Source organism: Proteus hauseri, assembly GCF_040139125.1.
GTDB classification, from domain to species: Bacteria; Pseudomonadota; Gammaproteobacteria; order Enterobacterales; family Enterobacteriaceae; genus Proteus; species Proteus hauseri_B.
Map to the genome: position 1 here is coordinate 230,685 of NZ_JBEEUB010000007.1, position 42,583 is coordinate 273,267.

Here is a 42,583-nt window from a genome sequence, read left to right on the forward strand (position 1 = left end):
TGATCTTATTTGTCGATAGTATTGATAGTGATCGTCGTAGTATTGAATTACCGCCAAATCCTGATTTTTACCGCTTTTTAGCTGATGAACTCTTTGTTTGGCTAGAAAAAGAGAAAGGTATTCAAGTTTCAGGTGAAGAGACTATTGTCTCAGGCTCCAGTTATGGTGGTTTAGCCTCTGCTTGGGTCGCCTTTAATCGTCCTGATCGCTTTGGTAAAGTGCTGAGTATGTCTGGCTCTTATTGGTGGGCACCTGAAAATGAAGAGCCAGAGTGGCTTATTCGCCAATTTAAGCAAGCCGATAAAAAACCACTGAGCTTCTTTTTAGAAGCCGGATTATTTGAATCTCGTGGTGATGTAGGTGGCATCTTAAATAACAATCGCCACTTTAAACAAGTGCTAGAAAATAGAGGCTATTCAGTAACATCTTTAGAGATGGCAAGTGGTCATGACTATATCTCTTGGTGTGAAACACTCTATATTGGTGCTAAAGCGTTAACTGAAGATAAATATTAATTTATCGTATTAACTTATTACCTTGATACCCATAAAAGCTTACTTGTTGATAATGCGGTAAGCTTTTTATTTGTCATTAACTTGTCATAAAGTTGTCATCGAAATCGCTTTTAGCTTTCATCTCTTTGTCATTTAACTGCCGTAAGCTTTTCCTGACTTAAAACATTAACTGTGTTTTTTTACTTTTGAGTGCAAGGAAAAAGCTATGTCTCATCGTTACCAACGTTCTATTTTATCCGTTATTGTAACAACGCTATTGGCAGGTGCGAGTTTCTCTTCTTTTGCCGCTCCCGTTGCCGCTGATGCAATCTTAGCGCAAGATCGTGCAGCAAAAGGTAATATCACTGAATTTGGCGGTGCTCGCCGTATGACTCAGGATCAAACTGAGGCATTAAAAGCTGCTTTACATAATAACCAAGCTAAAAACGTCATCTTATTTATTGGTGATGGTATGGGTGATTCTGAAATCACCGTTGCGCGTAACTATGCTGAAGGTGCAGGTGGCTTTTTTAAAGGCATCGATGCCTTACCTATTACGGGTCAATACACACACTATGCTTTAGATAGAAAAACGCAAAAACCTAACTATGTGACAGACTCTGCCGCTTCTGCGACAGCATGGGCTTCAGGCGTAAAAACCTATAATGGTGCATTAGGGATTGATGTATTTGGTAAGGATCACCAAACCATTTTGGAATTAGCAAAAGCAAATGGTAAAGCGACAGGAAACGTCACAACATCAGAAATTCAAGACGCAACACCCGCAGCGCTGTTCTCTCATGTAACGGGTCGCAAATGCTATGGCCCTGTTGAAACGTTAGAAAAATGTTCAACCAATGCATTAGAAAATGGGGGTAGAGGCTCTATCTCTGAACAGTTACTAGTCACTCGTGCAGACATTACATTGGGGGGCGGTGCAAAAAGTTTTGCTCAAACTGCCACCGTGGGTGATTACAAAGGCAAAACGCTAGAGCAACAAGCTATAGAACGTGGCTATCAAATCGTAAAAGATGCAAAATCTTTAGAGGCGATAACGTTAGCAAATCAAGATAAACCAGTATTAGGTCTATTCCATGAAGGGAATATGGCAGTGGCATGGGAAGGACCCAAAGCAACTTATCACGGTAATCTGACTAACCCACCTTTAGAGTGCAAACCTAACTCCAAACTCGATCCAAATGCGCCAACACTGGCACAAATGACCAAAAAAGCGATCGACTTACTGAAAACTAATGAGAATGGATTCTTCTTACAAGTTGAAAGTGCCTCTATCGATAAGCAAGATCACAATGCTAACCCTTGTGGTCAAATCGGTGAAACGGTGGCATTAGATGAAGCGGTGCAAATTGGTTTAGATTTTGCCAAGAAAAATGGTGATACGCTAGTTATTGTTACCGCAGACCATGCTCACTCTAGCCAAATTATTGAGGCTGATGTGAAATCGAGTGGTTTAACTCAAGCGCTGATCACTAAAGATGGTGCAGTGATGGTGGTGAATTACGGTAACTCAGAAGAAGAATCACAAGAACATACTGGAGCACAACTTCGCGTTGCAGCTTATGGACCACATGCTGCAAATGTTGTGGGATTAACAGACCAAACTGACTTGTTCTTCACCATGCGTGATGCGATGGGTCTGAAGTAAATTCTAGTTGAGTTTATGGTCTGTCTGAACTTGTAATCGAATTGCCTTACTAAACTTGTTGTATTTTATCGCGACTTAGAGAGATACCCTCTAGTCGCGTTTTTTTATTTATACGTCAAATCAATAATAAAATGATAATAAATCAATAAGTTATTTATAGATCAATTTTGAATCTTGCCTCTTTTCTGCTATAATCAGCAAGATTTACACATTTATTCATACAAAATTCTTTAATTCTCCATTGATTATTGCACTTAAGTTGCAATATCTTTTTGCCTAACGATATCTATTTCTTGTTAAGGCATTACCAGTAAAAATCTTTTCTCAGATAACTTATCTGCTCATGGTCTTTCTCTTTTTTATGAGATTGAAGGAGAACAGAGTCAAATAAACAACGATAAAAAAAGGTTATTCTTTCTATGCTGACACTGCTTCATTTACTCTCATCGGTTGCACTTCTTGTCTGGGGAACACATATTGTTCGTACTGGCATTATGCGTGTCTTCGGTTCTGATTTGCGTCGAATTCTGGGGAAAAGTATTAATAAAAAATCCCATGCCTTTCTCGCCGGTGTTGGTGTTACCGCTTTAGTGCAAAGCAGTAATGCGACCGCACTATTGGTTATCTCTTTTGTAACTCAAGGGTTGATCTCAATTACTCCAGCGCTGGTGATCATGTTGGGTGCAGATGTGGGTACTGCTCTTATGGCGCGAGTACTAACCTTTGATCTCTCTTGGTTATCGCCTCTATTAATTTTAATCGGGGTAATTACGTTTCTTAGTCGCAAAAAAGAGCGAGTAGGGCAATTAGGACGTGTAGGTATTGGTCTTGGTTTGATCATTTTGGCACTACAGCTCATTGTTACTTCCGCTGAGCCCATTACTCATGCGAGTGCAATGCAGGCGATTTTCACCTCATTAAGTGGTGATACTGTACTTGCTCTATTAGTCGGTGCATTGTTTGCGATGGTGAGTTACTCAAGCCTTGCCGCAGTACTATTAACCGCGACCTTAAGCGCGACAGGATTAATGCCTCTGTATATCAGCTTATGCATTGTGATTGGTTCTAACATTGGTAGTGGATTACTGGCACTGATGAGTAGCAGAGGGCAAAGCGTTGTATCACGCCAAGTCGTATTAGGTAGCCTGTTTTTTAAATTAATTGGTGCATTAATTGTTTTACCTTGGATAACCTATATTGCTACAGAGATACAGCAATATAGCTTTTCACCAGCAGAAGTCATTATCTATTTTCATGTAATTTATAATCTTGGTCGCTGTTTATTGATGATCCCTTTTGTGGCTCCAATGGCAAAATTGTGTCAGCGATTAATTCCTGAATTGCCAGCAACTGAGTCTGAAATGGCACCTCGCTATTTGGATCCATCCGCTATTGATACACCCTCTTTAGCTATCGCTAACGCAGTAAGAGAAAGCTTGCGGTTAGGTGATGTTATAGAGCAAATGTTGCAACGTTTTCATGCATTAATGGAAGGTGATCGTCAGCAGAAAAGGGAAATTAGCCAGTTAGAAGAAGAAGTCGAATTACTTCATAGCAGTATTAAATTGTATATGGCGCAGATCCAACAGCATGATCTAGGTACAGAAGACTCTCGGCGTTGGGCTGAAATTATTGATACCACGATGAATTTACAACAATCATCCGCTATTATTGCGCGTATGTCGGCTGAAGTGGTGAGCAAAGGTTTAAATCATCACTTATTTTTATCGGAGGAAGGACGTCGTGAATTACAGACACTCCTTGAGCGTCTGCAAAGTAATCTGAATCTGGCGATGTCGGTTTTTGTTTCCGGCAATATGGAACATGCTCGTAAATTACGTCGAGCAAAACATCGTTTCCGTTTACTCAATCAGCGTTACTCGTTTGCACATGTTGAACGTCTTCATTTGCATAATATGCAAAGCATTGAAACCAGTTCGTTGCATACCGGTTTGCTGGGGGATATGAAACGGTTGAATTCCTTATTCTGTGCAGTGGCTTATCACGCACTTGAACGAAGTGAATCATCTTCAGAACAGGTTAATCTTTAATAATGAAACACACTATTCGTCAATTAACACGCAATGAAATTCCACACGTTTGGAAAATTGATAGAACTGAGCTTATAGAAAAGCTATATGTCTTAAAAGAAGGGAAATTACGCTTATCAGCGCAGCGTTTTGATATGAAAGGTTGGCCTGAAGAAGGTGAAGCAGAACATTACACACCTGTTTTACTTGAAAGTGCTGATAGAGGTGCTCCTTTCTGGGGTATTTTTAATCAGAATAAATTAGTTGCTGCTGCCAGTGTAGATCCACAATGGTGAGGTCAAAATGGCACACTATTACAACTCTCTTTTTTGCACATTAGCCACCAGCAACGTGGGTTTGGTTTAGGTCGAATATTATTTAATTACTGTGTGGCATATGCGAAAATAAAAGGAGCGAGTGGACTTTATGTTTCATCCACACCGTCTGAAAATAGTGCTAATTTCTATTAGCATTTAGGATGTCGTTTAATTGATACTCCAGATGCCCAATTGTATGAGCGAGAGCCAGAAGATATCCATTTGGTTTTTAATTTTACGGGATAAACAACACGTAATTACACGAATAAATTCTGCTCTATTATCAAGCGCTTTATCGTTTAACGGTAAGGCGTTTTTTATTTTTATCAATAATGAAATTTCACTTAACCCTTTAAAAAATAAGGATATAGAATAAGTTTTTTTTTGTTATATGTTGATTTAGTCGATGTGTTATATATAATAATGAAAATCATTATCATTAACGGCAAGTTATTATGGAATGGTGAGTTATTATGGCTAAATCAACGCGCTTATCTCAATCTGTTTCTTGGACTTCACGCATTAGCTTATGGGAAATGCTGGCTGTCTCTTCACTATTTACGGTAATAACACATTCTATCGCAGGCACTGCAGCATTTACGCTGGTTTTAGTTATCTCAATGTTGCTATCAACACTCATGTTATTTCATAAAAAATTACGTATGTGGGTAATTATTCCCGCAGGTGTTGTATTAACCTATAGTTTAATCACGCTTTTAACGTCTTATAGTGGATAGCGGTGATAGATACTAACATCGAGGTACTTTAAGAAAGGGATAAATTGAGTGGTGCGAAGAGGGGGACTTGAACCCCCACGTCCGTAAGAACACTAACACCTGAAGCTAGCGCGTCTACCAATTCCGCCACCCTCGCAATCTTACTCAATTTGTTATCTATTAAAACCGTGTTTTGGTGCGAAAAGGGGGACTTGAACCCCCACGTCCGTAAGGACACTAACACCTGAAGCTAGCGCGTCTACCAATTCCGCCACTCTCGCAATTAAAACATCTTAAACAGATAGGGTGCGAATTTTATGCTTTTTATTTATGACGTCAATTATTTTTTTCTCACTAAACTATCTTGGTGATGAAAAATAAAACAGCGAGAGTAATAACATAAAATAGATAGATTATATTTTTTTTAGAACTAAGATAAATAATCATTACAAAAACCAATTACACAATACGTTCATGAGGTTTTTTATGAAAAAAATCAATATGTTGATTGTTATCTTATCTGTGATTATATCAAGTAATGTATATGCAGAAACCTACCAAGATAAAAGTGGTCAAGTCATTGGCTCAACCCGTACAGGCAGTAACGGTGAGACCATTTACCTAAATAAAAGTGGTCAAGTCATTGGCTCAGCCCGTACAGGCAGTAACGGTGAGATCATCTACCTAGATAAAAATGGTCAAGTCACAGGCTCTGCTCGTACAGGCAGTAACGGTGAGACCACCTACCTAAATAGCAGTGGTCAAGTCACTGGCTCTGCCCGTACAGGCAGTAACGATGAGACCACCTACCTAAATAAGAGTGGTCAAGTCACAGGCTCTGCTCGTACAAACAGTAACGGTGAGACCACTTACCTAAATAAGAGTGGTCAGGTTATCGGCTCAAAAAAATGATAACTTTCGCTTGAAAATGAAAGGATTTGCTATTAGATGACTGTTTTCAGCCGTAAACTGAAGACCCCAGTAGTTGGAAAATCAATTACTGGGGTCTTCATAACAGGGCTGTTATTACACTTTTTTTGTTGCTTGGTAGACTTTAAATTTACCCGTTGAAGCCAGAACTTCATGAGAACCAAATACGTGGTCAAGAATATCTGGATAAGGGATAAATGAGTTAGCCACAATTCTTAATTTTCCGCCATTCTTCAAAAAGTTAGGTGCAAGACGAATAATATCTTCAGCGGCTTCATAACTTGTCCCTAAGCCATCATGGAATGGTGGGTTTGAGATAATCCAGTCGTAAGTTTCTTCAACCGCAGAGTAAACATTACTGGCGATAACTCGACCTTCTAGTTCATTCACGTTCAATGTAGCAATACTTGAAGAAATAGCCGCTGCATTGACATCACATAATGTCAGTTTTAGCATCGGGTTTTTCTTGCCTAAGACTGTCGCTAAAACACCACAACCACAAGCCATATCAAGCAAATCACCAACCATTGCATCATCAAATGTAGAGAGTAATAATCGACTACCTTCATCTAATGCACTTTGGCTAAATACGCCGGGTAGAGCCATTACGGTAAGATCGTTATGGCGATAGGTTTGCCACCAATTATTACGATCAAACAGTGTTTGATAAGTTTGAGTACCAAAAAAGAGGCTACAACGACGAGCGGAGTCTATTTTTTTCAGTTTGGCGATACCGTTCATTAATTCGGTCGCACTTTTTACACCACTACGGTTTTCACCAACGATAAAAATTTCTGTTCCAACTTGTAAATTAGAGCATAGGCTTCGAAGTTGGAAAGTGGCTTCATTTTTATTTTTAGGCCAGAAGTAGATAAGTGTATCGCAATATTTAACAAATGATTGATCTGCAACTAAACCAAACAGTGCATTATCGCCCATTGATTTGAGCAACGGTAACCATTGGTGATATTGATTTGTATAAGATCTAACACTTTTCGCCTGAATTTGCGCCGCTAGCGTGTCTTGAAGATCGCCCGCAATAAGTACGTGCCTGTCAGCGAAATGATCGAGGTGACGAAGAATAACTTCGCTTGCAGGGGACAGTGAGGACATTATGATTATTACTCCTTAAAAAACATGAGACGCATGATATCAGATATAAAGAAACCGACGCTATTTATTGGCGTAGATTATGCCCTCTGATACTATGTACCGTTGTTCTACACTTGATAGGTAAGCATAATGAGCCGTAAAGACAGAATGTTATCCCAACTTGGAATTAACCAGTGGGTATTACGTAAGCCTGCTGTACTTAAAGGCGATCATTCTGTTCAATTTCCGGATACAACACGTTTACTTATCATTACTGATGATACCGTTGATCTAAATAACGGGCTTTTCTCTGATATTTTTAGCGCCATGGGGATAGATAAAAGCGAAATCTATTGTATTAAAACAGACGATGTGAGCATGCTCACAGAATCATTTGATCTTCCCTGTTGGTTATTAGGCACTGATCTCACACTTCCCTCTCAATATACTTCTTTGAGAAGCCCTTCGTTACATCAATTATATTTTGATGCCGATGCAAAACGCGATCTTTGGAAACAAATCTATCAATATGAAGACTATTTCACCACTAGAGCCTGCTGATTTACCTTTGGCATGGCAAATTGAAAAATTAAGTCATTCATTCCCTTGGAGTGAAGCTACTCTTTATAGCAACCAAGGAAGTAATTATTTTAATCTGAAAATTTGCACTGATAATATTATTGTAGGTTTTGCAATTACGCAATTAATATTAGATGAGGCAACACTTTTTAATATAGCCATTCATCCTGATTACCAAGGGAAAGGTTATGGTAAGACATTATTAATGGAACTTATTGAAACGCTTGAGAAAAAAAACATCTCTACTTTATGGCTAGAAGTAAGAGAATCAAATGAAAAAGCGTTTAATCTCTATGAATCTATTGGATTTAATTCTGTCTCTGTACGTAAAAACTATTACCCAACAAAGACCGGAAAAGAAGATGCGATTATCATGGCTTATCCTATTTCTTTCTAATTAAATATGTATTTAAATTAAATTTAAAGCGCCTTCTATTAGGCGTTTTTTTGTTTTATTTTAAATAAATAATTTTTAATTTGTATAAATTTTATTTAAATTTATTCTTTTTGTTACCTTAATCGGAATTTATCCAAATAATTTCACTTTTGTCATACTTGTATATTTTATCTAACTTATTATCACGATGTTACAAAACCTAAATATTTTTATAAATAAAGTAAAGTATCCATTTACTTTTGTTTTAAATAAAAACCCATTTCTATGAAATAGGTGATATTAAAATCAATGAGAGACTATTCGCTATTTTAACTTTCATTTTTAATTCACCTTTTAACATAATAAAAATAGTCTAATTCTTGCGATTTAATAATTTAGCGTTTTACATTGGCTTTCCGGTTAGTGCCTTTGTGGCATTTGACTGTGTTATCGATAAAAGCATCGTGGTCTACAAACTCTAACGTAATAGGTTATTTTTTGTAGACCATGGTGTGAAATGAGCACAATAATTATGGAGGAAATTTGCTGTACCCTATTGATTGATTGAAAATCATCCATTATAATTTTTTAAATGTACGGATAAAGTACGTACAAAGGAGGTTATTTATATGGCAACAACCCGTCTTGATATTCGACTTGATGAAGAAATAAAAACAAAAGCAGAAAAAGCATCAGCATTGTTAGGGCTTAAAAGTTTAACTGAATATGTTGTAAGACTAATGGATGAAAATTCAACTCAAGTCATATTGCAACATGAGAGTATAGAAGTTAAAAATGATATTTTTGATGAGTTTTTAGTCGCTTGTGATAATGCTAAAGCACCTAACCAAGCATTGATAGATGCTGTTCAATTTGCGGATAAAAGTGGTATTAAGTGAGTATAGGCAAAGAATTCGAAGAGTTATGTAAGCAAAAGCATGATAGGGATTCATTTGATTGTGGTGAGAATGAGCTGAATATTTTTATTCAAACCCATGCTATTAGACACATGCAGGCTGGAATAAGTAGAACAATGGTATTGCCAAGCAGTGGTTTGATGGCAAACCAGAAATATTCTATATGTGCTTTTTATAGTATAACGCCTAGTGCAATTCATAGAGAAACACTCCCTATCGATTTAGCAAAAAAATTACCACGTTATCCGATACCTGTTTTTTTGTTGGCTCAATTAGCTGTTCATAAAGATTATCACGGAACAGGGCTTGGTAAGGTAAGCCTAGTTCGTGCTCTCCATTATTTATGGAAAGTGAATACATATATGAGAGCGTATGCCGTTGTTGTTGATTGTTTGACAGAATCATCGAAAACATTTTATGAAAAATTTGGATTTGATATCCTCTGTGAACATAATGGAAGGATAAGAATGTTTCTTCCTATGAAAACAATAAAACAACTCTTTGAGTAACCAAGAAAATAATCAAATAATAGAAATGTCACGTCGTTTTTAAAGCAGGGTGAATAAGCAAATATTATTAATTATCACAATCACTAGGCATTACCCCCTCTAGCAGATAAAATAGTAACCATTGATTGTTTATACAGACAAGATAGGCGAAAATAGCCGCCAATTAAGATTAACTTACGGGTTGAATGTCTTTATCGCCACTTAATTATTACTTATAGCAATATATCGGTGCATTACATTCACTCGTCTATCAACCAGAAGATTATCATTGATGTCTAATCCTATTTTTCAGCAAGAAGTTGCTCGTCGTAGAACTTTTGCCATTATTTCCCACCCCGATGCGGGTAAAACAACCATCACTGAGAAAGTGTTGTTATTCGGACAAGCGATTCAGCGTGCAGGAACTGTAAAAGGGCGTGGTTCAAACCAGCATGCGAAATCTGACTGGATGGAAATGGAAAAACAGCGCGGTATTTCAATTACAACTTCTGTGATGCAATTTCCTTATGCCGATTGCCTTGTTAACTTACTCGATACCCCAGGTCACGAAGACTTCTCTGAAGATACTTACCGTACTTTAACCGCCGTTGACTGCTGTTTAATGGTGATTGACTCCGCTAAAGGGGTTGAAGATCGTACTCGTAAATTAATGGAAGTAACTCGTTTACGCGATACACCAATCCTAACTTTTATGAATAAATTGGACCGTGATATTCGTGATCCAATGGAAGTGATGGATGAAGTAGAAACCGAATTAAAAATCGCTTGTAGCCCAGTAACATGGCCTATTGGTTGCGGAAAACTGTTTAAAGGGGTTTATCACATCCTCAAAGATGAAACCTATCTTTATCAAACAGGACAAGGTCATACTATTCAAGATTCTCGCGTAATCAAAGGATTAGATAATCCAGAGTTGGATATTGCGATAGGCGACGATTTAGCTAAACAATTACGCGAAGAGCTAGAACTGGTTCTTGGTGCATCTCATGAATTTGATCATGAAGCATTTTTAGCTGGTGAGCTAACACCTGTTTTCTTTGGTACTGCATTGGGTAACTTTGGTGTAAATCATATGCTCGATGGCCTTGTAAAATGGGCGCCAGCACCAATGCCGCGTAAAACTGATATGCGTGAAGTTACTGCCGCTGAAGAAACGTTTACCGGTTTTGTATTTAAAATCCAAGCAAATATGGATCCAAAGCACCGTGACCGTGTTGCATTTTTACGTGTTGTTTCTGGCATGTATGATAAAGGCATGAAACTGCATCAAGTTCGTATCAAAAAAGATGTGGTTATCTCTGATGCACTTACCTTTATGGCAGGTGACCGTTCACACGTTGAACATGCTTATCCTGGTGATATTATTGGTTTGCATAACCACGGTACTATTCAAATAGGTGACACCTTTACACAGGGTGAAATTTTGAAATTTACTGGCATTCCAAACTTTGCACCAGAATTATTCCGTCGTATTCGCTTGCGTGATCCGCTAAAACAGAAACAGTTACTTAAGGGGCTGGTTCAGTTGTCAGAAGAGGGTGCGGTACAAGTGTTTAGACCACTGGCTAACAACGATTTAATCGTTGGTGCTGTTGGTGTGCTTCAGTTTGATGTGGTAGTTGCAAGACTGAAAAGTGAATATAACGTTGAAGCAATTTATGAGTCAGTAAACGTTTCTACCGCTCGTTGGGTTGAATGCAGTAACGAGAAAAAACTGGAAGAGTTTAAACGTAAAAATGAGCAAAACTTGGCGCTAGATGGTGGTGATAACTTAACTTATATCGCCCCTACAATGGTCAATTTAAACTTAACTCGTGAACGTTATCCTGATGTAGAGTTCCATCAGACTAGAGAGCATTAATTTTTTAATACGAATGAGTTTGTTGGTTAAAAAGCTATGCGAAAGCGTAGCTTTTTTTGTGCTGTAATTTTGCTGTTTTTATTTATGATTTACTCGTTATTAGTATGTTTGGGGAGAATTGTTCACTTTTATTACTACTTTTTACATTAGTCAATATCCCGCCAAAAAGTCCCTCTTAACAGAGAATTACTCTCTCTTTTTTTTGTTAGCATAACACTTCAATATACTATTATTGATAATAAAATATAAGATTATTTATAGGTTTAAGGGTCATTTTTAGAATAAAATTATTAGGATTACTCTTTATTTGCTATTTTTTACTTTATTTAGCTACAGTTGTTTATTAGTGTTAATACATAGCTGGTTAATAATTAGTGTTACTTGAATCAAATAGACCTATTTCCTATCGATTTATTGTGATTAAGGGGAAGCAATGAAACAACAAAAATATAAAAAAAAATTACTCGTAATAATTGTAGGACTATCTTTGATGAGTGCAAATGCATTTGCTGAAACATCTTGGTATGGTGAGATTAATAGTGGAGCCAATACAACGGGTCATTATCTCAGTGATACCGCCATTTCTACAAAAATTAAAGCGACACTGTTACCAATTCAACAGATTGATAGTGACGCGCTTTCTATTCGTACTGAATTTGGGCATGTTTTTATTTCTGGTTTTGTTAGCAGCCAAGATCAAGAAACACAGATAGTACAAATTGTTGAAAAAATTGACGGTGTTAAAAGTGTTGATTCATCGGTAAATATCAAATAACGCCTAGTTTATTTTGTATTAGTACGTAAAAATAATGACGTCAAAAAAATGTGCAGGTATCCTTTGCTAAGTTGTATAAAGGAGACATTATGGGGAAATATATACCTGTCACATTAAATGATATTACTGCACTGGAATTTCAGTCATCTCTTGCACAAGGCAAAGTCGCTTTAGTCTGTGAAGGCGGAGGGCAACGCGGTATTTTTACTGCGGGTGTTCTGGATGAATTTATGCGCTCTCAATTTGACCCTTTTGATGTTTTACTTGGGGTTTCTGCTGGCGCTCAAAATTTATCAGCCTTCGCATGTGGACAGCGTGGCTATGCACGTAAAATCATTAACCGTTATACAACTAATAACCAATTCTTTAACCCTATTCGCTTTGTTCGAGGTGGTAATCTACTCGACCTTGATTGGTATATAGATACCACAGCAAAAGAGATGCCTCTTGATATGCACAAGGCATTACGTCGATTTGATGCCGGACGTGAATTCTATATGGTGGCATGTCGCGCTGATAATTTCGCAGCTAACTATTTTCAACCAGATGAAATGACTTGGCTTGATATCATTAAAGCATCAAGTGCTATTCCTGCTTTTTATCGCAATGGTGTGTTATTTCATGATGTTGTTTATCATGATGGGGGAATTAGCGATGCTATTCCAGTGCGAGAAGCTTATCGTCGAGGGTGTCGAACCATTGTTGTTGTTCGCACCGTACCTTCTGAATATCAATACACTACAGAGTGGGTAGAACGAATGGGTAAATGGTTTGAAAATAGCCGCTTACAACGTTTTACACATATGGCTAAAGTGCATATTGAAACCTATACTCAAACGCTTGAGTTTATTCAATCTCCGCCAGAAGATGTTGTCGTTATAGAGATATTCCCACCTACAACCTTGCAATCTAGTGCACTAGGAAGTCGTTTAAGTGCATTAAATCATGATTATCATATTGGTCGCCGCTGTGGTCGCTATTTTCTGGCTACAATAGGACAACATTTTTCTCAGAAGAAATTTAAACAACATGATAAAAAAGTCTTTAGCTTATTTGAGAACGAAGCAAAGGCAGATAAAGCAGAAGAAGCTCAGGTTATTCAAAAAGGAACCCGAGGTGTGCATCCTGATGTGCGAGGTGTTCAATAGTGAATAAGTTTATTGATACGCATTGCCATTTTGATTCTCCTCTCTTCCAACAAGATCTTGCTAACAGTTTATCGTTGGCACACCTTGCCAATATAGAAAAAATTATTATCCCCGCCGTTGCTCGTTGGAACTGGGAGGCAGTAAAAACCTTATCTTATGAAAATTCCTCATTATATTGTGCGTTAGGATTACATCCTTTATATATTGATGAACATACAACACAGCATTTAACTGAATTAAAAAAGTGGCTAAAAACGACCTTGCGCTGTGTTGCTGTGGGTGAGATTGGTCTAGATAACTTTATGGCTGAGCCTCAAGCTGAAAAGCAGACACTCTTTTTAATTGAGCAACTTAAACTTGCTGCTCAATTTAATTTACCTGTTATTCTTCATTCGCGTAAAAGCCATGACAAACTGTATGCACTGTTGCGCCGTTATGATGTGCCTCGTAAAGGGGTTATTCATGGCTTTGCAGGCAGCCAGCAGCAGGCAGAAAAATTTATTGAACTTGGCTATTTTATTGGCGTGGGTGGAACAATTACCTATGAGCGAGCACAAAAAACCCGCCGTGCTATTGCCTCATTACCTTTGGAAAAATTATTACTAGAAACTGATGCACCAGATATGCCAGTCAGTGGATTTCAAGGTGAGCCTAATCGACCAGAGCGTATAAAGTCTGTTTTCTCCCAACTTTGTGAACTGCGTGGTGAAACACCCGCAGTAATTTCAGAGCAACTCTATCTTAATAGTCTACAATTATTTAGCTTAAGGGATGATGCACTACCTTCTCGCTGAAATAGTGTCACGTAATTTTTGTAAAATAGAAGAGGTAGATTTCTGTTTTTTTATCATTAAATAAGCACCTTTACTTTTGATTTTCTTATTAATAGTTAATTAACTATTAGTCTACCTTGTTAATCAGATGATATTTTTCTTCTTGTAAAATTTCTTTTTTATGTATTTTTCTCTCTCGTATTGTGATCTAGATCTCATTTATAGCTTTTATGTTACTTTTTTCAGCCCCTAATTGTGATGGATATAGGCGGTTCTTTTTCTGGACTCGGTATAATTATCCCGCAAAAAGAGTCAGTAGGCTTGAAATCAAGCGCTATTGATAATCCATTAAATTTTTAAGTGAACAGGGATCCTTCAATGCAACTCATTATGAGCTTGGTCGGAATGGCAACATTAATATTAATAGCTATTCTATTTTCCAGCAATCGACGAGCAATTAGATTACGTACCGTTGGTGGCGCATTCCTTATTCAGATTGGCTTAGGGGCATTCGTTCTTTACTCTGAAGGTGGTCGTGAGGTACTTCTTGCGGTTTCCGATGCAGTTAAGAATGTTATTGATTACGGCAATAACGGAATGAGTTTCCTATTTGCTGGGCTCGTATCAGACAAAATGTTTGAGTTATTTGGTAGTGGCGGTTTTGTTTTTGCTTTACGTGTATTACCCGTTATCGTTTTCTTCTCTTCATTAATCGCAGTGCTGTATTACTTAGGCATTATGCAAATTGTGATTAAAGTACTGGGTGGCGGTTTACAAAAAGTTTTAGGAACCTCGCGTACTGAATCAATGTCTGCAACGGCAAATATCTTTGTTGGGCAAACTGAAGCTCCTCTTGTTGTACGCCCTTATATTGCACGAATGACAACCTCTGAGTTGTTTGCGGTAATGTGTGGTGGATTAGCCTCTGTTGCGGGTTCAGTTCTTGCTGGATACGCAAGTATGGGTGTGCCATTAGAGTATCTAATTACAGCATCATTTATGGCGGCTCCAGGTGGTTTACTATTCGCTAAATTATTGATCCCTGAAACTGAAACACCTGACGATCAAAAAGACGCACTCGATAAAATGAGTGAGGAAGAAAAACCAGCAAATATTATTGATGCAGCTGCGGCTGGTGCCTCTTCAGGTTTGCAATTGGCACTGAACGTAGGTGCAATGCTCCTTGCATTCGTTGCATTGATTGCATTAGTTAATGGGATCCTCGGTGGTATTGGTGGTTGGTTTGGTTATGAGAATTTCTCATTAGAATTAGTCTTTGGTTGGGTCTTTGCTCCTGTTGCTTTCTTGATTGGTATTCCTTGGAGTGAAGCGACAATTGCAGGCTCATTTATTGGACAAAAAATTGTTATTAATGAGTTCTATGCATACTCTGAGTTTAGTAAATATCTTCAGGATGACGCTACCGTATTGGCATCTGGGCTGATGGTACTTTCTGATCAAACCAAGATAATCATCTCTTTTGCATTATGTGGTTTTGCTAACCTTTCTTCTGTCGCAGTGTTGTTAGGCGGATTAGGTGGTATGGCTCCTAATCGCCGTAAAGATGTAGCTCGCTTAGGTATGAAAGCAGTACTTGCGGGTACACTCTCTAACTTGATGAGCGCGACAATTGCAGGATTCTTCTTTGCATTAACCGCTATGGCTGTTATTGCGGCATAATTATTTTTTGTTTAAGAGCAGATAGAATCTTTATCTATCTGCTCTGTTATGTTTGTTTTCTGGTGTGATGTTAACTACTTTTATTATGTGAGATATTTCGCAGATTGTATTGAATATCGCTGATTAGTCTGCTGCTTTGTTTAGAACTAGATTTTTTTACGTTATAACGACGACTTAATAGCGATATTCGAGTAAGATTAGACCAGAAAATAGATTAATTGTGACTTCCATCACATTTTTATGTCTTTGATTACAAGTTGCATTTAATTAGTGTGATGTAAAGCACATCTAATTGTTCCTTAGCGTGTTCAAATAAGATGTGCTGAAACTTCATGGAATGGCGAAAGCTTAATGACGGGTCGCCGAAGTGAGCATAGCGCGGTGAGAGGGAACTCAGCTGTCGTTGTGGTATTAAGCTGCAACAACATCTTCAAGGAACCAAGTCCGCTCGCCAACAAAATTAATCGCTAACCTTAAGCGTAGCCCTAAGGGCTTGAGAAACATCGTTGGAGAGTTTTATGACAGATTTAACCGCTGCAGCGCGTCTTGCGCTGTCTTTGATGGATTTAACTACATTAAATGATGATGATACCGATGCAAAAGTGACTGCACTGTGTCATCAGGCTAAAAGCCCAGAAGGCAATACTGCCGCTATTTGTATCTACCCTCGCTTTATTCCGTTAGCACGTAAAGTGTTACGCGAGCAGGGTACGCCAGAAGTTCGTATCGCAACTGTAACCAACTTCCCTCATGGTAATGACGATTTAGATATCGCATTAGCAGAAACGAATGCGGCATTAGCTTATGGCGCAGATGAAGTTGACGTTGTTTTCCCTTACCGTGCATTTATGGCAGGTAACGAACAAATCGGTTTTGATATCGTTAAAGCATGTAAAGAAGCATGTGCTGAAGCGGGCTCTTTACTGAAAGTGATTATTGAAACGGGTGAGCTAAAAGATCCTGCGCTTATTCGTAAAGCATCTGAAATTTCTATTAAAGCAGGTGCAGACTTTATTAAAACTTCCACAGGTAAAGTACCTGTAAATGCAACACTGGAAAGCGCTGAGTTAATGATCCAAGTGATCCACGACATGGGTGTTGGCAAAGAAGTTGGTTTTAAACCTGCTGGTGGTGTTCGTACCGCAGAAGAAGCCGCTCAATACCTTGCTTTAGCTAACCGCATTATGGGTGATAACTGGGTTGATGCCCGTCACTTCCGTTTTGGTGCGTCAAGCTTGTTAGGTAGTTTATTAGCCACTTTAGGTCATGGCGAGCAAAAATCGTCTAGTGGTTACTAATCCATTCGTGAAATACGCCCATCACTGATAAGTATGGGCGTTACTCGTTCTATAAAGCCAGGAGGTTGCAGTGTTTCTTGCCCAAGAGATTATTCGTAAAAAGCGTGATGGTCATCCTTTAACTGAGGAAGAAATTCGCTTTTTTATTAACGGTGTCAGAGATAATACTGTTTCTGAAGGTCAAATTGCTGCATTAGCAATGACTATCTATTTCCATGACATGACCATGCCAGAGCGTGTTGCGCTGACATTGGCAATGCGTGATTCCGGTTCCGTGCTTAACTGGAAGAGCTTAAACCTAAATGGTCCAATTGTTGATAAACACTCAACAGGTGGTGTTGGTGATGTTACTTCACTGATGTTAGGACCAATGGTTGCTGCATGTGGTGGTTATGTACCAATGATTTCTGGTCGTGGATTAGGTCATACAGGCGGAACTCTGGATAAACTGGAAGCTATTCCCGGTTTTGATATTTTCCCTGATGATGAAAAATTCCGCGATATTATCCGCAATGTTGGTGTTGCCATTATTGGACAGACCAACTCATTAGCACCTGCTGATAAACGTTTCTACGCAACCCGTGATATTACTGCAACAGTTGATTCAATCCCACTAATCACAGCGTCAATCTTAGGCAAAAAATTAGCTGAAGGACTCGATGCGTTAGTGATGGATGTTAAAGTTGGATCGGGCGCCTTTATGCCGACTTATCAGAAATCTGAAGAGCTGGCTGAGTCTATTGTAAAAGTAGCCAATGGTGCTGGTTGCCAAACCACCGCTCTGTTAACCGATATGAACGAAGTTCTCGCTTCTAGCGCAGGTAATGCGGTTGAAGTTCGTGAAGCGGTTCAATTCTTAACAGGCGAATACCGTAACCCACGTTTATTTGAAGTTACCATGGCACTGTGTGTTGAGATGTTAGTATCAGGTCGCTTAGCGGATGATCGTCAACAAGCTCGCCAAAAACTGCAAGATGTGTTGGATAACGGTAAAGCGGCTGAAGTATTTGGTCGTATGGTTGCCGCGCAAAAAGGTCCAGCTGACTTTGTTGAAAACTACAATAAATACCTGCCAACTGCGGTATTAAGTAAACCTGTATTTGCTGAAACAGCAGGATTTGTTACAGAAATGGATACCCGTGCTTTAGGTATGTCTGTTGTGACATTAGGTGGTGGTCGTCGTAAAGCGACTGATGCTATTGATTATAGTGTGGGATTAAGCGATATCGCAGCGCTTGGTGCGCAAATTAGCGCAGATACGCCTCTGGCGATGATCCACGCTAACAGTGAAAAATCATGGCAAGAAGCTGCTGCTGAAGTCCGTAAAGCGATAGTTATTGGTGACAGTAAACGTGAAGCATCACCAATGGTTTATCGCCAAATCAGCGAATAAGAACTCAATTACGATTTATAAGTGACATATCCGTGGTCTACGGAAAATGACACAGGAGAGAGAATTATGAAACGTGTATATATCATGGTATTAGATTCCTTCGGTATCGGTGCTGCCGGTGATGCGGAGAAATTTGGCGACCAAGGTTCAAACACTTTAGGTAGTATCGCAAAAGCGTTTGCTGAAGGTAAAGCAGATAAAGACGGTCGTAAAGGTCCTCTTCATTTACCTAATCTATGCCGTTTAGGTTTAGCAAAAGCAGCAGAAGAATCTGCTGGTGAATTTCCTATTGGCTTAGATAAGAACGCAGATATTATTGGTGCGTATGCTTATGCAAGTGAGATCTCTTCTGGTAAAGATACTCCGTCAGGCCACTGGGAAATTGCGGGTGTTCCTGTTCTGTTCGATTGGGGATACTTTAAAGATCTGAAAAACTCTTTCCCACAAGAACTGTTAGAAAACATCGTTAAGCGTGCAAAATTACCAGGTTACTTAGGTAACTGCCATGCATCAGGCACAGTTATTCTTGATGAGCTCGGCGAAGAGCACATGAAAACCGGCAAACCGATTTTCTATACCTCTGCTGACTCCGTATTCCAAATCGCTTGTCATGAAGAAACGTATGGCTTAGATGAACTGTATGAACTGTGTGAAATCGCTCGTGATGAATTAAACAAAGGCGATTACAATATTGGTCGTGTTATTGCTCGTCCATTTATTGGTGATAAACCGGGTAACTTCGCACGTACTGGTAACCGTCATGACTTAGCGGTTGAGCCACCAGCACCAACTATGTTGAAAAAACTGGTTGATGAGAAACAAGGTCACGTGGTCTCTATCGGTAAAATTGCTGATATCTATGCAAACGTAGGTATCACTAAAAAAGTGAAAGCAACAGGTATTGATGCTCTGTTTGATGCAACGCTTGAAGAGATGAAACAAGCGGGTGATAACACTATCGTATTCACCAACTTTGTTGATTTTGACTCTTCTTATGGTCACCGTCGTGACGTTATTGGCTATGGTGAAGCGCTGGAGTTATTTGACCGTCGTTTACCTGAGCTGATGGAACTGGTTACTGGTGATGATATTCTTATCTTAACCGCAGACCACGGTTGTGACCCATCTTGGCCGGGTTCAGATCATACACGTGAACACATTCCTGTTTTAGTTTATGGTCCTAAAGTTAAACCTGGTTCATTAGGTCACCGTGAAACATTTGCCGATATCGGACAAACTGTAGTGAATTACTTCGGTGTATCACCAGTCGATTACGGTAAAGTGATGTTTTAATTTTACTTCGGTAGGTATAGCGATATGCCTACCGATTTATATTTGAATAGTAAGCAAAAAGATCAATTAAAAGGAAGAATTATGGCTACCCCTCATATTAACGCAGAAATGGGCGATTTTGCTGATGTCGTTTTAATGCCGGGCGATCCGCTTCGTGCTAAATACATCGCTGAAACTTTTTTACAAGACGTTCGTCAGGTAAATAATGTTCGTGGTATGTTAGGTTTTACAGGTACGTATAAAGGCCGTAAAGTTTCTGTAATGGGTCATGGTATGGGTATCCCTTCCTGCTCAATTTACGCAAAAGAACTTATTACTGACTTTGGTGTAAAAGTTATCATCCGTGTTGGTTCATGTGGTGCAGTATTACCAGACGTAGAATTACGTGATGTTGTTATTGGTATGGGCGCATGTACTGACTCTAAAGTTAACCGTCTGCGTTTCAAAGACCAAGACTTCGCCGCTATCGCTGATTACCAATTAGTTCAAAACGCCGTTGATGCAGCGAAAGCGAAAGACATCAAAGTTCGCGTTGGTAACATCTTCTCTGCAGACCTGTTCTATTCACCAGACCCAGAAATGTTTGATGTAATGGTAAAATACGGCATCCTTGGTGTTGAGATGGAAGCTGCTGGTATTTATGGTGTTGCTGCTGAGTACGGTGCAAAAGCACTGACTATCTGTACTGTATCTGACCACATTAAGAAAGGTACACAGACTACTGCTGAAGAACGTCAAACTACCTTTAACGAAATGATTGAAATCGCATTAGAGTCTGTTCTGTTATTAGAAGACTAATCAATACATTCGTTGCTTAAAAATAATAAAAACTCAATTTTTTAAATTGGGTTTTTTTATATCTAATGACTTAATAATATAACTTAAAATATTAAATAAAGTATTTAATATCAATAGGTTGGTTTTTATTTTTTTTGAGTTGTAACTATCTATTTTCTTGACTATCAATAGTGTATTTTGTAGCCTATATAATATAGGTAATGGGATTGAATATCTCTATTCCTACATTTTTATAGCAAAGTAGGAGGGTAATATGAACTTTGATATGTGCATAGCCCAAAATTGTGCATCTTTTTTTAATCCGATAACAAAAGTATTTGTTGTGGTTGATTCATTTAATAATTATGAGTTTGATGTACGTACAGGAACTTTATCTCATACGGAATTTGTAGGTACGATTACTGCAACAAGTGATGAAGAATTGAATAAAAAACTCGCTGAGATCACGGCTGCGTATATATGATAACAGAGCAAGAAATCAATCAGTTAGTTGCAAATATTAATGAAATTCTTCAAGAAGATAGAGCTAAATTAAAAATATCATTCCATTTTGCAGTCGAAAGACTTAACGATAATCGAAATAATCCTCCAATTACTTTAAATGAACTTAAAACTATATTTATAAAATTTATTAAGCATCATTTACAGAAAATATTAGAGAAAGAAGAAGGGTTTTCTTTCACAATAAAATGTAAAGACTCAGGTATTGCAATCCCCTGTGCTATTGAGCATGAGTTTGATATTGGTTCAAAATGGGTAATACAACAAGTCATTACTATTATGCGAAAATGGGTTTTTAACGCTTATCACTGCGATGCTCTTTTTGAAATTTAGATAAATTCAATTTTTAAAATCATTATTTAATTTATTCTTTTTAATATATCTATTAGTTATAGAGGACCTCTTAGATGTTGATCATTAGAGCGTCAACTAAATAATAAAAACCCAATTTTTTAAATTGGGTTTTTATTATATCTAATGACTTAATAATATAAATTAAAAACTAAGGCGCATAAATATAGGTTTCTAAATAAGGGTCAACTTTAATTGCGTATTCATCCAGATCACTTAAATTAAGTGATGAGGGCTCTTTACACTCTTTCTTGCTGATAATGTTATTATCTTTATAAATAATCACACCATTAAAATACCAGCCTCTTCCTTCGCCATCATAAACAACATAACTGTAATTACCGTTCTTAAAGCGCACATAAGTAGAGGCTCCAGCTACAAATGTCTGGTGACCATAAAAAACGTTATTATTCTGTTTCTGAGGGACAGGAAGCGTAATCTCAGTTTTAGCTAATGTGCCATATCGATAGATTGGCGGTTTGCCTTGTTCAGCAAAAACACTTACGTATTTCCCATTTTCAAGCTGACAGGAATACTCTTTAGCTTCTACACTTGAGGACACTAATACGAATACAGCAGTTGCAATAATAGATGCTTTCATATTGTTCTCTCCATTAACTTCCATCTCATATTATTCGAGTATTATCTTAAGTATCGGCTAAGATCGCAAAATATGTAGAGTAAAAATTCCTAATAGTTTAGATGGGTAATCATATTTTCACTTTAACTGAAATTTATTGATTATGCAGAATAAATAACTATTTATAGTCATCCATTTTACCTTATCAAAATCAATAACAGTAAAATTAAACTTATGTGAAGCTTTATTCCTGTTTATTAATTAAAATTAAACATATCATCTGAATGAAAATTAAAAACCAGTGTTTTAGTTTGAAGTTTGAAAGGTTGATTGCATTTAATGCAATGGGTAGCGCTTTTATTGTGGAAAAAACAGATTAATACAATTTATTAAACTAAGAGCTTATTAATATCAGTGTGTTAGCTTTATTCTCCTTGTTTCTTTTTATTTATCAGTTGGTTGTGATTTATTTTATCAATGTCTTTGTTATTAAACACTTTTTCATTGTGATCTCAGTCACATAAAAGAGATTGTTAAAATAACAGCTTTGTAAATATAACTTTCCGTTACTTTTTAATTTATTGATATATATAACTATTATTCTCCTTATAGTGTTATTATGTGATTATACATTAGCACACAAGTCACTAACTTATTTAATAAGAAAATGTATAGTATTCATATGCAATTAATTTAAGTTACTGTCGGTTTTTATTTGGAGAATATAGTGAAAAATCAAGATTTATTAGGTCTATCTTCTGCTAACATTCTGAACGCTGAGTTTGAGAAGAAATACCATGACGTTATTGCTCACTTTTTCAGTCGTGATCCGAAGTATTGGCCGATATTTCAGGATAAAACAATCCAATCTATTACACAGTTTAGAAAAACAACAACCAATGATAACGACCAATTACAGCGTTATTCTAATGGAGCTGAATTATTCGAACGTTTAATGTCTGATACGCAAGTTCAACAGCATATTAATTATCCAGAAAATGATCCTAATGAACTGCTGATGCTCGTTTCTACACTGTGTAAAAACTGGGAAAATCCATTAGCTGTTGAAAACGTCATTGCAATGCCAAGTGATCCGGGTGTTTATGGTTCAATTTTAGGGTTAATGGGCAATCCTAATATGGTGTATTGCGAATACTCAGGTGTTGCTGATGCGCTAGAAAAAGTGACGATTAAAAAAGTCGCAAAACTGGTTGGTTACGATCCTGAAGTTGCATCGGGTGTGTTCACGCAAGGTGGCACCATGTGTAACTTATATGGCTACCTATTTGGTTTACGTAAATCGATGCCCAACTCTAAGCACTTAGGAATGGCAGCAGACCAAGATTATCGTATTATCAACTCTCAAGGTGGTCACTACTCAAATATGACTAACCTCGCACTGCTGGGTGTTGATGTTGATAACAAAACGATTCGTATTAAAGTGGCGGAAGATAACACTATCGACTTAGAACACTTAGAACGCGAATTAAGAGCCTGCTTTACGGTTAAATGTAAAGTACCAACCATTATGCTAACAACAGGCACAACGGATACCTTTGGTGTTGATGATGTTAAAGGTGTTTGTGAGCTGCGTGACCGCTTATGTGAAGAGTTTGAAGTTCCAGTTAAGCCACATGTTCACGTTGATGCGGCAGTGGGCTGGCCTATTATTTTCTTCTTAGAGTATGACTTTAGTGGCAACCCATTAGCCATTAATGATGCCACCTTAGAAGGTCTACGTCAGAATGTAGAAAAATTCAAACATCTGAAATATGCGGATTCTATTACCATCGACTTCCATAAATGGGGTTATGTGCCTTACACCTCAAGCTTAGTGTTAGTTAAAAATGGTAATGATTTTGTGGCGCTAGAGAACGATCCTGAAAACTTTACTTACTTTGAGCATGAGTTAGAAGGGCAAACCCACTTACAATCAACTATTGAATGTACACGTAGCGGCGTAGGTATTTTTGGTGCTTATTCAGCGATGCATTATATGGGAATTGAAGGTTATCAAACTATCATTGCTCATTGCCTGCAAAACGCAAACTACATGCGTCACCAATTATTAGAAATGGGCAATGCAAAAGTTATCGTGCCACAAAACCAAGGGCCAAGTGTTGGCTTTAAACTGTATGATCCTAACTTAGTTAAAGATCCTAACGTTGCTTTTGATTTAGAACTAACGTGCTCGACAGATAAAGACGCATATGACTTTATGGTCCATAACACGCAATGGCATAGAAAACTCTTTTTACAACGCGGTAGAGAAGGGTTATTTACTAACTGGGTTGATTCTATTGCTTGTTCTAAATATGCGAAAAACAACCGTTACGTTTATCTTCCGGGTGAAAAAGCGGTATTTATGAACCCAAATACAGAGCGTGCGCATATTGATAATTTTATGAAGATTTTAACTGAAATGAGTCAAAATATGAGCTCGAAAAAAACAGCGAAGATTTAATAAATCGGATAGTCGATAAATAAACATAACTGTACTTTAATGAGAATGTACCTTCTCAATTAGAGTACAGTTTTTTATTTGATATTAATTCTAACGCAATCGATGATTAATCTTGCAGATTATCTAAGTTGGCTATCTTTGCTGCCTCGGCGGTTATAACCACTAAACGCATTATTCTTTTTATCAATTGCCTCTTGGCAATTTACACAATAACGCACACCCGGTACGGCTTTTTGTCGAGCAAGTGAAATTGCTTCACCGCACTCATCACAAAACTCAGCACTTTCACCTTGTGCCATCTTATTGCGTGCTCTTGCAATGGCATCATCAATGGTGGCATCTATTTGCTCTTGAACAGCGCTATCATTTGCCCATCCACTCGCCATAATATTCTCCTATTCCAACAGCGAATATAGATACTATTATTGGGGTCTTGATTAAAAAATCAACAGTAATAATAAAAGAGAAAAGTAAAGCGTTGAAGTGAGCGTGTGGTTTTATGTTCAAGGTGCTAACGCGACTTAAATTGATTAAAGCCATAAAAAGAAAAATCCCCTCATAAAGAGGGGAAAAATTTCAGAGGCATAAACGTCGTTGTTATTGTTTTTGTTCTCTAATAAACAGAGAAAGGATAAAGAATAAGGCGACAAAGACGATGATTAGATTAAAGCCAACAGAAACACTATAGCTTTCTGATACTTGTCCAATTAACGAACCAGCTAATGCGCCACCTAATCCTGATGCAACATAAATTAATCCCATTACCGAACCACTTTTACTGGTTAATTTCGTTGCAACAGCGGCTGCGGTTGGAAACAGCACTGATAATGCAAAACCAAATACCATAAACAGATAAACCACATCTTGTACAAAAATACGGCTAACAATAATTGCCACTAAAGAGAACAGTGAAAACAGAATTAAGGTTTTGCGATCACCTAATGCAAGGTTAATAAAGCCACCAATAAAACGACCGATAGTAAATAAGAAGGCAAAGCTTGAAATAACGTAGGCTGCGGTTTCTGCTTTCTGGGCATTGGTCATATCACCAATATCCATCGAGGTATAGAAAATAGGGAAGAAGTTTAAAAACGCTGCTTCAGCCGCAACATAGAGAGTAATAAAGAAGATAACCAGCAGTAATGATTTTTGTGTTAGCAACTCTAAAATGTCACTAAACTTCATATCAACTTGCGCACTATTTTCTATTTTTAGGGTGCTTAATACCACAATAATAAGTGCGACAATAACGGCAACACCCACATAGAATGCACGCCATGAAATAGAGTGTGAAAATAGATATTGTAAAATAAGCGGTGTAACAATCATCCCTACGCCAAACATCGCATTAGAGACATTAAACATCATACCAGCTTTTTCTTTATAAAAAGTAGGGATAACGGTAACGATAGAAACTAACATCGAACCAATACCTAAACCAATGACAAGATAAAAGCCAAAGAATAACATCACATTAAATGCCAGGCTGGTTCCTGTTAAACCAACAGCCATCATTAATGAGCCAATAAACATCATGACTTTTAAGCCTTTCTTATCGGTAAAATAACCCGTTAATAAGCTAGCAATTAAAAAGCCAATTTGGAAAAAGGTAATTAGTGAGCCGACTTGGCTCATATTTAATGAAATATCGTGTTGAACTTGTTCTAGGATAAGCCCTTTTGTGTTCTGTATGCCACCGAGTAAAAACATCGTGACAAACAGGAGGAAAAAGACTTTCCATTTTTGTTGTTTAGCCATAATTTAATCCTGGTTTTTCTGCGGTGTATTATTTTTTAATAATGGTCTTATCTTTAGATGCGTTGTGTTTACCAATAGCATCAAATAACGCTTGTGTTGCCCAGCCATAACAGTAATAAAGCAGTGCATCACAATCACTCTCTTCAGCGGCAATAACGGCTTCAATTAATTGTTCGGCAGGTAAATTCCACATTTGAATACCGCTATAAATAAAGGTATTAGGTTGTGAAATTTGACGCACCCGATTATTTTGTTCCGCGACAAACCGAATCGGAAAACCTTGCTGTTTAAATGTCTCGTAAGAGAGATCATAAGGCAGTTCAAATAGACGTTTAAATGCCATAAAGGCACGCTCTTGGCTCTCGCTATCATGAGCAAAGTGGTTAATTAATCCTTGAACATCAGCGCCACCCCCTAATTTATGGTAAGGAAAATGCTTTAATGTTGAGGAGTACCGAGTTAATTGATGATAATCCTGTCCTAAAATCCAACTATAAGCCGGTGGCCATAAATCAAGCCATAAGGTAATTCCGCCCGCAGTTTGTTTAGCATCCGCCAGTAACTTTTCAACTAACTGCGTTACACTTTGTTGGCGAAATGTTTGCCATGCTTTTAATAACGGTTCTTCTTTTAATGCGGTAACCGGAGTCTCGAAATCCCCTTGTTTTAACGCATCTGCTAAAGCAGCAAGGCGATGTTTGATTTCATTGACGGGTAAACCTTGTTGCACCATTTTCTTTTCGCAATGTGGGCAAAAACAGGTAAATAATCCCGCTGGATTAACTTCTTTACCCGCCCAATCAGGAAAGCGAATTCGGTCGATTAAAAAGGTGTCATAGCCGTAGTTTTGCTTTAGTGCTGTGAACGTCTTTTGCCAAAGTTGTGCGACATCGGGGGCATTAGGACAGAGCCAATGCGCCTGTGGACGCCCTTTAAAATCGACAACTTGATTATTTTCTACCTCACCGATGAAATCACCATTGAGGATATTTGCCCATGGTATGACTTTGTATTTTCCGCCATCGGTTGCCTGTTTTATTACCATTAACGGATCTTCGCCCGCTAAAATAGTAGGATCAACGCGCTGGCTAAGGTGCGAAAACACGGTATTGGTATTGATATGCAGCGTTCCTGTGCCCATAACCACATTATGAATAGGGTTATGAGGTAAGTTACCTACCGGGTAAGGATTGCGTTCAAAAATCGTATTAATTTCAACAAAAAGATGCTCTACATGCTTCATACCGTCAAGGCGTTGAAGAATGGCTGGCATGCCTTCGTCTAAAATATCATGAGGATGAAGATGTATTCCTGCCATGAGTTGCTCTCATCTCGTTTAAAAATCTTTTTTATTTAAGATTATCTCAGTTGGATCTCGGGCATAAACTGAACTGAAGGATAAGCCGTCGCAAGCGCTAATATGGCGATGCCATATAACGGACCTTTTTCCAATAATTCAGAAAGCTCGATACTTACTTTTGTGTTAGCAAATAAATGCCTATCTAGATTTGCTTGTACTCGTGGTAAAAAAGCGGCAGCGGCACGTGTAATTCCACCTGTCAGTACCACTTTTTCCAGATTAGCAATGGCGACTAAATTCATAATGCCAATAGCAAGATAGTCTGCCATTTCTTCGATTAATGATTGAGCTAGTGAATCACCTTGTTGAGCCGCATTAATAATGTCAATGGCACTCTGGTGTTCACCGCGCAAACCTGTCATCCGTTCACTTAAACCTGATCCTGAACAGAAACTTTCAAAGCATCCTTTATTACGCCAGTTACGAAAAAGGTGATCGCGGGCAAACATCATATAGCCAATTTCACCTGCGGCATTGTTAGCACCGCGGATCACTTTTCCATCCATCAGTAATGCAGAACCTAAGCCAGTTCCAATGCCAATTAATGCGCAGCTATGAGTGTGGCGACAACGACCTTTCCACATTTCACCTACAAGTGCAGCACGAATGTCATTTTCAAGAACAACTTGTACGCCAAGCTTGTCTGTCAGATGTTGTGCTAATGGCAAATTATCCCATTGTGGTAAATTGGGAGAGCCTTCAAGTACAACCCCATTTTTGATATCGATGATCCCTGGTGTGGCAACGCCGATAACATTGATTTTTTTGCGGTCTACGCCGCTTTTTTCAATCACGTTTTCAATACTTTGAACAAATTTAGCTAAAAAGAGTTCACGATCATCAGTGTCAAAGGTTGATTCTTGATACTCATAAAGCAGTTCCGCATTTAGGTTAAAAACAGCATAAGCAATTTTTGTTCCGCCTAAATCGACACTCACACCTAAGCTGTGTTGAGGATCGTAATTAACTAATATGCCTTTTCTACCTTGTCCTGATGACGAACTAACGCCACTCTCATAAACGATTTTTTCTTCAAGGAGATCATTAATAATTTCAGATACCGTGGCTTTTGTGATGCCACTTATTTTTGCTATCTGAGCACGTGACAAAGGTCCTTGATGACGAATGACATTTAATACAAGAGAGGCATTCATTTGCCGTAATGTATTGGGCACGTTAGGTGTCACGTTATTACTCCATTTGTTTAGAAACAAAACTAAAAGATGTTTTTTTTATATAAAATAGTTTGTGAATACTATTTATGCACCTGATTATCTTTTTTGTAAAGTGTAAAACAGGTAATTAGTTTAGAAACCATCCCAAATGCGGATCAGATCACAATTTATTTATCTATTTAATTTGTGATCTATTTTTTAAAAAGATATTTTCTACAGATATTCTTAATGTAATAAAACAACTAAAATGAAACCGTCATTTATGGTATGAAAAAGAAGGTGTGTGATGAAAAAGGGCATGGTGTTAAAAACGGTGTTAGGGATAATGTTGTTATTTCCGCTTTATTCACAAGCAATTACACTAAGTGCATATCTTGAAGTAAAACAGCTTCTTGTGCAGAAAAAAACCAGTGAAGAGTTTAAATCAACTACTCAAGCTTATCTTAATGGTATTGCTAACGGCTTTAATTTTTATGCTGTATCTGTAAAAATACATAATCAAGGTACTGATTTTAAACCGCTTTATTGTCCGCCAGCTAAGACTGTGCAAAATGCAGATTTTATGATTGAGCATGTAGATAACTACTTGGAAAAATATCCGTTAGTTAAACAAAAACAGGCTGATAGCCCCATCGAACTCATCTATATTCAGGCATTACAAGACGTTTATCCTTGTAAAGATTAAAACAAAAATAGCCACAATCCCTGTGGCTAAAATGATTTGGTGTGCTCTTTTTCTTGTTATTTACTTCAGGTTGCTCTCTCATAAGCCCCTTGATGTAAAACACTCAAGCTATTGCTGGTTGCGCTTGTTTTACTGAAACAAGATGGCAGCAGTCGCTATCACCGGTTTTCTCAAACGTGGATAAACGGGTGATTAAGAGTGAATTCATGTCTGTTAATAATCCATCTGCATGCAATTTTTGCATGATGCTCTCATCGCAATCAGTTTGATTTTCGCGTTGATAAGCCACAGGTGTTACACCGCGTAATACAGTGAGTTGTCCTGCTAATGCTGGATTATCGGTTAATGCATAAACGGTATTATTTGGCATAAAACGTGATAATAACGTCACTGATTTGCCATTTTCTGTTAGGGCTGCAACGCTAAGATGTTTGTCGTCATGAAACGCAGTTGTTGCTGCCGCTAAGGCTATCCAACGTCCGGTTTGTGAATAATAAGACGGTGATTGCCATGGGTTCTCTGCATTGGCTGCAAAAGAACGTTCGGCGCCTTCAGCAACACGAGCCATTGCACTGACAGCCTCAACGGGGTATTTACCCGCTGCGGTTTCGGCAGATAACATAACGGCATCTGTACCATCGCCTACTGCGTTAGCGATATCCATCACTTCCGCGCGAGTTGGCATTGGGCTTTCAATCATCGATTCCATCATTTGGGTTGCCGTAATCACTGGGCAACCCAAAGCACGACAACGTGCAATTAACTGTTTTTGTGCACCCGGTAAGCTGGCATCGCCAATTTCCACGGCTAAATCGCCACGAGCAACCATAATGACATCAGAAGCTTTAATAATGTCATCCATGTTCTCTTCACAAGAGACGACTTCTGCGCGCTCTACTTTTGCAACTATTTTTGCATTACTACCCGCAGCAATAACGAGCCCGCGTGCATATTCAATATCTGCGCCATTACGTGGGAATGAAACGGCAATGTAATCTGCTTTAATTGCAGCTGCTGTGTGTATATCTTGCTTGTCTTTATCTGTTAATGCGGGTGCAGATAATCCACCACCTAATAAGTTAATGCCTTTACGGTTGGAAAGTTTTCCACCGACAGTCACTTTGGTTTCAATTTTATTGTTATTTACGGCACTGACTTGTAATTGAATATTGCCGTCGTCCAGTAACAGAATATTCCCTGGTGTAACTTCTTGAACAAGTTGAGGATAATCCAAGCCAACTTGTTGCTCATCACCTAATGTTGCCTCTAGATCTGCATTTAGGGTAAAGCTATCGCCTTGCTGTAATTGAACCGAATCGTTCTTAAAGTTAGCGATACGAATTTTCGGGCCTTGCAGGTCAGCTAAGATCCCGATGAATACACGATGTTTTTCTGCGACCTGACGGATAGTTGCGGCTGTTGCCTGATGCTGTTCGCTAGTACCATGTGAAAAGTTTAAACGAAATACGTTAGCACCTGCCAAAATCAGTTTTTCAATCATCTGTTCTGAGCAGCTAGCTGGGCCAAGAGTCGCAACAATTTTTGTCTTACGCATAATGACATTCTCTTTTTAAGGAGGGACACCTAATGGCATCCCTCAGTGACAACTTAATTTATTAATTTAGAGGGAAACTTTTTTCGCATTCCAGACTAGCGTCGCTAAGACCATGGACACGATGGCAGAACCAATCCAGAAGTACTGTACTGTGGTAAAGTCGTAGTTAGTAACACCACCCACTTCAGTGACTTTAATCAGTGAAGCTGAAATTAATTCTTGTGCCGATGCTGCAATGTAAGCAAACAGTCCGATAAAGCCTTTTACTGCACCTACTGCGTTTTTCGGCATCAGGTCACAAGCGGTTAAGCCAGCTAAGAACACAACCAGACCACCCATTGCGAAACCAACCATACTTAATGCAACAGCATCCATTACACGGCTTTGTGGACCCCAGAACATCAGTGCGAAACCAGCGATGTTAGCCAGACCATAAATCAGTGTAGGAATATGACGGTTAGCGTTAAACAGTTTGTCAGAAGCCATACCTGCTAAGATTGCGCCAAAGAAGCCAGCAATAGGGTAGGTAGACATTGCAAAACCCGCATCAATCAGTGAGTAGCCTTTTGAACCTTGCAGGTAAAGAACTGCCCATGAGCTGATTGCGTAGCGAGAGATATACATCGCCGCACAAGCTGCTGCGATAATCCATACTGTAGGTTGTTTTAAAACAAACAGTTGAGCACGACGAGTTTCTTTAGGATCACTTGATTTAATTGACTCTGATTCTTCACCATAAGCGGTTGCTGGATCAGGTAAGCCATAAGTACGAGGACGGTCTTTTAGGATCATTAGTAAAATGATACCAGCAGCAATACCGGCGATACCTGCACCGATAAAGCCCGCACGCCAGCCGAAGAAGCTCACTATCGTGGCAGTTAAGATCCATGTGATAGCTTCACCGATATTACGTGAACCACCCCAGATGGAATAAACGGTACCGCGCTGTTTTGGCGAGAACCACTGGAAGATAGACACGCAAGAAGGTGCTGAACCCACAGATTGGAACCAACCATTAATACCCCATAACAGGATAAAGAACAGGCTAGCGGTTGACATCCCCATGAAAATACAAATAAAGGAAGATGCAATCAACGAGATGGACATAAAGCGTCCAATATTGGCATAATCTGACAAGAAACCGTTAGAGAACTTACCAAATGCGTAGGTAAAGAAGAACGCAGAACCCATTAAACCGAGTTCAGAGGTTGTTACGATACCCGCATCCAGCATCGGTTTTTTCACCACACTGAGTGCCATACGGACTACATAGAACATGGCATAACCAAGAACGAGGCCGAAGAAGACCTGCCATTGGTGCTTTTTATATATTGCGCGGATCTTTTCACTTGACGCTTCTAACAGCGGCAGATCCTTTCTGGTTTTAAAGAAACTTAGCATAGAGATGACTCCGAATATTATTCATGTCTGAAGCTGATTTTGGTTTTCAGTGCTGATGCTATTCATTTAGGTCATCTTGGTGCAAAAGTAGGTTTTTGAGTCAGCGCTGACACATTCGGCTGAATTGACGAGTCAAATTTGTAACATCGCTATTTGGTGTTGGTTTAAAAATGAGTGAAGATATCGATGTATCATTGCTGCAAATGAGTCACTAAAGACTCATCAGCCAAAAATAATAAATATTGCTAAATATCAGAAGTTTGAAGTTCGACACATTTTTCTGTTTATTCAAAACAAAACCAGGGGTACGTCATGAGAATAAAAATAACACTTAGCCTCGTCTGTTTACTGTTTAGTTGGCTGTTTATCACTCCAGTACGTAGTGATGAGCAGCCTCTCATTATTCTGACGACACTTTCTGATACACCAATGCGCCCTCTAACCGAGGCGTTTAGCGCACGTTATCCTGATACAAAAGTACAGGTTGTGTATCGCCGCGTTGCTATTGCGACTCGTATGATGAAACAGTATCCAACACAACCTGTTGATATTGTGATGTCATCTTCAGCAAACTTTTTTCATCATTTAGATAGAGAAGGGCTACTTGCTCGCTTGCCCGTTAATTATGAAACACCAAAATGGCTAATGCGCCATAGCGATATCTTAAATGACAAAATAACCACCGTAGGTTATTCCGGTATTGGCATTATGAGTAATACACAATACCTACAAAAACACGGTATTCCCGCCCCTAAAAGTTGGATTGATTTAAGTAATCCCATTTATCAGGGGCATCTCACTATGACGACACCCGCAAACTCTGGCACTATGCAACTGATGGTTGAAAATGTGTTACAAGAGTACGGTTGGGATAAAGGCTGGCAGATATTACTTGAGACTAGCGGCAATTTATCTTCCATTTCGGCACGCAGTTCACGGGTTGGTGATGCCGTAGCGAGAGGCATTGTTGGCGCTGGACCTATTATTGATAATTACGCGTTTAATCATCAAAAACGCTTTGATTTTGTTGAATTTAGTTATTTTGATAAATCGATTATTTTGCCTGCTTATTTGGCAATTGTTGCTGAAAGTAGTAAGCGTGATACTGCTGCAAAATTTATTGCATTTCTGTTGTCTGACGAAGGGCAAGAGATTATCTATAAAAGTGATATGGCAAAAATTCCACTGAGTAAAGAGATCTTAGGTAATAACGATGAGCTTGCCAATAACACCGAGTTTATCTTAAACAGTAATGAAGCTTATCGTCGTAGTGAAGTAGTTAATGCCCTATTTGACCAGATGATCACCCATAATTTCCCCTTAATGAGACAAGTGTGGAATGATATTCATGAAGCGGAAAGACAAGAAAATAAAACCCCTGAGCGAATTTTAGCAATCAGTAAAGCACGTAAAATAGCCAGTACTGTATTAATTAGTGAGAAGGATGCTAATTCTCCAACACTTCAAGCGTTATTTATGAAAGAAGCGGATCAACGAGAATATTCAGACCAAGCATTAGCCGTGCTTTATCAATGGCGTACACAAGAAGCACAAAATCTCGAACAAGCACTTGCCTTACTCAAAGAGACAAAATCACCCTGATCGCCTTGTGGTACAGATATACAGCAGGAAGCGCTGTTTTAATGAAAGGTATTACGGATGAAAATATTGATGCCTAAGCAATTTGGCAAACTAGGTAGACGCCTTTATATGGCGTTTACGTTTAGTTCACTACTCACCTTACTTATCGGTGTGGTGATCTTTTTTATGTGGGGAAAACTGGCGACTCAAATTAATGCGTCAGTGGGAGATTCCCTACCTATGTTGACCACCAGTTATAATATGGAGCGTTATAGCACCAATTTACAAATGCTATTAAAAGAGCGAGAACAAACACAACGTAAATCGATTTCAGAGCAACAAAAGCAACAAATTCATCAGTTACTCGATAATTTACGTGAGTTTCCGATAGAGCAAAAACCGCAACGCGATTTTTATACTCAGCTTGTCGATGAGTTAACAAACATTATTGCTAAGCAAGATGTCCTGTTAGATAAACGTCGTGAATTAGAAAATAGGCTGGCACAACTGCTAGGGCAACTTGCGTGGATGCATGACGCGGTAGGCGAAGATATTAAGCCGCTACTTAATGAAATTGAGTGGCATGTTAGTCAAATGATCCAAGAGAAAAACGTTCAAGAAAATAGCTTACAGTTATTGCTTGAATCAACATTATTACAAGAGCTATTTACCACAGAAAACGAGCTGATTAGCTTGGTTGAAGAGATTGCTCATCAGCGATATAGCCGTGATATTGATGTCGCCTTTCACTATATTAATGTCAAAATCGACGAAATTATTGCGCTTAACCAAAAGTTAAAAAGCTTTCCATCAACAATAGCGCATCGCCAAGTATTGCAAGAGATTATCGCTATTACACGTTATGGCGGTGAGATTTATCAGACCTTACTGGATGATGTTGAAAACGAGAAAAAACTTAAATCGCTAACCCCTGAATTGACACAAAAACTAACCCAATTTGATGATGCTGTTCGAGGCAATGTCTTTGCAACCAGTGAATCGTTAAATGAGCTTAATGCCAATACGCGCAAATTAATGGGGACGGGGAAAATTGTCATTGTTGTGATTATTGTTGCATCACTCTTACTCAGTATTATTGTGATGAAAATTCTTATCGACAGACGACTAATCGCAAGACTCAATAAACTAAGTGACGATTTAGCCAATGTTGCCAAAGGCAATTTAACTGAGCCTGTTTTAATTGATGGGCAAGATGAAATAGGTCTATTAAGTCGGCGTTTACGACGTTTTTGGCGACAAATGAAGGAAGTTGAAACCAGTAATGCACTCAACTTAATTAACAATACTGATGCAAGTCTGATTACGTGTCATCATGATGGCAGAATGGAAACGGTCAACCCTAGTGCGGCAACGCTACTAGGAACAGGAAAAGAGCAAAGTAATAAGCCTTTATGGCTGCTCTTTAGTGGTGAAGCCAGCACCATGTTAAAAGCGCAGTTTAGTTCAACAAGTCAGCTTTATCTTTTAGGTCAAAGTGAATGTATTATCCGAATGATAAAAGCGGGAGAGCCCCATTTTTTACAATTTAATATTCGTGAATACCCTCATAAAGAAGAGCACAAATATATTGTGACCATTACCGATATTACTCGCCAAGAGTTAAATCGATTAGAGCTTCAACGACTGGTAGCGCTGAAAACACAAGATTTACAAGAGAAAAATCAACAGCTAAATGAAGAAATAGTACGTCGAGAGCAAGCGCAAAAGCACCTAATTCAGACACAAGAAGAGTTAGTGCAAGCGGCAAAAATGGCAGTGGTTGGACAGGCAATGACCAGTTTAGCCCATGAACTTAATCAGCCACTCTCAGCGATAAATACTTATCTTTATAGTGCAAAACTCACCATACAGATGCAGAAATATGAGCAATTACCCGACTCTATTGAGCGCATCGAAAAGCTGTGTGCTCGAATGAATCGAATTATTACGGCACTGCGTAATTTCTCAAGAAAATCATCTTCTGAAATCAGCTTTGTTTCAGCGCCATTAAAAGAGCTGGTGGAAAGTGCCATGGTATTGGTAGAGTCTCGCTCTAAACGACAGCAGTGCAAAATAATGAATAATGTGCCAGATACGCTGACTATTTGTGCTGATCCGACACAAATAGAGCAAGTGTTGGTTAATTTATTTGTTAATGCGATGGATGCTATCGCGGGTATTGGTGAAAGTCAGATCTCAATTGATCTGTTATCTGTTGATCCTAAACGTAAACTAGTAGGTATTGCTGATAGTGGTAAAGGATTTAATTTCGATGTTTTACCTAAGCTATTTACGCCATTTACCACCACAAAAGATGTGGGATTGGGATTAGGGTTATCTATTTGCCGTTCTATTATGCAACGGTTTGGTTACGATATTTATTTGGCATCAGCGTTAAACGGTGGCGCCATGGTTGTTTTGGAGTTTACTAATGACACAATCACTAATGCCTGATGTTGATGTTCTATTAATTGATGATGATGAAGATATTCTTGAGTCTTATCGCCACCTACTCAATCTTGCTGGCATGGTTGCCCGAGTCACTGATTCGCCTGAAAAAGCGTTAAATGCATTAACGCCAGAGTGGCAGGGTGCCGTGGTTCTTGATATTTATATGCCAGCGATGAATGGCATGGAAGTATTAGAACGCATTAAACAAATAGACTCACGGATCCCTGTTATTATGATAACCGGACACGGTGATATTCCGCTTGCGGTTGAAGCGGTGAAAAAGGGTGCTTATGATTTTATTGAAAAGCCCATTAATCCACCTGCTTTTTTAGAGCTAGTTGCCAAAGCGCATAAAGAGCGACAATCTATTCTTGCGCTTAGAAATACCATGATAAGTACCACTCAAGAGCGTTTAATTGGTGATAGCGCACAAATCACCGCAATTAGACAACAAGTGCAGCAAATTGCCGACATTGATAAAGATTTAATGATTGAAGGTGAAATGGGGACTGGGCGTCATCTTCTTGCCCAACTGTTACATGAATTAAGCCCTCGTAATGAACAAAGTATTCAAACGATAGATTGCCAAAACTTACCTGATATCAAGCAAGTGATAGAGCAGATAGAAGAAGAGGGTACAGGCACACTGATTTTGCGCTCACCTTACTATTTATCATCAGAAGCACAGCGTTGGTTAAGCTCATATTTATTAGATATAGAACGCCAAGGTAAGCGCCATTTTAGAACCATCGCTATTTTAGAAAATAATACCCAAGAACTGGTAACAGAAGGGCGATTAATTCCTGAGTTCTATTATTACTTCTCACAAATTACCTTTTCATTGCCACCATTAAGTGCGCGACGCCCGGATATTATTCCGCTATTTAGGGCTTTTTTACGTCAAAGTGCACAACGTTTAGGTATTGCTATTCCTAAAATTGATCGTAACTATCTCGATATTTTAAAACGCTATGACTGGCCGGGTAACATTCGTGAGCTACGAAATGTTGCTGAACTTTATGCGGTTGGAATTGTAAAAATGGTCGATAGTGAACAGCATCGCGCTATTATTCCACCCGAAGGGCCTTTAGATAACTTAGTCGATGAATATGAACGTCGCTTAATTGAAGATGCGTTATATCTCTTTGCAGGGCGAGTGAGTGATGTGGCGGATTATTTAGGTATTCCACGTAAAAAGCTCTACTTACGTATGAAAAAGCATGATCTAGATAAAGAGAGTTATAAACCTAAGATGTAATTAGGAAATGAGTACTCCAGTGTTACTAACGACTAATCACAAAGAAGCGCCTAACCGGCGCTCTTTAACGTGTTTTTTACTGCTTGATAATCGATAAAAAATTATCGAGAAGCAAGCGTCACAAAGTCACCTGACCATTTGCTGGTAAATTCAATCCGTAATGCTCCTTCCCATGAACCATCTGGCAATGCTGCTAAAGGTGCTGATTGCGTATTACTGATTACATTAAATAAAAATGCGTTTTGTCTATTTTTAAGCTCACTTTTTTCATCATCGCTATTTGTTGCAACTAATCCACCATTAACACCTTTATGGTTATCAATAATAGTTGTCTCGCTATGTGTTGATAACGATTTACCATTCCAATGGGTATTAACGGTTAATACTGACTTATCTGTGGTGTTCTTTAGTTCATTGCTAATGACTTTTGAGGTTAATTTAAAATCTGTTGCACCTTCAACATCTTTAACCGTGATATCAAAAGAGCCTTCTTGTGAATTAAAGCGTTTTTCATTTTCAGCAAATTCAAAATGCAGGGCATTTAATGGGGTGACACCTAATTCACTTTGCGGTTTTTTTACTGCGGTTGCACGCCAATTTGCTGTGGTCTGCAATGATAAAGCATCTGCGGCATAAGTTGTGTTGGTCACAAAAAAGGTAAGTAGCAAGGCTAAGGATGATGTTATTTTTTTCACAGTTTATTCCTAAAAGGTAAAGTCGATGCTAATAGCTATATCGGCTAAGAAATATTTTTCATGAGTCTGTTATTTTACTATTTAGATAGTCTAAAAATGAGTAATCATAAGCAAAATTATCAAATCAATTCAAAAAATATTCTATTAAAATTAGGCTAAAAAAATAGGAATAAAATGTAATAGAAATACATTTATGATAAATAATGTAAAACTTATATTTATCAATAAATTAATGTTGGTTGGTAGTCTGTTTATGACTAGGTTATTAATCTCTACCCAAGTAAATATTACAAAAGATAAATTAATTTAACGAATTATATATTTAAAAAAATAATATGTTTTCTGTTGTTACATTATTTTGCAATTAGAGTAAATTCTAAAAGTGAGAGTCAGTTAATGAAAATAACGTAAGATAATAAGTATAAGAACGTAGTTAAGTGGAGGTGAAAGGGAAGAGGAAGAAAAAGAGGAATAAATGCAGATGAGTAATAAAAGGTAATAAAAAAGAGCAATAAGAGAGAAGCAAGTAAATTAAATAAAAAAAGAGAGTAATATTATTTATTACCCTCTGATTTATTTAATAATAAACTGTTTTTTAATTAGTATTACAGCCATTTTCTAATGAAATATAGCGATCAAAAGCAATAATAAATTGCTTATGCTCTTTCTTAAGCCAAGGGTGTTGATAACTTTCACCGGGTAACAGTTGTAAGATTTTTGCATTCTCTTCATCTGAATCACATTTATCATTAAGAAGTAAACGAAAATAGGTATTACCTGTGTTTGTTATTGTGCCTGCAACATTATCGTGATTATATGCAAAATTAAGTTCACGAGGGCGTATCACCATTACCGTATTTAATCCCACGGTGGGAACCACTAAAGGCTGCTTGGTGTTTTCATTATAAGGCACCAAGTTAACGGGCGTTTCTTCAATAATAATACGGTAATAGCGCTCTTTATTATCGCTGATACCTTTATAAAATAATTTAAAAAACTCATGTTCACCGGGTAATAATACTTTTTGCAGCGGTGTATAAAGTATTTCACCATTTTCTATTGGAAGTTGTACTTCATCTTTCTCTTTACCACCTGGTTTTTCAATTTTATAAATATGGATTTTATAAAGGTTTGTTCTATCTGTGTTATTAAGGTAAGTACGAGAAAAAAATGTTTTATTCGATTCTAAAGTAAAGACTTCAGAATCGATATAAAGTGCATTGGCATAAAATGTGAGCCCAGAAAGGAGTAGTGTGCCTATTGCTTTTAATAATGTGTTCATAACAGGCTTTCCAATGGTGAATTTAAAGTAAGTTATCTAATAGTACCGCAAAATCAGAATGATGTGGCAATAATCCTATCTGTATTCTAAAAAAGAAAACGGATATAAATTACTGTTTATATCCGTTAGTTATATTGTCTTTTCAATTAATGAATATCAGGACCAGACCACTCCGCAAATACATTGACATAACCGCTTGCCTCTACAACACCAATCCAATCTTCACCCTCTAATGAATATAGCGAAGTGCCCTCATTCATTGGAAATGAGAGTTGTAAATCAGTGCGGTAAAAATAGCCCTCTAAATGATAAGGATAAGGCCATGTGGTTTCTGTCCATAATGCATCTTTAAGATCTACCGGGGCATTATTACAAGCGCTTCGTGCTGATATTTTTTGTCCACGTTCATTGGTATAAGAAAGGTAAGCTGAAAATGGTACGTTTATTTTTTTATCTTTTGAGGTAAATAAACAATAAGGTTGACCTCTAATCGTTGTTTGAGGTCCTTCAACTGAGGCAGTAATTTTATCGGCTTGGCGAAAGGCACTGGTGGTAACGATATAGTCAAAAAGCAGTGGGGGTTCTTTATCGCCCACTTTGCCTTCACGATGGGGTTTGCTTACTAAATCTTTGGAAACAATGCTAATACCATAATCGCGAGGCTTAATAATGAGTGTATTGGAAGGGGTAAATTCATAATAACCAGATTGTGGTGCTACATTATTTTTAAATAAAAATGTAAACATATCTTGACTTCGAGATAAGTCAATTTTGTTGTCAATAATTTTTTTTAGAAAACTATTAGCCATGAATATATAAATTTTATCATCACTTTGACCAAGTAGATCTGTTAGCTTTAAATAATTAGTAATACTTGAAGTATTATCATCAAATGTTTGCCATTTATTATTTCCATTACCAATTAATAAATCATTTTTACTAATAAGCTTATTATTCATTATAGTGGGTGAAACATTCACCCGAATGCCTAATTTACTACTACCAAAACTATCAATACTACCTTTAAAATCATATTCTCCTAATGCGCACATCACACCATTCTGTTTATTAATAGTTGCAATTTCGCAGAATTTAGAACCTAGCCCTAAAATAGGATTACCATTACTATCAACAAATATTTCTTGTAACGCATTGGTCGATTTCAATTTTAGATGTGCAACTTTGGTGGCAGTGAGATCGAGATTTTCCGTTTTTCCTCCTACATCTTGACATGTTTGGTTATTATTAATGTCATAATCATTTCTGGTATAGCATGTGTAAAGATGAAAGGTATCACTCCCATTGATACTTTTATTTTTCAGATACTCATAAAATGATTGTGAAAATGCAGGTCTGACATAATTGGATTCCCGTACAGTTTTTTCTTGGTATAAATGATAAAAACCATCTTTTGCTACAACATCCGGTGCAATATAAGAGTTAGGACAACCATTACCAACCATACAACGATTACCTATATAAGGATAATCTACGGGAGAATCTACTAACCAAACATCCATATATATTTTAGTTGTGGGACTAATATGCATTTCATTTTTTCCCATATATCCAATACTGATATTATTTGCAGCATATTTGGATAATTGGCTTGGTCCTGTAAAACGGTAGTCAAGATCAACTGATGTAACAAAATATTCATTATCAATATTATTTTCTATTATCATATACCAGTTTTCAGTTGGTCTGCTTAGTGTACAAAATGAGCTTGTTATTAAAGCTAAAAAAATAAAATAGCGAAAAATAAACACGGATATTCTCCTTTAATCTCGACTCGCTAAAATAGTTTGAGGATCACAAATAATATCCCCTACCCATAACACGCCTCGGGCTGAAGAGAGATCCAATTCTGCTTCACATACCTGTTTATCATCTTGTTGCAATGAAATAACCGGGTAACGTTTATCTACGTCCATGGCAAATTGCCCTTGAGCATCAGTTTGAGTACGACCTATGTGGTTACGTACTTGCGCACTGGCTAATAGCGTGCCGTCTGGCGCTTTCATGCGACCAAATACTGTTACCATCTGTTTTAATTCAGGTTGATGAACCGCAACGTTACCGGGATAAAGCACTACATTTTTTACCCGCCCTGAGGCGATATCAAAGCTGTCTTCACTGTGTTTATCGTTCAGTAACTCAATTTTGTAAGTGCCATACGGCGATAACGGAATAAAGTTATTATTACCCGAAAGAATAAAGCGCTGACCATTTACATTAGCCGCAATATTCCCTTCACCCTCAATGCCGGTTTTCACTATCACACCCGCTGTTTCTTGTTTACCACTTGCCGAGAAATTCATATCGCTGTAAGCAAATGAACCTCTAGCGGTTAACGTGGTATTAAAGCGATCATTGTTAGGGCGATTCATGGTTAACGTACCAGTACTGTATTTGGTATCAAACATGCCATAGCCGTTGACGGCAAAATCGCTGTCAGTGCCATCTTTATCATGTAAGAGTGTCGAAACCGAAAGTCCCGCACTGCGGATTGCCGAATCTTCAAAGTTTTTCGAGGCGGAAAGTTCGCCACGCACATTACCGTTGCTAGAAGAGACACCAGCACTGAGCCAAGTGGCTAACGGTAAAGAGAAATCGAGGGTGATGTATTTTTCATTGGTGCTGTTTTGGTTATCGTAATGATAACGCTGAACACCGGCGCGTAAACTCATTGAGCCATAACGCCCGGTATAAAGAGACGTTGAATATTCAAAGCTTTTTGATTTGTTTTTATCACGTAAATCTTTGGTGTAAGAGTAGGTAAATGAGCCAGCGTATTCCCAAAATTGCGTGAAATTCAGCGTGGTACCAAACGAGTAGTTA

General features: G+C 38.1%; 38 protein-coding genes and 2 tRNA genes (1 of these 40 running past the window's edge). 26 read left to right on the top strand and 14 right to left on the bottom strand.

The genetic code is table 11. From position 1 onward, the window contains the following. The 5 genes from ABN099_RS13215 to ABN099_RS13235 all read left to right on the top strand — a co-directional run. Positions 1 to 515 carry the end of an alpha/beta hydrolase-fold protein gene (locus tag ABN099_RS13215; protein WP_349464310.1) on the top strand. The gene continues 1,048 nt to the left of window position 1, outside the view, so only the last 515 of its 1,563 coding nucleotides appear in the window; its start codon lies beyond the left edge, outside the window; the stop codon is at positions 513 to 515. Between the two features lie 205 nt (positions 516 to 720). Then, positions 721 to 2,160 (top strand): alkaline phosphatase, encoded by a 1,440-nt coding sequence (gene phoA / locus ABN099_RS13220; protein ID WP_349464312.1) that lies wholly within the window; start codon positions 721 to 723, stop codon positions 2,158 to 2,160. 419 nt (positions 2,161 to 2,579) lie between these two features. Continuing rightward, positions 2,580 to 4,211 (top strand): Na/Pi cotransporter family protein, encoded by a 1,632-nt coding sequence (locus tag ABN099_RS13225; RefSeq protein WP_349464313.1) that lies wholly within the window; start codon positions 2,580 to 2,582, stop codon positions 4,209 to 4,211. Positions 4,212 to 4,213: 2 nt separating this feature from the next. After that, complete coding sequence (locus tag ABN099_RS13230) at positions 4,214 to 4,486, top strand: hypothetical protein (protein WP_349464314.1); 273 nt, start codon at positions 4,214 to 4,216, stop codon at positions 4,484 to 4,486. Positions 4,487 to 4,980: 494 nt separating this feature from the next. Continuing rightward, positions 4,981 to 5,244 (top strand): DUF1435 family protein, encoded by a 264-nt coding sequence (locus ABN099_RS13235; protein WP_349464315.1) that lies wholly within the window; start codon positions 4,981 to 4,983, stop codon positions 5,242 to 5,244. Between the two features lie 49 nt (positions 5,245 to 5,293). Here the strand turns inward: ABN099_RS13235 and ABN099_RS13240 are convergent. Together ABN099_RS13240 and ABN099_RS13245 are read right to left on the bottom strand one after the other, a co-directional pair. Then, positions 5,294 to 5,380 (bottom strand) — tRNA-Leu (locus ABN099_RS13240). A gap of 37 nt (positions 5,381 to 5,417) precedes the next feature. Then, positions 5,418 to 5,504, bottom strand: a tRNA-Leu gene (locus ABN099_RS13245). A gap of 205 nt (positions 5,505 to 5,709) precedes the next feature. Here ABN099_RS13245 and ABN099_RS13250 point away from each other — a divergent pair. Then, positions 5,710 to 6,135 (top strand): hypothetical protein, encoded by a 426-nt coding sequence (locus ABN099_RS13250; RefSeq protein ID WP_349464316.1) that lies wholly within the window; start codon positions 5,710 to 5,712, stop codon positions 6,133 to 6,135. A gap of 114 nt (positions 6,136 to 6,249) precedes the next feature. Here the strand turns inward: ABN099_RS13250 and rsmC are convergent, their stop codons facing one another. After that, the gene (gene rsmC / locus ABN099_RS13255; RefSeq protein WP_349464318.1) at positions 6,250 to 7,266 is read right to left on the bottom strand and encodes a 16S rRNA (guanine(1207)-N(2))-methyltransferase RsmC; all 1,017 of its coding nucleotides are present in this window, start codon (positions 7,264 to 7,266) and stop codon (positions 6,250 to 6,252) included. A gap of 129 nt (positions 7,267 to 7,395) precedes the next feature. Here rsmC and ABN099_RS13260 point away from each other — a divergent pair, with 129 nt between their 5' ends. From ABN099_RS13260 to ABN099_RS13330, 15 genes are all read left to right on the top strand, one after another. Further along, positions 7,396 to 7,806 carry a DNA polymerase III subunit psi gene (locus ABN099_RS13260; protein ID WP_349464319.1) on the top strand — a complete coding sequence of 137 codons (411 nt, stop codon included), beginning with the start codon at positions 7,396 to 7,398 and terminating at the stop codon, positions 7,804 to 7,806. Then, complete coding sequence (gene rimI / locus ABN099_RS13265) at positions 7,775 to 8,221, top strand: ribosomal protein S18-alanine N-acetyltransferase (RefSeq protein WP_349464321.1); 447 nt, start codon at positions 7,775 to 7,777, stop codon at positions 8,219 to 8,221. Before ABN099_RS13260 ends, rimI begins: the two co-directional genes overlap by 32 nt. A gap of 608 nt (positions 8,222 to 8,829) precedes the next feature. After that, a complete protein-coding gene (locus ABN099_RS13270; RefSeq protein WP_023582913.1) occupies positions 8,830 to 9,099 on the top strand; it encodes a DUF1778 domain-containing protein in 270 nt (89 codons plus the stop codon). Then, positions 9,096 to 9,626, top strand: coding sequence for a GNAT family N-acetyltransferase (locus tag ABN099_RS13275; protein WP_036913982.1), 531 nt, complete (start codon positions 9,096 to 9,098; stop codon positions 9,624 to 9,626). Before ABN099_RS13270 ends, ABN099_RS13275 begins: the two co-directional genes overlap by 4 nt. A gap of 271 nt (positions 9,627 to 9,897) precedes the next feature. Continuing rightward, positions 9,898 to 11,487, top strand: a complete 1,590-nt coding sequence (prfC, locus tag ABN099_RS13280; protein WP_349464322.1) for a peptide chain release factor 3 — start codon at positions 9,898 to 9,900, stop codon at positions 11,485 to 11,487. A 433-nt stretch (positions 11,488 to 11,920) separates the two neighbouring features. Beyond that, the gene (locus tag ABN099_RS13285) at positions 11,921 to 12,262 is read left to right on the top strand and encodes a BON domain-containing protein (RefSeq protein ID WP_349464324.1); all 342 of its coding nucleotides are present in this window, start codon (positions 11,921 to 11,923) and stop codon (positions 12,260 to 12,262) included. Positions 12,263 to 12,351: 89 nt separating this feature from the next. Further along, entirely contained in the window at positions 12,352 to 13,410 is a 1,059-nt protein-coding gene (locus ABN099_RS13290) for a patatin-like phospholipase family protein (protein ID WP_349464325.1), read from the top strand. Then, a complete protein-coding gene (locus tag ABN099_RS13295) occupies positions 13,410 to 14,204 on the top strand; it encodes a TatD family hydrolase (protein ID WP_349464326.1) in 795 nt (264 codons plus the stop codon). The genes ABN099_RS13290 and ABN099_RS13295 overlap by 1 nt, the downstream gene beginning before the upstream one ends. Positions 14,205 to 14,561: 357 nt before the next feature. Next, a complete protein-coding gene (locus ABN099_RS13300; protein WP_349464328.1) occupies positions 14,562 to 15,863 on the top strand; it encodes a NupC/NupG family nucleoside CNT transporter in 1,302 nt (433 codons plus the stop codon). Positions 15,864 to 16,381: 518 nt separating this feature from the next. After that, positions 16,382 to 17,161, top strand: a complete 780-nt coding sequence (deoC, locus tag ABN099_RS13305; RefSeq protein WP_349464329.1) for a deoxyribose-phosphate aldolase — start codon at positions 16,382 to 16,384, stop codon at positions 17,159 to 17,161. A 70-nt stretch (positions 17,162 to 17,231) separates the two neighbouring features. Continuing rightward, positions 17,232 to 18,554, top strand: coding sequence for a thymidine phosphorylase (deoA, locus tag ABN099_RS13310; protein WP_349464330.1), 1,323 nt, complete (start codon positions 17,232 to 17,234; stop codon positions 18,552 to 18,554). 66 nt (positions 18,555 to 18,620) lie between these two features. Then, entirely contained in the window at positions 18,621 to 19,847 is a 1,227-nt protein-coding gene (deoB, locus tag ABN099_RS13315) for a phosphopentomutase (protein WP_349464331.1), read from the top strand. Between the two features lie 81 nt (positions 19,848 to 19,928). Further along, complete coding sequence (gene deoD, locus ABN099_RS13320) at positions 19,929 to 20,645, top strand: purine-nucleoside phosphorylase (protein ID WP_349464332.1); 717 nt, start codon at positions 19,929 to 19,931, stop codon at positions 20,643 to 20,645. Between the two features lie 253 nt (positions 20,646 to 20,898). After that, complete coding sequence (locus ABN099_RS13325) at positions 20,899 to 21,108, top strand: hypothetical protein (RefSeq protein ID WP_109410045.1); 210 nt, start codon at positions 20,899 to 20,901, stop codon at positions 21,106 to 21,108. Next, positions 21,105 to 21,479, top strand: a complete 375-nt coding sequence (locus tag ABN099_RS13330) for a hypothetical protein (protein WP_349464333.1) — start codon at positions 21,105 to 21,107, stop codon at positions 21,477 to 21,479. Before ABN099_RS13325 ends, ABN099_RS13330 begins: the two co-directional genes overlap by 4 nt. A gap of 169 nt (positions 21,480 to 21,648) precedes the next feature. Here ABN099_RS13330 and ABN099_RS13335 read toward each other — a convergent pair whose 3' ends face one another. Further along, entirely contained in the window at positions 21,649 to 22,098 is a 450-nt protein-coding gene (locus tag ABN099_RS13335; protein WP_349464334.1) for a hypothetical protein, read from the bottom strand. A 706-nt stretch (positions 22,099 to 22,804) separates the two neighbouring features. Between ABN099_RS13335 and ABN099_RS13340 the strand changes: the two genes are divergently transcribed. Then, the gene (locus ABN099_RS13340; protein ID WP_349464335.1) at positions 22,805 to 24,541 is read left to right on the top strand and encodes a pyridoxal phosphate-dependent decarboxylase family protein; all 1,737 of its coding nucleotides are present in this window, start codon (positions 22,805 to 22,807) and stop codon (positions 24,539 to 24,541) included. Between the two features lie 119 nt (positions 24,542 to 24,660). Here the strand turns inward: ABN099_RS13340 and ABN099_RS13345 are convergent, their stop codons facing one another. The 4 genes from ABN099_RS13345 to ABN099_RS13360 form a co-directional block, all read right to left on the bottom strand. Beyond that, a complete protein-coding gene (locus tag ABN099_RS13345; RefSeq protein WP_349464336.1) occupies positions 24,661 to 24,927 on the bottom strand; it encodes a DksA/TraR family C4-type zinc finger protein in 267 nt (88 codons plus the stop codon). Positions 24,928 to 25,138: 211 nt separating this feature from the next. Next, a complete protein-coding gene (locus ABN099_RS13350) occupies positions 25,139 to 26,299 on the bottom strand; it encodes an MFS transporter (protein WP_349464337.1) in 1,161 nt (386 codons plus the stop codon). Between the two features lie 28 nt (positions 26,300 to 26,327). Next, positions 26,328 to 27,617, bottom strand: coding sequence for a hypothetical protein (locus ABN099_RS13355; RefSeq protein ID WP_349464339.1), 1,290 nt, complete (start codon positions 27,615 to 27,617; stop codon positions 26,328 to 26,330). Between the two features lie 41 nt (positions 27,618 to 27,658). Continuing rightward, complete coding sequence (locus tag ABN099_RS13360; RefSeq protein WP_349464340.1) at positions 27,659 to 28,846, bottom strand: ROK family transcriptional regulator; 1,188 nt, start codon at positions 28,844 to 28,846, stop codon at positions 27,659 to 27,661. Positions 28,847 to 29,120: 274 nt separating this feature from the next. On the opposite strand from ABN099_RS13360, the gene ABN099_RS13365 reads away from it, so the two are divergent. After that, positions 29,121 to 29,519, top strand: a complete 399-nt coding sequence (locus ABN099_RS13365; RefSeq protein WP_349464341.1) for a hypothetical protein — start codon at positions 29,121 to 29,123, stop codon at positions 29,517 to 29,519. Between the two features lie 103 nt (positions 29,520 to 29,622). Here ABN099_RS13365 and pyk read toward each other — a convergent pair whose 3' ends face one another. Continuing rightward, positions 29,623 to 31,074, bottom strand: coding sequence for a pyruvate kinase (gene pyk / locus ABN099_RS13370; RefSeq protein WP_349464342.1), 1,452 nt, complete (start codon positions 31,072 to 31,074; stop codon positions 29,623 to 29,625). A gap of 66 nt (positions 31,075 to 31,140) precedes the next feature. Beyond that, a complete protein-coding gene (locus ABN099_RS13375; RefSeq protein WP_349464344.1) occupies positions 31,141 to 32,475 on the bottom strand; it encodes an MFS transporter in 1,335 nt (444 codons plus the stop codon). A gap of 312 nt (positions 32,476 to 32,787) precedes the next feature. On the opposite strand from ABN099_RS13375, the gene ABN099_RS13380 reads away from it, so the two are divergent. From ABN099_RS13380 to ABN099_RS13390, 3 genes are read left to right on the top strand one after another with little or no spacing between them, the layout of a single operon-like run. After that, the gene (locus tag ABN099_RS13380; protein WP_349464345.1) at positions 32,788 to 34,077 is read left to right on the top strand and encodes an ABC transporter substrate-binding protein; all 1,290 of its coding nucleotides are present in this window, start codon (positions 32,788 to 32,790) and stop codon (positions 34,075 to 34,077) included. A gap of 57 nt (positions 34,078 to 34,134) precedes the next feature. Beyond that, positions 34,135 to 36,510 (top strand): ATP-binding protein, encoded by a 2,376-nt coding sequence (locus ABN099_RS13385; protein WP_349464347.1) that lies wholly within the window; start codon positions 34,135 to 34,137, stop codon positions 36,508 to 36,510. Next, complete coding sequence (locus ABN099_RS13390; protein WP_349464348.1) at positions 36,488 to 37,765, top strand: sigma-54-dependent transcriptional regulator; 1,278 nt, start codon at positions 36,488 to 36,490, stop codon at positions 37,763 to 37,765. Before ABN099_RS13385 ends, ABN099_RS13390 begins: the two co-directional genes overlap by 23 nt. A gap of 101 nt (positions 37,766 to 37,866) precedes the next feature. Here ABN099_RS13390 and ABN099_RS13395 read toward each other — a convergent pair whose 3' ends face one another. The 4 genes from ABN099_RS13395 to ABN099_RS13410 all read right to left on the bottom strand — a co-directional run. Further along, a complete protein-coding gene (locus ABN099_RS13395) occupies positions 37,867 to 38,460 on the bottom strand; it encodes a common pilus major fimbrillin subunit EcpA (RefSeq protein ID WP_349464350.1) in 594 nt (197 codons plus the stop codon). A gap of 595 nt (positions 38,461 to 39,055) precedes the next feature. Further along, the gene (locus ABN099_RS13400) at positions 39,056 to 39,742 is read right to left on the bottom strand and encodes a fimbrial protein (RefSeq protein WP_349464351.1); all 687 of its coding nucleotides are present in this window, start codon (positions 39,740 to 39,742) and stop codon (positions 39,056 to 39,058) included. A 146-nt stretch (positions 39,743 to 39,888) separates the two neighbouring features. After that, positions 39,889 to 41,511: a fimbrial protein gene (locus tag ABN099_RS13405; protein ID WP_349464352.1), complete on the bottom strand. Its 1,623-nt coding sequence runs from the start codon at positions 41,509 to 41,511 to the stop codon at positions 39,889 to 39,891. Between the two features lie 12 nt (positions 41,512 to 41,523). Beyond that, positions 41,524 to 42,583, bottom strand: a 1,060-nt coding sequence (locus ABN099_RS13410; RefSeq protein WP_349464353.1) for a CS1-pili formation C-terminal domain-containing protein, incomplete at its 5' end; no start/stop codon positions are given.

Bases quoted from the DNA above. Each gene is read 5' to 3' on its own strand.
- rsmC (WP_349464318.1), bottom strand. From the start codon at position 7,266: ATGTCCTCACTGTCCCCTGCAAGCGAAGTTATTCTTCGTCACCTCGAT.
- ABN099_RS13380 (WP_349464345.1), top strand. From the start codon at position 32,788: ATGAGAATAAAAATAACACTTAGCCTCGTCTGTTTACTGTTTAGTTGG.
- deoD (WP_349464332.1), top strand. From the start codon at position 19,929: ATGGCTACCCCTCATATTAACGCAGAAATGGGCGATTTTGCTGATGTC.
- ABN099_RS13335 (WP_349464334.1), bottom strand. From the start codon at position 22,098: ATGAAAGCATCTATTATTGCAACTGCTGTATTCGTATTAGTGTCCTCA.
- ABN099_RS13300 (WP_349464328.1), top strand. From the start codon at position 14,562: ATGCAACTCATTATGAGCTTGGTCGGAATGGCAACATTAATATTAATA.
- ABN099_RS13290 (WP_349464325.1), top strand. From the start codon at position 12,352: ATGGGGAAATATATACCTGTCACATTAAATGATATTACTGCACTGGAA.
- ABN099_RS13345 (WP_349464336.1), bottom strand. From the start codon at position 24,927: ATGGCGAGTGGATGGGCAAATGATAGCGCTGTTCAAGAGCAAATAGAT.
- ABN099_RS13250 (WP_349464316.1), top strand. From the start codon at position 5,710: ATGAAAAAAATCAATATGTTGATTGTTATCTTATCTGTGATTATATCA.
- ABN099_RS13260 (WP_349464319.1), top strand. From the start codon at position 7,396: ATGAGCCGTAAAGACAGAATGTTATCCCAACTTGGAATTAACCAGTGG.
- ABN099_RS13390 (WP_349464348.1), top strand. From the start codon at position 36,488: ATGACACAATCACTAATGCCTGATGTTGATGTTCTATTAATTGATGAT.
- deoB (WP_349464331.1), top strand. From the start codon at position 18,621: ATGAAACGTGTATATATCATGGTATTAGATTCCTTCGGTATCGGTGCT.
- prfC (WP_349464322.1), top strand. From the start codon at position 9,898: ATGTCTAATCCTATTTTTCAGCAAGAAGTTGCTCGTCGTAGAACTTTT.
- ABN099_RS13365 (WP_349464341.1), top strand. From the start codon at position 29,121: ATGAAAAAGGGCATGGTGTTAAAAACGGTGTTAGGGATAATGTTGTTA.
- ABN099_RS13350 (WP_349464337.1), bottom strand. From the start codon at position 26,299: ATGGCTAAACAACAAAAATGGAAAGTCTTTTTCCTCCTGTTTGTCACG.
- ABN099_RS13235 (WP_349464315.1), top strand. From the start codon at position 4,981: ATGGCTAAATCAACGCGCTTATCTCAATCTGTTTCTTGGACTTCACGC.
- ABN099_RS13270 (WP_023582913.1), top strand. From the start codon at position 8,830: ATGGCAACAACCCGTCTTGATATTCGACTTGATGAAGAAATAAAAACA.
- ABN099_RS13325 (WP_109410045.1), top strand. From the start codon at position 20,899: ATGAACTTTGATATGTGCATAGCCCAAAATTGTGCATCTTTTTTTAAT.
- ABN099_RS13385 (WP_349464347.1), top strand. From the start codon at position 34,135: ATGAAAATATTGATGCCTAAGCAATTTGGCAAACTAGGTAGACGCCTT.
- ABN099_RS13230 (WP_349464314.1), top strand. From the start codon at position 4,214: ATGAAACACACTATTCGTCAATTAACACGCAATGAAATTCCACACGTT.
- ABN099_RS13330 (WP_349464333.1), top strand. From the start codon at position 21,105: ATGATAACAGAGCAAGAAATCAATCAGTTAGTTGCAAATATTAATGAA.
- pyk (WP_349464342.1), bottom strand. From the start codon at position 31,074: ATGCGTAAGACAAAAATTGTTGCGACTCTTGGCCCAGCTAGCTGCTCA.
- ABN099_RS13400 (WP_349464351.1), bottom strand. From the start codon at position 39,742: ATGAACACATTATTAAAAGCAATAGGCACACTACTCCTTTCTGGGCTC.
- ABN099_RS13285 (WP_349464324.1), top strand. From the start codon at position 11,921: ATGAAACAACAAAAATATAAAAAAAAATTACTCGTAATAATTGTAGGA.
- ABN099_RS13225 (WP_349464313.1), top strand. From the start codon at position 2,580: ATGCTGACACTGCTTCATTTACTCTCATCGGTTGCACTTCTTGTCTGG.
- phoA (WP_349464312.1), top strand. From the start codon at position 721: ATGTCTCATCGTTACCAACGTTCTATTTTATCCGTTATTGTAACAACG.
- ABN099_RS13355 (WP_349464339.1), bottom strand. From the start codon at position 27,617: ATGGCAGGAATACATCTTCATCCTCATGATATTTTAGACGAAGGCATG.
- ABN099_RS13375 (WP_349464344.1), bottom strand. From the start codon at position 32,475: ATGCTAAGTTTCTTTAAAACCAGAAAGGATCTGCCGCTGTTAGAAGCG.
- rimI (WP_349464321.1), top strand. From the start codon at position 7,775: ATGAAGACTATTTCACCACTAGAGCCTGCTGATTTACCTTTGGCATGG.
- deoC (WP_349464329.1), top strand. From the start codon at position 16,382: ATGACAGATTTAACCGCTGCAGCGCGTCTTGCGCTGTCTTTGATGGAT.